This window comes from Stenotrophomonas sp. Ker107b (genome assembly GCF_053847245.1).
In genome coordinates this window covers 281,660-339,330 of the sequence record NZ_JBSPHX010000002.1, presented here as the reverse complement: position 1 = coordinate 339,330, position 57,671 = coordinate 281,660, and the positions used below count along the sequence as shown (strand labels likewise).

The 57,671-nt window shown below is 67.1% G+C and carries 46 protein-coding genes (2 of these 46 running past the window's edge); 27 read left to right on the top strand and 19 right to left on the bottom strand.

Annotated elements, in window-relative coordinates:
• On the top strand, positions 1 to 927 hold the 3' portion of the coding sequence (locus tag ACWV8V_RS11480; RefSeq protein WP_455899788.1) for a PA0069 family radical SAM protein. Its footprint begins 165 nt before the window's first position; only the last 927 of its 1,092 coding nucleotides appear in the window; the start codon falls outside the window, past its left edge; it ends in the stop codon at positions 925 to 927.
• Positions 928 to 1,030: 103 nt separating this feature from the next.
• A complete protein-coding gene (locus tag ACWV8V_RS11475) occupies positions 1,031 to 1,396 on the top strand; it encodes a hypothetical protein (RefSeq protein ID WP_455899787.1) in 366 nt (121 codons plus the stop codon).
• On the opposite strand, the gene ACWV8V_RS11470 is transcribed toward ACWV8V_RS11475, so the two are convergent.
• From ACWV8V_RS11470 to ACWV8V_RS11460, 3 genes are all read right to left on the bottom strand, one after another.
• Positions 1,397 to 2,107 (bottom strand): 2OG-Fe(II) oxygenase, encoded by a 711-nt coding sequence (locus ACWV8V_RS11470; RefSeq protein ID WP_455899786.1) that lies wholly within the window; start codon positions 2,105 to 2,107, stop codon positions 1,397 to 1,399.
• A 109-nt stretch (positions 2,108 to 2,216) separates the two neighbouring features.
• Positions 2,217 to 3,233, bottom strand: a complete 1,017-nt coding sequence (locus ACWV8V_RS11465) for a class 1 fructose-bisphosphatase (RefSeq protein ID WP_455899785.1) — start codon at positions 3,231 to 3,233, stop codon at positions 2,217 to 2,219.
• 131 nt (positions 3,234 to 3,364) lie between these two features.
• Entirely contained in the window at positions 3,365 to 4,567 is a 1,203-nt protein-coding gene (locus ACWV8V_RS11460; protein ID WP_121043765.1) for an amino acid aminotransferase, read from the bottom strand.
• A gap of 176 nt (positions 4,568 to 4,743) precedes the next feature.
• Between ACWV8V_RS11460 and ACWV8V_RS11455 the strand changes: the two genes are divergently transcribed.
• Positions 4,744 to 6,873, top strand: coding sequence for a TonB-dependent receptor family protein (locus tag ACWV8V_RS11455; RefSeq protein ID WP_455899784.1), 2,130 nt, complete (start codon positions 4,744 to 4,746; stop codon positions 6,871 to 6,873).
• 1 nt (position 6,874) lies between these two features.
• Here ACWV8V_RS11455 and ACWV8V_RS11450 read toward each other — a convergent pair whose 3' ends face one another.
• Positions 6,875 to 7,216 carry a hypothetical protein gene (locus tag ACWV8V_RS11450; RefSeq protein WP_102788774.1) on the bottom strand — a complete coding sequence of 114 codons (342 nt, stop codon included), beginning with the start codon at positions 7,214 to 7,216 and terminating at the stop codon, positions 6,875 to 6,877.
• Positions 7,217 to 7,360: 144 nt separating this feature from the next.
• Here ACWV8V_RS11450 and ACWV8V_RS11445 point away from each other — a divergent pair, with 144 nt between their 5' ends.
• The 3 genes from ACWV8V_RS11445 (at position 7,361) to ligD (ending at position 11,307) form a co-directional block, all read left to right on the top strand.
• The gene (locus ACWV8V_RS11445; protein ID WP_121043771.1) at positions 7,361 to 7,756 is read left to right on the top strand and encodes a hypothetical protein; all 396 of its coding nucleotides are present in this window, start codon (positions 7,361 to 7,363) and stop codon (positions 7,754 to 7,756) included.
• 95 nt (positions 7,757 to 7,851) lie between these two features.
• Positions 7,852 to 8,793 (top strand): non-homologous end joining protein Ku, encoded by a 942-nt coding sequence (ku, locus tag ACWV8V_RS11440; protein ID WP_455899783.1) that lies wholly within the window; start codon positions 7,852 to 7,854, stop codon positions 8,791 to 8,793.
• Between the two features lie 6 nt (positions 8,794 to 8,799).
• Complete coding sequence (ligD, locus tag ACWV8V_RS11435; RefSeq protein WP_455899782.1) at positions 8,800 to 11,307, top strand: DNA ligase D; 2,508 nt, start codon at positions 8,800 to 8,802, stop codon at positions 11,305 to 11,307.
• Here the strand turns inward: ligD and ACWV8V_RS11430 are convergent, their stop codons facing one another.
• The 4 genes from ACWV8V_RS11430 to adh form a co-directional block, all read right to left on the bottom strand.
• Positions 11,308 to 11,703, bottom strand: coding sequence for a hypothetical protein (locus tag ACWV8V_RS11430; RefSeq protein WP_455899781.1), 396 nt, complete (start codon positions 11,701 to 11,703; stop codon positions 11,308 to 11,310).
• A gap of 56 nt (positions 11,704 to 11,759) precedes the next feature.
• Positions 11,760 to 12,137, bottom strand: coding sequence for a DUF779 domain-containing protein (locus ACWV8V_RS11425; protein WP_313210550.1), 378 nt, complete (start codon positions 12,135 to 12,137; stop codon positions 11,760 to 11,762).
• 23 nt (positions 12,138 to 12,160) lie between these two features.
• Positions 12,161 to 13,189 (bottom strand): alcohol dehydrogenase AdhP, encoded by a 1,029-nt coding sequence (gene adhP / locus ACWV8V_RS11420; RefSeq protein ID WP_259260712.1) that lies wholly within the window; start codon positions 13,187 to 13,189, stop codon positions 12,161 to 12,163.
• Between the two features lie 86 nt (positions 13,190 to 13,275).
• Complete coding sequence (gene adh / locus ACWV8V_RS11415) at positions 13,276 to 14,805, bottom strand: aldehyde dehydrogenase (protein ID WP_455899780.1); 1,530 nt, start codon at positions 14,803 to 14,805, stop codon at positions 13,276 to 13,278.
• A 238-nt stretch (positions 14,806 to 15,043) separates the two neighbouring features.
• Here adh and ACWV8V_RS11410 point away from each other — a divergent pair, with 238 nt between their 5' ends.
• On the top strand, positions 15,044 to 16,927 hold the full coding sequence (locus ACWV8V_RS11410; protein ID WP_455899779.1) for a sigma-54-dependent Fis family transcriptional regulator: 1,884 nt from the start codon (positions 15,044 to 15,046) through the stop codon (positions 16,925 to 16,927).
• Positions 16,928 to 16,946: 19 nt separating this feature from the next.
• On the opposite strand, the gene eda is transcribed toward ACWV8V_RS11410, so the two are convergent.
• Complete coding sequence (eda, locus tag ACWV8V_RS11405; RefSeq protein WP_455899778.1) at positions 16,947 to 17,585, bottom strand: bifunctional 4-hydroxy-2-oxoglutarate aldolase/2-dehydro-3-deoxy-phosphogluconate aldolase; 639 nt, start codon at positions 17,583 to 17,585, stop codon at positions 16,947 to 16,949.
• Positions 17,572 to 18,588 carry a sugar kinase gene (locus ACWV8V_RS11400; protein WP_455899777.1) on the bottom strand — a complete coding sequence of 339 codons (1,017 nt, stop codon included), beginning with the start codon at positions 18,586 to 18,588 and terminating at the stop codon, positions 17,572 to 17,574. The genes eda and ACWV8V_RS11400 overlap by 14 nt, the downstream gene beginning before the upstream one ends.
• 271 nt (positions 18,589 to 18,859) lie before the next feature.
• On the opposite strand from ACWV8V_RS11400, the gene ACWV8V_RS11395 reads away from it, so the two are divergent.
• From ACWV8V_RS11395 to ACWV8V_RS11385, 3 genes are all read left to right on the top strand, one after another.
• On the top strand, positions 18,860 to 21,619 hold the full coding sequence (locus ACWV8V_RS11395) for a TonB-dependent receptor (RefSeq protein WP_346468138.1): 2,760 nt from the start codon (positions 18,860 to 18,862) through the stop codon (positions 21,617 to 21,619).
• Between the two features lie 265 nt (positions 21,620 to 21,884).
• On the top strand, positions 21,885 to 25,064 hold the full coding sequence (locus ACWV8V_RS11390) for a TonB-dependent receptor (protein ID WP_346468137.1): 3,180 nt from the start codon (positions 21,885 to 21,887) through the stop codon (positions 25,062 to 25,064).
• A 151-nt stretch (positions 25,065 to 25,215) separates the two neighbouring features.
• Positions 25,216 to 29,034, top strand: a complete 3,819-nt coding sequence (locus tag ACWV8V_RS11385) for a LamG-like jellyroll fold domain-containing protein (RefSeq protein ID WP_455899776.1) — start codon at positions 25,216 to 25,218, stop codon at positions 29,032 to 29,034.
• Positions 29,035 to 29,079: 45 nt separating this feature from the next.
• On the opposite strand, the gene ACWV8V_RS11380 is transcribed toward ACWV8V_RS11385, so the two are convergent.
• The 4 genes from ACWV8V_RS11380 to ACWV8V_RS11365 form a co-directional block, all read right to left on the bottom strand.
• Positions 29,080 to 29,670, bottom strand: coding sequence for a cysteine dioxygenase (locus tag ACWV8V_RS11380; protein ID WP_455899775.1), 591 nt, complete (start codon positions 29,668 to 29,670; stop codon positions 29,080 to 29,082).
• A 116-nt stretch (positions 29,671 to 29,786) separates the two neighbouring features.
• Complete coding sequence (locus ACWV8V_RS11375; RefSeq protein WP_455899774.1) at positions 29,787 to 30,650, bottom strand: rhamnogalacturonan acetylesterase; 864 nt, start codon at positions 30,648 to 30,650, stop codon at positions 29,787 to 29,789.
• Positions 30,650 to 32,272, bottom strand: a complete 1,623-nt coding sequence (locus ACWV8V_RS11370) for a carboxylesterase/lipase family protein (RefSeq protein ID WP_455899773.1) — start codon at positions 32,270 to 32,272, stop codon at positions 30,650 to 30,652. Before ACWV8V_RS11370 ends, ACWV8V_RS11375 begins: the two co-directional genes overlap by 1 nt.
• A complete protein-coding gene (locus ACWV8V_RS11365) occupies positions 32,265 to 33,263 on the bottom strand; it encodes an alpha/beta hydrolase (RefSeq protein ID WP_455899772.1) in 999 nt (332 codons plus the stop codon). The genes ACWV8V_RS11370 and ACWV8V_RS11365 overlap by 8 nt, the downstream gene beginning before the upstream one ends.
• 148 nt (positions 33,264 to 33,411) lie before the next feature.
• Between ACWV8V_RS11365 and ACWV8V_RS11360 the strand changes: the two genes are divergently transcribed.
• The 10 genes from ACWV8V_RS11360 to ACWV8V_RS11315 all read left to right on the top strand — a co-directional run bounded on the left by ACWV8V_RS11360 (position 33,412) and on the right by ACWV8V_RS11315 (position 43,972).
• On the top strand, positions 33,412 to 34,233 hold the full coding sequence (locus ACWV8V_RS11360; RefSeq protein ID WP_346468133.1) for a 2-keto-4-pentenoate hydratase: 822 nt from the start codon (positions 33,412 to 33,414) through the stop codon (positions 34,231 to 34,233).
• A 37-nt stretch (positions 34,234 to 34,270) separates the two neighbouring features.
• Entirely contained in the window at positions 34,271 to 35,275 is a 1,005-nt protein-coding gene (locus ACWV8V_RS11355; protein ID WP_123730974.1) for a TRAP transporter substrate-binding protein, read from the top strand.
• Between the two features lie 12 nt (positions 35,276 to 35,287).
• A complete protein-coding gene (locus ACWV8V_RS11350; RefSeq protein WP_259260698.1) occupies positions 35,288 to 35,818 on the top strand; it encodes a TRAP transporter small permease in 531 nt (176 codons plus the stop codon).
• A 3-nt stretch (positions 35,819 to 35,821) separates the two neighbouring features.
• Positions 35,822 to 37,105: a TRAP transporter large permease gene (locus tag ACWV8V_RS11345; protein WP_455899771.1), complete on the top strand. Its 1,284-nt coding sequence runs from the start codon at positions 35,822 to 35,824 to the stop codon at positions 37,103 to 37,105.
• Positions 37,078 to 38,235 carry a pectate lyase gene (gene pelA, locus ACWV8V_RS11340; protein ID WP_455899770.1) on the top strand — a complete coding sequence of 386 codons (1,158 nt, stop codon included), beginning with the start codon at positions 37,078 to 37,080 and terminating at the stop codon, positions 38,233 to 38,235. The genes ACWV8V_RS11345 and pelA overlap by 28 nt, the downstream gene beginning before the upstream one ends.
• A 38-nt stretch (positions 38,236 to 38,273) precedes the next feature.
• Entirely contained in the window at positions 38,274 to 39,854 is a 1,581-nt protein-coding gene (locus ACWV8V_RS11335; RefSeq protein WP_259260696.1) for a family 43 glycosylhydrolase, read from the top strand.
• A 43-nt stretch (positions 39,855 to 39,897) separates the two neighbouring features.
• Positions 39,898 to 40,956: a LacI family DNA-binding transcriptional regulator gene (locus tag ACWV8V_RS11330; RefSeq protein WP_123731196.1), complete on the top strand. Its 1,059-nt coding sequence runs from the start codon at positions 39,898 to 39,900 to the stop codon at positions 40,954 to 40,956.
• Between the two features lie 140 nt (positions 40,957 to 41,096).
• Positions 41,097 to 41,945, top strand: coding sequence for a 5-dehydro-4-deoxy-D-glucuronate isomerase (gene kduI, locus ACWV8V_RS11325; protein ID WP_259260695.1), 849 nt, complete (start codon positions 41,097 to 41,099; stop codon positions 41,943 to 41,945).
• A 66-nt stretch (positions 41,946 to 42,011) separates the two neighbouring features.
• Positions 42,012 to 42,767, top strand: a complete 756-nt coding sequence (kduD, locus tag ACWV8V_RS11320) for a 2-dehydro-3-deoxy-D-gluconate 5-dehydrogenase KduD (RefSeq protein ID WP_259260694.1) — start codon at positions 42,012 to 42,014, stop codon at positions 42,765 to 42,767.
• Between the two features lie 101 nt (positions 42,768 to 42,868).
• On the top strand, positions 42,869 to 43,972 hold the full coding sequence (locus ACWV8V_RS11315; protein WP_259260693.1) for a GDSL-type esterase/lipase family protein: 1,104 nt from the start codon (positions 42,869 to 42,871) through the stop codon (positions 43,970 to 43,972).
• 16 nt (positions 43,973 to 43,988) lie between these two features.
• Here the strand turns inward: ACWV8V_RS11315 and ACWV8V_RS11310 are convergent, their stop codons facing one another.
• The gene (locus ACWV8V_RS11310; protein WP_259260692.1) at positions 43,989 to 44,654 is read right to left on the bottom strand and encodes a DMP19 family protein; all 666 of its coding nucleotides are present in this window, start codon (positions 44,652 to 44,654) and stop codon (positions 43,989 to 43,991) included.
• A 31-nt stretch (positions 44,655 to 44,685) separates the two neighbouring features.
• A complete protein-coding gene (gene phhA, locus ACWV8V_RS11305; protein ID WP_259260792.1) occupies positions 44,686 to 45,582 on the bottom strand; it encodes a phenylalanine 4-monooxygenase in 897 nt (298 codons plus the stop codon).
• A gap of 127 nt (positions 45,583 to 45,709) precedes the next feature.
• On the opposite strand from phhA, the gene ACWV8V_RS11300 reads away from it, so the two are divergent.
• Positions 45,710 to 46,192, top strand: a complete 483-nt coding sequence (locus ACWV8V_RS11300; RefSeq protein ID WP_121043838.1) for an Lrp/AsnC family transcriptional regulator — start codon at positions 45,710 to 45,712, stop codon at positions 46,190 to 46,192.
• 30 nt (positions 46,193 to 46,222) lie between these two features.
• On the opposite strand, the gene ACWV8V_RS11295 is transcribed toward ACWV8V_RS11300, so the two are convergent.
• Positions 46,223 to 47,218, bottom strand: a complete 996-nt coding sequence (locus ACWV8V_RS11295; RefSeq protein WP_259260791.1) for a patatin-like phospholipase family protein — start codon at positions 47,216 to 47,218, stop codon at positions 46,223 to 46,225.
• Between the two features lie 240 nt (positions 47,219 to 47,458).
• On the opposite strand from ACWV8V_RS11295, the gene ACWV8V_RS11290 reads away from it, so the two are divergent.
• Complete coding sequence (locus ACWV8V_RS11290; protein ID WP_455899769.1) at positions 47,459 to 49,726, top strand: TonB-dependent receptor; 2,268 nt, start codon at positions 47,459 to 47,461, stop codon at positions 49,724 to 49,726.
• Between the two features lie 204 nt (positions 49,727 to 49,930).
• Here the strand turns inward: ACWV8V_RS11290 and ACWV8V_RS11285 are convergent, their stop codons facing one another.
• Entirely contained in the window at positions 49,931 to 50,779 is an 849-nt protein-coding gene (locus tag ACWV8V_RS11285; protein ID WP_259260790.1) for an acid phosphatase, read from the bottom strand.
• 257 nt (positions 50,780 to 51,036) lie between these two features.
• On the opposite strand from ACWV8V_RS11285, the gene ACWV8V_RS11280 reads away from it, so the two are divergent.
• Positions 51,037 to 51,918 (top strand): hypothetical protein, encoded by an 882-nt coding sequence (locus tag ACWV8V_RS11280; protein ID WP_455899768.1) that lies wholly within the window; start codon positions 51,037 to 51,039, stop codon positions 51,916 to 51,918.
• A gap of 11 nt (positions 51,919 to 51,929) precedes the next feature.
• Positions 51,930 to 53,138: a DUF4785 family protein gene (locus tag ACWV8V_RS11275; protein WP_259260688.1), complete on the top strand. Its 1,209-nt coding sequence runs from the start codon at positions 51,930 to 51,932 to the stop codon at positions 53,136 to 53,138.
• Between the two features lie 10 nt (positions 53,139 to 53,148).
• Here ACWV8V_RS11275 and ACWV8V_RS11270 read toward each other — a convergent pair whose 3' ends face one another.
• Positions 53,149 to 53,979: an ABC transporter ATP-binding protein gene (locus tag ACWV8V_RS11270; RefSeq protein ID WP_259260687.1), complete on the bottom strand. Its 831-nt coding sequence runs from the start codon at positions 53,977 to 53,979 to the stop codon at positions 53,149 to 53,151.
• 150 nt (positions 53,980 to 54,129) lie between these two features.
• On the opposite strand from ACWV8V_RS11270, the gene ACWV8V_RS11265 reads away from it, so the two are divergent.
• From ACWV8V_RS11265 to ACWV8V_RS11255, 3 genes are all read left to right on the top strand, one after another.
• Positions 54,130 to 55,332 carry a DesA family fatty acid desaturase gene (locus tag ACWV8V_RS11265; RefSeq protein ID WP_123730986.1) on the top strand — a complete coding sequence of 401 codons (1,203 nt, stop codon included), beginning with the start codon at positions 54,130 to 54,132 and terminating at the stop codon, positions 55,330 to 55,332.
• Positions 55,333 to 55,335: 3 nt separating this feature from the next.
• Positions 55,336 to 55,713: an EF-hand domain-containing protein gene (locus tag ACWV8V_RS11260; protein WP_346471644.1), complete on the top strand. Its 378-nt coding sequence runs from the start codon at positions 55,336 to 55,338 to the stop codon at positions 55,711 to 55,713.
• 600 nt (positions 55,714 to 56,313) lie between these two features.
• Positions 56,314 to 57,671 carry the 5' portion of a ShlB/FhaC/HecB family hemolysin secretion/activation protein gene (locus ACWV8V_RS11255; RefSeq protein WP_455899767.1) on the top strand. It continues 364 nt past the right edge of the window, so 1,358 of the gene's 1,722 nt are visible here — the first part of the coding sequence; it begins with the start codon at positions 56,314 to 56,316; its stop codon lies off the right edge, out of view.

Here is a 57,671-nt window from a genome sequence, read left to right as displayed (position 1 = left end):
ATCAGCCGCAACAAGTCGCCGGATGTCGGCTTCAGCCAGTCGGTCAATCCGTACCGCGGCTGCGAACATGGCTGTTCGTACTGCTTCGCCCGGCCCTCGCACGCCTATCTCAATCTCTCGCCCGGGCTGGACTTCGAGACCAAGCTGTTCGCCAAGACCAATGCGCCGCAGCTGCTGCGCAAGGAGTTCTCGCGCCCCGGCTACGTGCCGCAGCCGATCGCGCTGGGCATCAACACCGACGCCTACCAGCCGATCGAGCGCAAGCTCAAACTCACCCGCCAGCTGATCGAGGTGATGCTCGAAACGCAGCACCCGTTCTCGCTGATCACCAAGAACGCGCTGGTCGAGCGCGACATCGACCTGCTCGCACCGCTGGCGGAAAAGCACCTGGTCAGCGTGCACTTCTCGGTGACCTCGCTGGACCCGCACCTGTCGGCCAGGCTGGAACCACGCGCCTCGGCCCCGCATGCACGGCTGCGCGCGATGCGTCGCCTGAGCGATGCCGGCATCCCGGTCGGGGTGATGGTCGCGCCGGTGATCCCGTGGATCAACGATGCCGAGCTGGAAGCCGTGCTCGAGGCCGCCCACGATGCCGGTGCCACCACGGCCGGCTACGTGCTGCTGCGCCTGCCGCTGGAAGTGGCGCCCCTGTTCCGCGACTGGCTCGACACCCACCATCCGGACCGCGCTACGCACGTGATGAGCACCATCAACCAGCTGCGTGGCGGCAAGGACTACAACAGCCAGTTCGGCACGCGCATGCGCGGCGAAGGCGTCTACGCGGATCTGCTGTCCAACCGCTTCAAGCTGGCTCGCAAGCGCCTGGGCTTCGACGCGCAGCACAGCCACTGGCCGAAGCTGGACTGCACCCGCTTCCTGCGGCCGCTGCCCCCGCGGGTGGACTTACCCCAGGGCTCGCTGTTCTAACCAGCGCCCCCGATGGACTTTGGGCCGCGCCCGCCCAACAATCGGGCCAAGACGCCGCGCCGCGGTGGCCTGACGTCCATATCGGATATCCAAGGGGAACCACATGTCATCGGCAGCCACCTCGGCCGCGTCGAACGCGGCCAACATCGCGATCAACGCCGCCATCACCGCCGCGGTGCAGCAGCAGCGCGACGCGGTGATCGCACACTTCACCGGCCATCAGGCGCTGTCACCGCAGAGCGCGATCGCGGCGGACAGCATCGACCCTGCATTGCAGGTAGCGCTGAAGTACTACCGCGACAACGGCGTCATCCGCGACGCGGGCGCTGATCGTCTCTATCTCGATCTGGACGTGCTGGCCGGGTTGAAGGCGAAGGCGAAGCGCACCGGGCGCAATGTGCTGATCACGGTGATGGTGTTGGCCGTGGTTGTCGTTGTCGGTGCTGTGTTGCTGGTGTGGGCGCGCTGATCAGTTCCCACCAAATAATTTCTGAGCACTCTGGAAAAGAATCCAGCTCGTCGCAATGAACTTGTCCCCACCCTGCGGCCGGTTGCCCCGATGCGTGTGGGTGAACGACGTCGGTGCGATCAACAGGCTGCCCGTGCGCGGCGCAACCTTGCGGCCCTGGAACAGGAACTCGGTTTCGCCGGCGTCGAAATCGTCATTGAGGTAGAGCGTCCACAGCAGGTGGCGGTGCAGCGTTTCGCCGGCCGGATCGCGCGGATACAGCTCGCAGTGCCAGTACGGATAGCCACCCTCGCCCGCCGCATACCATTGCAGATTGATGGCGCCGGGCCGCAGGCAGGTGCGGGCCAGGTCGGACAGCGTGGCGTCGTCCATGTCGGGGAAATCCTCGGCTGCCAACCGGCGCGGTTGGCCGTGGCTGTCCTGGATCTGCAACATCAACGGCGAGATCAGGGCCTGTGGATAACGGCGTAGATAAGTCAGCAAACCCTTGAAAACCGCCTGCTGCAGCACCGCTTCGGCCTGCCGCCACTCGGGCCGCCCGCTGATGCGAAGATCCTTGCTGTGCTTGAGTTCCGGGAACACACCGCTGCCCACTTCGCCCGGCTGCAACTGCGCACTGGATCGCATCTGGGCCTGCAGGGCCGCGCAGACCTCGTTGGGGACGGCGTTGTGGATTACTTCGATGAAATCGAGCGGTGCGTCGGCAGTCATGGGGTCATCCGTGGGCACGAATGGCCGATGGTGACCGCTGCCGTGGCCGATGTCACGCCGTTGCCACGTAACAACAGGGCTGACCGATCGGCCAGCCCTGTGTAGGAAATCAACCTGCCGCGCTGTCGTGTTCGCGGTGATAACGGGTGGCTTCTTCCACTTCATTGCGCGAGCCGAGGAAGACCGGCACGCGCTGGTGCAGCTGATCGGGCTGGATGTCGAGAATGCGCTCGCGGCCCGTGGTGGCGGCGCCGCCGGCCTGTTCGACCAGCAGGCCCATCGGGTTGGCTTCGTACATCAGGCGCAGCTTGCCGGCCTTGGACGGATCCTTCGTGTCCCACGGGTAGATGAAGATGCCGCCGCGGGTCAGGATGCGATGCACGTCGGCGACCATGCTGGCGATCCAGCGCATGTTGAAGTTCTTGCCGCGCGCGCCTTCCTTGCCGGCCAGCAGGTCCTGCACGTAGCCCTGCATCGGGGTTTCCCAATGCCGCTGGTTGGACATGTTGATCGCAAATTCCTGGGTGTCCGCCGGGATCTGCATGTCCGTCGTTGTCAGCACGAACTCGCCCTTCTCGCGGTCAAGGGTGAACGCGTGGGTGCCGTGGCCGACGGTGAGCACCATCTGCGTGCTCGGCCCGTAGATGCAGTAGCCGGCCGCGACCTGCGCGGTGCCCGGCTGCAGGAAGCTGGCATCGTTGGGCTGCTCGGTGCCCGGCGGGCAGCGCAGCACCGAGAAGATGGTGCCGACCGACACGTTGACGTCGATGTTGGAGCTGCCATCGAGGGGATCGAACAGCAGCAGGAAGTCACCGCGCGGGTAGGTGTCGGGCACCGGCTGGCAGTGATCCATTTCTTCCGAGGCGCAGGCGGCGAGGTGGCCGCCCCAGGCGTTGGCTTCCAGCAGGATCTCGTTGCTGATCACGTCCAGCTTCTTCTGCGCTTCGCCCTGCACGTTGCCGGTACCGGCTTCGCCGAGCACACCGCCCAGCGCGCCCTTGCTGACCGCGATGGAGATGCTGGTGCAGGCGCGGGCGACGACAGCGATCAGCTGGCGCAGATCGGCGTTGATGCGGCCGGCATGTTGCTCTTCGATCAGATAGCGGGTCAGCGACGTCTGGGACATGGAATCAGGCGGCCTTCAGAGGGGAAGCGCCTATTGTCGCCCTTCGCCGGAGCCATTACGAGGCGCGGGCGGCACCGCATAGCAGAACGGCCGCGCATGGCGGCCGTTCTGCTTCACAGGGGCAATACTGCTCAGCCCTTGCTGACGGTCGCCACCGCCTTGGCCACGTATGCCAGGTTGCCCTGGTTGAGTGCGGCCACGCAGATGCGGCCGGTACCGACGGCGTAGATCGCGAACTCGTCGCGCAGGCGGTCCACCTGGGCGCGGCTCAGGCCCGAGTACGAGAACATGCCGGCCTGGTCGTTGATGAAGGCGTACTCCGGTGCGCCGGCGGCGACCAGGTTCTCCACCAGACCATGGCGCAGGGCGTGGATACGCTCACGCATCTCGGTCAGTTCCGCTTCCCACACCTGGCGCAGCTCGACGCTGTTGAGCACACCGGCCACCAGCGCAGCGCCGTGGTTGGACGGGCTGGAGTAGATCGTGCGGATGATGCGCTTGACCTGCGACTGCACGGCCTTGGCCGCGTTCGCGTCCGGGGCGACCACCGACAGCGCGCCAATGCGCTCGCCATACAGCGAGAACGACTTGGAGTACGAGTTGGCGACCACGAAGCTGTCGATGCCGGCCTCGGCGATGATGCGCACGGCGGCGCCATCTTCGCTGATGCCCTTGTCGAAGCCCTGGTAGGCCATGTCGATGAACGGGAACAGCTGGCGATCCTTCAGCAGCTCGGCCACCTGCTTCCACTGCGCGACGGTCAGGTCGGCACCGGTCGGGTTGTGGCAGCACGCGTGCAGCAGCACCACGGTGCCCGGCTGCAGCTTGCCGAGGTCGGCCAGCATGCCGTCGAAGTCCACGCCATGGGTGGCGGCATCGAAGTAGGTGTAATCGACCACGTCGAAGCCGGCCGCGCCGAACACCGCGCGATGGTTTTCCCAGCTCGGGTTGCTGATGGCGATGGTGGCGTGCGGCAGCAGCTTGTGCAGCAGGTCCGCGCCGACGCGCAGCGCACCGCTGCCGCCGATGGTCTGCGAGGTGGCCACGCGGCCAGCAGCCAGCAGCGGCGAGTCCTTGCCGAAGACCAGCTCGCGGGTGGCCTGGGTGTAGGCCGGCAGACCGTCGATCGGCAGGTAGCCGCGCGGTTTGGCGTCATTGGCCAGCTGCTGTTCGATCGTGTTCACGGCGCGGAGCAGCGGAATGCGGCCGCTCTCGTCGTAATAGATGCCCACGCCCAGGTTGACCTTGATCGGGCGGCTGTCGGCGTTGTAAGCCTCGGTCAGGCCCAGGATCGGGTCGCCTGGGACCAGTTCCACATTTGCAAAGAAGGACACGGCGGTACTCATTCGGATGACGGAAGGGGGAGGGTGGCGCGACGCGGAGATGGCGGCAGAATCAGCCAAAACCGACCCATCGTAACAAAGCCCTGCCGAGGGCGCCGAGGCCGTCGTCACGTCACCTTCCGTACCATGGCGTGCGGCACGCCCATTCACCGAGGATCCCGCCCCGCATGCTCCGTCTTACCCCGCTGGCCCGCCACTGTGCGCTGGCCTCGGCCGTGTTGCTGCCGTCGCTGGCGCAGGCCCAGAACACCCCCACCCCGCCCGCCCCGATCGAGCGCCTGCCGACCGTCCAGGTCCAGGCCGCGCGCGTGGCCCAGGTGGCCGATATCGATCTGCCGGCCTCGCTGACCACGGTCTGGGTGGACGAAGACCGTACCGGGCCGCTGGCCCAGCTCTCCGAGGCACTCAACGGCATTCCCGGGGTGGTCGCCCGTGATCGCCAGAATTACGCGCAGGACACCCAGCTGTCGATCCGCGGCTTCGGCGCGCGCTCGACCTTCGGCGTGCGCGGCGTGCGGGTGCTGGTGGACGGTGTGCCGGCCACCATGCCCGACGGCCAGGGCCAGCTCTCCCACGCCAGCCTGCTCTCGGCGCAGCGCGTGGAGGTGCTGCGCGGGCCGTTCTCGGCGTTGTACGGCAACTCCTCTGGCGGCGTGGTGCAGGTGTGGAGTGCGGACGGCGCCGAGGGCGACCCGTGGCGCCTGCGGCTGGACACCGGCAGCGACAACACCCTCAGCGCCGGCGCCCAGCTGCGTGGCGTGGAGGGACCGATCCGGTACAACGTGGCCGCCAACCACTTCCGCACGGACGGCTGGCGTGACCACAGCCAGGCCCGGCGCGAATCGGTCAACGCCCGTCTCGGCACGGATGTCGGCGGCGGCCAGCTGGATCTGGTCCTGAACTACTTCGATGCGCCCGACGCGCAGGATCCGCTCGGCCTGACCCGCGCCCAGGTGCGCGAGAACCCACGCCAGGCCACTGCGGTGGCCACCCAGTACAACACCCGCAAATCCGTGCGCCAGGCCCAGGCCGGGCTGGTGTTCACCCGAACGGAGGGCGCGCAGACGTGGCGCGCGATGGGCTATGCCGGCCAGCGCAGCGTGGAGCAGTACCTGGCGATCCCGCCGGCGCCGCAGCTGAACTCGCCGCTGCACGCTGGTGGGGTGATCGATCTGGACGGCGATTACGGTGGGCTCGACGCGCGCTGGGCGTGGCACGGTGACTGGGCCGGTCGACCGCTGGATGTGGTGATCGGTGCCAATGCCGACCGTCAGCAGCAGGATCGTCGTGGTTACGAGAACTTCGTCGGGGATCAGGTCGGCATCAAGGGCCGCCTGCGCCGTGACCAGAGCGACCGGGTCGAGAACGTGGACCAGTTCGCCCAGGCGTGGTGGCAGTGGGCGCCGCGTTGGTCGTTGCTGCTGGGGGTGCGCCACAGCACGGTCCGTTTCCGCTCCAACGACCACTACATCACCGCCGGTAATCCGGACGACAGCGGTTCGCGTCGCTACGAAGCGACCACGCCGGTGGCCGGGGTGGTGTTCCGCGCCAGCGATGCGTGGCGGCTGTACGCGTCGGCCGGACGTGGCTTCGAAACGCCCACCTTCAACGAGCTGGGCTATCGCGCCGATGGCCAGGCCGGGCTGGCGCTGGATCTCTCGGCGGCCCGCAGCCGCAACCTGGAAGTCGGCAGCAAGTGGCATGGACAGAATGGCGCGCAGGTCGAAGCCGCGCTGTTCCGCGCCGATACCGCTGACGAGCTGGCCGTGGCGAGCAACAGCGGCGGCCGCAGCACCTACCGCAACATCGGGCGCACGCGCCGCCAGGGCGCGGAGGCCAGCTATGTGCAGCCGCTGGGGGCGCAGGCGGATCTTTCGCTGGCCTACACCTGGCTCGAGGCCACCGTGCGTGATCCGTATGCGCTGTGCGCGGCCGCTGGCTGCAACACGGTGACCGCCGGCTCACGCTTGCCCGGCGTGCCCAGGCAGCAGTGGAACGCGCGGGTGCAGTACCGCCCGGGCCCGTGGCAGTGGGCCGCCGAGGTGGTGGCCTCCAGCGACACCGTGGTCAACGATCTGGCCACCGAGCGCGCGCCGGGCTACGCGCTGCTGAATCTGGAACTATCGCGGCGCTGGACCACCGCGCAGGGCACGCTGCGTGCCTTCGCCCGGATCGACAACGCCCTGGACCAGCGCTACATCGGCTCGGTGATCGTCAACGACGGCAACCAGCGCTTCTTCGAGCCCGGCCCGGACCGCCGCTACAACGTCGGGCTGCAGTGGCAGTGGGCGCCCTGACCTAGCGCGGCGGCTTGGCCGGCACGAACGGTGAGGTCGGGTCGCTGGCCGGGAAGGTTTCTTCCAGCGCCTCGTCCTGGTTGTCGCTGGCGTGTTCCTTGCGCTGGCGGCGCTGGTATTCATCTTCGCGGCGGTGATGACCGGCCGGGCCTTTCTCGCCGGCTGCCGAATCCTTGCGGTCGCGCGGGACCGGGTCCGGGGTGACCGCCACCGGCAGGTGATCGGGTGCGTCGTCGGGCACGGACATCCCGGCGCCGCGGTCTTCGGCGTCCTGGTTGTCATGTTTGGCGCGCTGCTCGCCGGGGACCGGGGCGGTGGCGTCGCGCAGGGGATCGCGGGGCATGGGAGTTCTCCAGTAGCTGTGCACCCCACTACAGCGCGCGGCGGGTGAAGTCGCCGCGAATCCCGGTGCATCAACGAATCTGTCACGGCCGGATAACGGTGGCGGGTCTATTCCTGCCTGCCCCGCCGCTGTCGGAGTCGTGTCATGCCCCGCCTGGACCGCCGTGCCGCACCCGCGTTGTTCAACGCCTACCTGCAGCCGGAACGGAGCGGGCGCCGTGCGCGCCGTGACCGTGCCGAGGACGCGCAGGCGGTTGCACAGGACTACCTGCAGTACATGCGCAGCGATTACGAGCAGCGCCGCAGTCATGGCCGGCGTAGCTGGCGCGACCTCTATCCCGCCTACGCCTTCGCGCTGACCACGCACTACGCCGACTGGCCGCGCGGTGCCGATGACACCGATGGCGAGCTGGCCGAGCACTGGGAACAGATGCGCGGGCAGTCGCGACTGGGCTGGCACCAGGCCCGCGCCGTGGTCGAAGACGCGTGGCTGGCGCTGGATCACATGCCGGCGGCGGCGGTGCACGGCCTGCTGCAGTAGTCGCGGCGTGCAGCCGGCCTGCACAGCCTGGACACAGGCGTTTCACGTGCCGCGCGGTACAGCTGCCCTCCCTGTAGTGTTGGAGTGGCGCCACCATGGCCCGACCGATCTGGACCGGCACGCTGTCATTCGGGCTGCTCAATGTCCCGGTGTCGCTGATGTCCGGCGAGCGCAACGTCGATCTGCACTTCCGGATGCTGGATTCGCGCGACCGCAAGCCGATCCGCTTCGAGCGCGTCAACGCCGATACCGGCGAAGAAGTGCCGTGGAAGGACATCGTCAAAGCCTACGAGTACGACAAGGGCAGCTATGTCGTGCTGGAGGAAGACGACATCCGCTCGGCCGCGCCGGAAAGTCATGAGGCGGTCGAGGTGGAGACCTTCGTCGATGCCGGCACGATCGATCCGCGCTACTACGAGAAGCCCTACCTGCTGGTGCCCGCCAAGAAAGCCGAGAAAGGCTACGTGCTGCTGCGCGAAACGCTGCGCAGCACCGGCAAGGTCGGCATCGCGCGGGTCGTGGTGCGCACCCGCGAGTACCTGTGCGCGGTGATGCCGCACGGCGATGCGTTGGTGCTGATGATCCTGCGCTATCCGCAGGAACTGGTGGACCCGCAGGACTACAAGCTGCCCAGTGGCAGCCTGTCCGAGTACCGCATCACCAGCAAGGAAACGGCCATGGCCGAGCAGCTGATCGAGTCGATGTCCGGCGAGTGGAAGCCGGACGAGTACCACGATGAATTCCGCGAGCGCCTGCACACGTTGCTGAAGAAGCGGATCAAGGCCAAGGGCGGCACCACCAAGGTGGAGGAGGAGCCGGTCCCGCGCGAGGACGATGCGACGAACGTGGTCGATTTCATGTCGCTGCTGCAGAAGAGCCTGGATGCCAAGAAGCGCACGCCGGCCGCCAGAAAGACAGCGGCGAAGAAGGCCACGGCCAAGGTCGCCAAACCCACCGCCGCCAAAAAGGCGACCAAGACAGCAGGCAAGGCGGCCAAGAAGACCCCCAAGCGCGCGCCTGCGCGCAAAGCCGGGTAAGCCGCCGTGTCCCTGCAGGAATACCGCCGTAAACGCCGTTTCGACGGCACCCCCGAGCCGGACGCCGAGCGCCGCGGTGCGCCGGCGCGACGGCCGATCTTCGTGGTGCAGCTGCACCATGCCAGCTCGCGCCATTACGACGTCCGGCTGGAAGCTGACGGCGTGCTCAAGAGCTGGGCGGTACCGAAGGGCCCTTCGCTGCGTGTCGGCGAAAAACGGCTCGCTGTGGAGGTGGAAGACCATCCCCTGTCCTATGCGACGTTCGCCGGCGATATCCCCAGCGGCCACTACGGCGCTGGCCATGTGGATGTCTATGACCACGGCACGTGGGCCTGCGACGGCGATCCGCTGGAGGCGATCGCGGCTGGCAAGGTGGACTTCGTGCTGCACGGCGAGCGCCTCAAGGGCGGCTGGAAACTGGTGCGCACCGCGATGAAGGGCAAGCAGCATCAGTGGCTGTTGATCAAACGCGATGACGATGAGGCAAGGGATATGGAGGCCGATGATCTGTTGGAGGCGCCACCGAAGGCCGCCAAGCGCACGGGCACCAGGAAGGCCGCCGCTGCCAACGCAACGAAGGCCGCCCCGGCCAGGAAAACCGCCCCCGCCAAGGCCGTTACCACCCGCGTCGTACGCAAGGCCGATGCGCGCTGGTCCAAACGCGCGCTCGCGCTTGAAGGCGCACGCGAGAGGCCCTATCCGCACGACTTCAAGCCGCAACTGACCGACCACCGTGCCACCGCGCCGGATGGCGAGCAGTGGCTGCACGAGATCAAATGGGATGGCTATCGCCTGCTCGCCGACGTGCGCGATGGCGTGGTTGCGCTGCGCTCGCGCGGCGGGCTGAACTGGACCGACGATTTTCCCGAGGTGGTGCAGGCGATCGAACGGCTGCCGGTGCGCGATCTGCGCCTGGACGGTGAACTGGTGGTGCTGGATGCGCAGGGCCGCAGTGACTTCACCGCGTTGCAGAAGGTCATCGACGGCACCGCGAAACAGCCACTGCGCTATGTAGTGTTCGATATGCCGGGCATCGCCGGTGTGGATGTCAGCCGGGTGCCGCTGCTGGAGCGCAAGGTGCTGCTCAAGGATCTGCTGGGCAGCAAGCCGGACACCCTGGCCTACAGCGACCATGTGCGCGACCACGGCCCGGCGGTGTTCGCCGCCAGTGGCGAGGCCGGGTTCGAAGGCATCATCAGCAAGCGGATCGATGCGCCCTACGTCAACGCACGCTCACGCGACTGGATCAAGATCAAGCACGAGAACACCGATGAGTTCCTCATCGTCGGCTATACCGAGCCCAAGGGATCGCGCAGCGGTTTTGGCTCGCTGCTGATGGCCGCACCGGACAAGGGTGGGTTGCGTTATGTCGGCCGCGTCGGCACGGGCTTCGATGATGCCGCGCTGCGCGCGCTGACCAAGCAACTGACGCCGCTGACCGTGAAGGACGCGGTGGTGGAGCTGCCCGCGCATGTGCCGTTCACCGCGCGCAGCGTGCACTGGGTGAGGCCGGTGCTGGTGGCAGAGGTCGCTTTCCGCGGCTGGGCCAAGGAAGGGTTGCTGCGCCAGGCCAGCTTCAAGCGGCTGCGCGAAGACAAACAGCCGAAGGATCTGGTCGCGGCAGCCAACGTCACTACCGCCGCTGTGCAGGAAGAGAGCACCGTGGCGATCAGCCATCCCGAACGCGTGGTGTTCGCCAAGGCGAAGATCACCAAGGGCGAAGTGGCCGACTACTACCGGCGCATGGCGCGCTGGATCCTGCCCGAGGTGGCGCACCGTCCACTGTCGGTGCTGCGCTGCCCGGACGGGGTCGACAAGCCCTGCTTCTTCCAGAAGCACCATGGCACCGGGCTGGGCGGTGCGGTCAAGGCGATCCCGCTGGAGCAGAAGAGCGGGCGCGAGGACTACCTGTACATCGAGGATGTGGAGGGGCTGCTGCAGTTGGTGCAGATGAACACGCTGGAGCTGCATCCCTGGGGAGCCACCGTCGAGGATCCCGAACACCCGGACCGGCTGGTGTTCGATCTGGATCCCGGCGAAGGCGTGAACTGGACCCAGATCAAGGCCGCCGCACGCGATGTGCGCGCGCGCCTGCAGGAAGCCGGGCTGGAGAGCTTCGTCCGGCTCTCCGGCGGCAAGGGCGTGCACGTGGTGGTGCCGCTGCAGCCCAAGGCCGACTGGGCGCACGCCAAGGACTTCTGCGAGGCCTTCGCGCAGGCCATGGCCACGCAGGCACCGGAGCGCTACGTGGCGACGATGAGCAAGGCCAAGCGCGACGGGGTGATCTTCATCGATTGGCTGCGCAATGCGCGTGGCGCCACCAGTGTGAGCTCGTGGTCGCTGCGGGCGCGGCCGGGTGCCGGCGTGGCGGTGCCGTTGCGTTGGGAAGAACTGGGTCGCATCGCGGCGCCGTATGCCTTCCCGATGGCGAAGGCGCTGCAGCGCGCGGAGCGGTTGAAGCAGGACCCGTGGGCGGGCATCGAGCAGGTGAAGCAGGTGCTGCCCGGCACCTGATCAGGCGCGCGCTGGCCGGAACCGCGTGCCCGCCCACAGGCCCACGAACGCCTGCACCGGCAGCGAGACCAGCAGGATCACCACGAACCAGAACGGGAAATCGCTGCCGAAATCCCAGGCGGTGTAGATCGATGCGGCCGCGATCACCGCCCACACCACGCCGCCGTGGCTACGGGGCCAGGTCGGCGCGTAACGGCTGGCAAAGGCGATCGCGGCGATGCCGCTGAGGATCGTCCAGGCGAGGTCCCAGGCCAGCTGCGGCTCGCCGCCCGGCGGAATGCGCAGTAATGGCACCAGCCACGAACCGAGGCTGTTGACCAGCACCATCACCGCGAACGCGAACACGACGGCCAGCACGGACAGCAGTGGATTCTTCAGGGCGGACCACACAGGCATGGCGGCGACATCACGGCGGGAGAGCCGCCATTATGGACGGGTTGCCGCAGCGTGTTTCAGACCCGGCCCGCGGCCTTGAGCCGGGCGAACTCCTCATCGCTGAACAAGCGCGAGCGGACCAGGAAGCGCACGCCCTCGCCGTTTTCCAGCGAGAACATGCCGCCCCGGCCGGGCACCACGTCGATGATCAGCTGGGTGTGCTTCCAGTACTCGAACTGCGCGGGGCTGATGTAGAACGGCGCCCCGCCGATCTCGCCCATGCGCACGTCACGGTCGCCGACGATGAAATCGCCCTGGGCGAAACACATCGGCGAGGAGCCGTCGCAGCAGCCGCCGGACTGGTGGAACAGCAGATCGCCGTGGCGGGCCTGCAGGGTCTCGATCAGCTGCAGCGCCGGGAGGGTGGCCATTACCTGGAGCGGGAGGTCGGTCATGATCGGGATGCCATGGGCGCCGCTTACGCGCTCATGTCCAGCACCACGCGGCCTTCGATCTTGCCGGCCTGCATGCGCGCGAAGATGTCGTTGATGTTCTCCAGCGAATCGCTGGTGACCGTCGCGGCCACCTTGCCCTGCTCGGCGAACGCCAGCGATTCCTGCAGGTCCAGGCGGGTGCCGACGATCGAGCCACGCACGGTGATGCCGTTGAGCACCATGCCGAAGATATCCAGCGGGAAGTTGCCTGGCGGCAGGCCATTCAACGAGACGGTGCCGCCGCGACGGACCATGCCCAGTGCCTGCTCGAAGGCCTTCGGCGAGACCGCGGTGACCAGTGCGCCATGCGCCCCGCCGATCTCCTTCTTCAGGAACGCGGCCGGATCGGTGTTGCGTGCGTTGACGGTGATCGTCGCGCCCAGCCGCTCGGCCAGGGCGAGCTTGCCGTCGTCGATATCCACTGCGGCCACGTTCAGGCCCATCGCCTTGGCGTACTGCACGGCCATGTGGCCGAGCCCGCCGATGCCGGAGATCACCACCCACTGGCCGGGCTTGGTATCGGTGACCTTCAGGCCCTTGTAGACCGTGACGCCGGCGCACAGGATCGGCGCGACCTCGATGAAGCCCACGCCCTTGGGCAGCAGCCCGACATACGCCGCGTTGGCCAACGCGTACTCGGCGAAGCCACCGTTCACCGAGTAACCCGTGTTCTGCTGCGCTTCGCACAGGGTTTCCCAGCCGCCCAGGCAGTGCTCGCAGTAGCCGCACGCCGAATACAGCCACGGGATGCCGACGCGGTCGCCTTCGCGGATATGGCTGACACCCGCACCCACCGCGACCACGTGGCCGACGCCCTCGTGGCCGGGAATGAAGGGCGGGTTCGGCTTGACCGGCCAGTCCCCGTCCACCGCATGCAGGTCGGTGTGGCACACGCCACAGGCTTCGATCTTCACCAGGATATCGCCGGGCCCCGGACGCGGCACCTCGACTTCCTCGATACGCAACGGCTTTCCGAACTCGCGGACAACAGCGGCCTTCATGGTCTTGTTCATGCGTGGATCTCCGTGGATGGCCAAGGACTGCACTGTGGCGCCGGCCGCATGCCGGCGCCTTGATCGGGATCAAGCCCGGGGCGGGCTCAGAAGAAGCCCAGCTTCTTGGGCGAGTAGCTGACCAGCAGGTTCTTGGTCTGCTGGTAGTGGTCGAGCATCATCTTGTGGTTCTCCCGGCCGATGCCCGACTGCTTGTAGCCACCGAAGGCGGCATGCGCCGGATAGGCGTGGTAGCAGTTGGTCCACACCCGCCCGGCCTGGATGCCGCGGCCCATGCGGTACAGGCGCGAGGCATCGCGGCTCCACACGCCGGCACCGAGGCCGTACAGGGTGTCGTTGGCCAGCTCCAGCGCTTCTTCCTCGGTCTTGAAGGTGGTCACCGAGACCACCGGCCCGAAGATCTCTTCCTGGAACACGCGCATCTTGTTGTGGCCCTTGAACACCGTGGGCTTCACGTAGAAGCCGCCGGCCAGGTCGCCCTCGAGCTTGGCCTGCTCACCGCCGATCAACACCTCGGCACCCTCCTGCTTGCCGATGTCGAAGTAGGAAAGGATCTTCTCCAACTGCTCGGAGGAGGCCTGCGCACCGACCATGGTGTTGGGATCGAGCGGATTGCCCTGCTTGATCGCGGCCACGCGCGTGAGCGCGCGTTCCATGAATTTCTCGTAGATTGATTCCTGGATCAGCGCGCGCGAGGGACAGGTACACACCTCACCCTGATTGAAGGCGAACAGCACGAAACCTTCCACGGCCTTGTCGAGGAAGTCATCGTCCTCGGCCATGACATCGGCGAAGAAGATGTTCGGCGATTTGCCGCCCAGCTCCAGCGTCACCGGGATCAGGTTCTGACTGGCGTACTGCATGATCAGGCGGCCGGTGGTGGTTTCGCCGGTGAAGGCGATCTTGGCGATGCGCGGGTTGGAGGCCAGCGGCTTGCCCGCTTCCACGCCGAAGCCATTGACCACGTTGAGCACGCCCTTGGGCAGCAGGTCGCCGATCACTTCCATCAGCACCAGGATCGACGCCGGGGTCTGCTCGGCCGGCTTGAGCACCACGCAGTTGCCGGCGGCCAGCGCGGGCGCGAGCTTCCAGGCGGCCATCAGCATCGGGAAGTTCCACGGGATGATCTGCCCGACCACGCCGAGCGGCTCGTGGAAGTGGTAGGCGATGGTGTCCTTGTCGATCTCCGACAGGCTGCCTTCCTGCGCGCGCACCGCGCCGGCGAAGTAGCGGAAGTGATCGGCCATCAGCGGCACGTCGGCGTTGAGCGTTTCGCGGATCGGCTTGCCGTTGTCCCAGGTTTCGGCATGGGCGAGCAGCTCGAGGTTCTCCTCGATGCGGTCGGCGATCCGGTTGAGGATGTTGGCGCGCTCGGTGGTCGAGGTCTGGCCCCAGGCGGTCTTGGCCGCGTGGGCGGCGTCAAGCGCCGCTTCGATGTCCTCGGCGTTGGAACGGGCGACCTCGGTGAACACCTTGCCCGTCACCGGCGTGGTGTTCTCGAAATACTGGCCGCTGCGCGGGGCCACCCACTCCCCGCCGATGTAGTTGCCGTAGCGCGGCTTGAAGATGGACTGCGGATCGGTGGCGTGCGGCTTGGCGGACGTGACGGCATTCATGGTGCATCTCCGGATGGCGGTGGACAGGCCCGATAAGGGTCTGTTCCATGGCGCAAGGACGATGCCAGGTTCCGTTTGGTGCAGTGCGGCAAGGCGTCACCCGGCGTACCGGTTGAAGAGGGGCTCGGAAACTGATGCGGTGCACCACGGCCGGTCATTGCACGGTAACGCCGGGTGTGGTGTTTATCGGAACAGGCCCCGCTACAACTGTCGCAGATTGCGACACTGGAGAATCCAGGTGTCCCAGCTCCCGCTCCAGCACCGTGTCGGCAATGCGCGACGCTCCTTTTTCGAGCGTGGCGCGGCGCCGGTCGGCAGCGTGCCCGACACCATCCTGCAGTCGTGGCAGCGCTGCCAGCGCGGCGGGCTATCGGTCGATGCACAGCCGGAGGTCGAACCGCTGCCGGACGCCCGCCTTCGCGAGCTGCGCCAGCGCCAGGAAACGCTGTGGCGGCTGGCGCGACCGGAGCTGGACGGCCTGGCCGCCGACATCGCCGCGACCGGCAGCATCGCGCTGCTGACCGACGAAGCCGGCTGGATCCTGGATGCCGAGGGCAACCCCGCCTTCCTGGACAAAGCCGGGCGGGTGGCGTTGATGCCAGGCGTGCGCTGGGATGAAACCACGGTGGGCACCAACGCGATCGGCACCGCCATCGTCGAAGGTCGCTCGGTGGAGGTGCGTGGCGGCGAGCACTACTTCGCCCCGCACGCGATCCTGACCTGTTCGGCCACGCCGATCTTCGACCCGTACGGGCAGCGTGTGGGCGTGCTCGACATCTCCGGCGATGCGCGCCAGCAGCACCTGCATGCCCGCGTGCTGGCCCGGCAGGCGGTGGCGCATATCGAGCACCGCTACTTCGAGGCGGGACTGGGCGATTGCGAGGTGGTCCGCCTGCATCACGACGCCGGCCTGCTCGGTACCGCGCGCGAAGGCGTGCTGGGCTTCCGCAATGGCCGCCTGGTGGCCGCCAACCGTGCCGGGCTGGCCCTGTTCGGGCTGGACCACGGCGACATCGGCAGGGCGCCCTACGAGGCGCTTTTCGATGGTCCGCTCTCGCGGCTGCACGATGATGGCGCGCTGGTGGATCGCCAGGGACGCGCGCTGTACGGCCACGTGAGCCCTGCCGGCGGCGCCACGGTCCGCTCGCCGCTGCCCGCGCGTCCGACCCCCGCCGCACCCGCGCGTGCCGCCGTGGCGGCGGTGCGGGTGGATGCCAGCCCCCTGTTCGACGCCGCCCAGCAGCAGGTGCTCGAGCGCGCCTGCCGCGTGCTGGACGCGCAGCTGCCGGTGCTGCTGCAGGGCGAGACCGGCACCGGCAAGGAGGTGTTCGCACGCGAACTGCATCGGCGCAGCACGCGTGCCGACAAACCCTTCGTGGCGGTCAACTGCGCGGCGCTGCCGGAAGGCCTGATCGAAGCCGAGCTGTTCGGCTACGAGGAAGGTGCCTTCACCGGGGCGCGCAAGAGTGGCAATACCGGCCTGCTGCGCCAGGCCCAGGGCGGCGTGCTGTTCCTCGATGAGATCGGCGATATGCCGCTGGCGCTGCAGCCGCGCCTGTTGCGCGTCCTGCAGGAGCGCACGCTGTCACCGCTGGGTGGCGGCAAGCCGGTACAACTGGATTTCGCCTTGATCTGCGCTACCCACCGCGATCTCGATCAGGCGATGGCCGCCGGTGACTTCCGCAGCGACCTCTACTACCGCATCGCCGACCACAGCGTGCGTCTGCCGGCCCTGCGCGAGCACGCCGAACGCGCGGCGCTGGTGCAGGGGCTGTGGCAACGCCTTGGCCAGGGCCGGCAACTGGAGAGCGCCGCGCTGGAGGCGCTGGCCGGGTATGCCTGGCCAGGCAATGTGCGGCAGCTGTGTTCCTGCCTGCGCACGCTGGTGGCGCTGAGTGATCCGGGTGAGGTGATCCGGCACGGGATGCTGCCGGCCTATCTGCATGCCGCGCCTGCCCCGGTGATGCCGTCCGCGGCCGAGGGGCTGGAGGCGATGACCGAAACCGCCATGCGCGAGGCACTGCGCGCGAGCCATGGCAATGTCGCCCAGGCGGCGCGCGCGCTGGGCATCAGCCGCAGCACGCTGTACCGCCGGGTTGGTGCGGCAGCCCGCCGCCACTGAGGCGGCAGGCCGTGCGGGATCAGCCGACCAGCGCCGCCGAATCGCGTGCCAGCTGCTCGATGCCGGTCCAGTCCTTGGCCTGCAGCAGGGCCCGCGTGGTGAGCCAGGAACCGCCCACGCACAGCACGTTGGGCAGGTGCAGGAAATCGCGCGCGGTCTGCGCGCTGATGCCGCCGGTCGGGCAGAACCGCACATCGCCGAACGGGCCGTTCCATGCCGACAGCATGGCCGCGCCGCCGGCCTGCACCGCCGGGAAGAACTTGAAGGTATCCAGGCCGTGCTCCAGGCCGAGCATCAGCTCCGAGGAGGTCGCCACGCCCGGCAGGAACGGCAGATCGGTATCGCGGGCGGCGGCGTACAGGCGCGCGGTCGCGCCGGGCGACACCGCAAAGCGCCCGCCCACCTGCTTGACCTTCTCCATCTGCGTGGCGGTCAGCACGGTGCCGGCGCCGAGCACGGCATCGGGCACCGCTTCGACCATGGCCTGGATCGCGTCCATCGCCATCGGCGTGCGCAGCGTCACTTCGATCACCGGCAGGCCGCCGTTGAACAGTGCACGCGCGACCTCGACGGCATCCTCGACGCTTTCCGGGGTGAACACCGGAATCACCGGGGCCAGTTTCAGGACTGCGCGTACGCGCGGATCAGCGCCGGACATCGAATCGCTCCTCGCCCGTCAGGGCCATGATGTCAGCCTCGCTGACAGGGTTGAAGTCGCCGGGGATCGAGTGCTTCAGACAGCCTGCGGCCAGGCCGAAGCGCACGATCGCGTCCGGCGCGAAGCCGCGCATCATGCCATGCAGGATGCCGGCGGCGAAGGCGTCGCCACCGCCGATACGGTCCACGATGCCGAGCATCTCGCGGGTCGGTGCCACCGCGCGGGTGCCGTCGCGGCCGATCAGCATCGCCCCGAGGGCGTGGTTGTCCACACTGTGCGGGGTGCGCTGCGTGCAGGCCATCCACTGCAACCGCGGGAACGCGGCGAAGGCCTGCGCGGCGGCCGCATCGACACGCTCTCGCACGTCGGCCTGCTCGAATTCCCCCCCGAGCACCACGCCGATATCGCGGTAGTCAGCGAAGACCAGATCGGCGCAGGCGAACAGCTCGCGCAGGATGCCGGGTGCATCGCCCTGCCAGCGTGCCCACAGCGACGGGCGGAAGTTGCCGTCGAAGGACACCTTGACGCCACGCGCGCACGCCGCGCGTGCCGCGGCCAGCGTCGCCTGGGCCATGGCCGGGTTGAGCGCCGGGCTGACCCCGGACAGGTGCAGCCAGTCAGCGCCGGCCAGCAGCGCGTCCCAGTCGTAATCGGCGGCGCTGCTGTTGGCGAAGGCCGAATCGGCGCGGTCGTAGACCACTTCGCTGGCACGCTGCACGGCGCCGGTGGTCAGGAAGTACAGGCCCATGCGGCCGTCGCTGCGGCGCACGGCGGTGGTGTCCACGCCGTGGCGGCGCAGCTCGCCCAGCGCGAAGTCGCCCAACGGGTTGCACGGCACCGTGCTGACGACCGATACCGCATGCCCCAGGTGCGCCAGCGACACACCGACATTGGCTTCCGCGCCGCCCGCGTGGACCGCCAGCTGGGCGCTCTGCAGCAGCAGCTCGCGACCGGGTGCGCTCATGCGCAGCAACAACTCTCCGAAACAGACAACACGACTCATGGTCCTGGATCCTTGTGAGGGCTGCAGACGCCGCAGGGACGCACAGCAGCAATGGCTAGCGGTGTCATTCTAGCGATGGACGACCGCCCGTCCACCGGTCCTGAATGTCGGAAGCATTGTCCCGCAAGCGTCTACGGGACAATAAAAGTCTGTTGCGGTGCAAGATGCCGGATCGGTAACGGGCTGTTAACGTCCGCCCTGACCAGCGGTGTCATTGCACTGACATGTCGTTGGATAGCTGTTTCATGTAGCACCTTGGGAGAGGGAAAACATGCAAGTCCAGAACACGAAGAAAAAGACACCGGTTACCTTGCTGGCATTGTCGATCGGCCTGGCGCTGAGTGGTACCGCGCTGGCCCAGGATGCGGGCACCAACCCCACCGACCTGGATACCGTCACCGTCACCGGCTATCGCGCCAGTGTCGAGAAGGCGCTGGACATCAAGCGCGGCGAAGCCGGCGTGGTCGATGCCATCGTCGCCGAGGACATCGGCAAGTTCCCGGATCTGAACCTGGCCGAATCGCTGCAGCGCATCCCCGGCGTGGTCATCACCCGTGAAGCCGGCGAAGGCCGCAACATCTCGGTGCGTGGCCTCGGCCCGGATTTCACCCGCGTGCGCATCAACGGCATGGAAGCGCTGACCACGGTCGGCGCCGGCGACCAGAGCGGCGGCACCAACCGCGGCCGCGGCTTCGATTTCAACGTGTTCGCCTCGGACCTGTTCTCGCAGCTGCTGGTGCGCAAGACCGCTTCGGCGGATGTCGAGGAAGGCTCGCTGGGCGCTACCGTCGACCTGCGCACCGCGCGCCCGTTCGACTATGACGGCTTCACCTTCGCCGCCAGCGGCCAGGCCGGCTACAACGCGATGGCCGAGAAAGCCGATCCGCGCATGGCCGCGCTGATCTCCAACACCTTCGCCGATGGCACCTTCGGGGCGCTGTTGTCGGTGGCCTATTCCGAGCGCCAGGCGCTGGAAGAAGGCTCCAACACCGGCCGCTGGGCCAACGGCCCGAGCAACGGCAACTTCAATGCGGCCTCGCCGTTCGCCGCCGCGCGCTCGGCCAACGTCTACCACCCGCGCTTCCCGCGCTACGTGCAGATGGAACATGAGCAGAAGCGCCTGGGCGTGACCGGCACCCTGCAGTGGAAGCCCAGCGATGCCACCGAGTTCTCGCTGGACGCGCTGTACTCCAAGATCGATGCGACCCGCGACGAGCACTACATCGAAGCGATCTCCTTCAGCCGTGGCGCCAACACCGCGCAGCCGCGCCTGGCCGGCAAGCCGGCGATGGTCGTCAAGAACGGCGTCATCGAGAACAACGCGCTGGTCTACGGCGAATTCGACAACGTCGACATCCGCTCGGAAAACCGTCACGACGAGTGGAGCACCGAATTCAAGCAGCTCAGCCTCAACGGCCAGCACCGTTTCGGCGACGACTTCACCTTGTCCGGCAAGCTCGGCATCTCGCGCTCCAAGCACGAGAACCCGGTGCAGACCACCATCATCATGGACAAGTACGACGTCGACAATTACAGCTACGACTACCGGGGCAACAGCCGGTTCCCGACGCTGAACTACGGCATCGACCCGACCAACCCGGCGGGCTGGGAACTGGCCGAGATCCGTCTGCGCCCGCAGTACGTGGACAATGACTTCGATACCGGCCAGCTGGATTTCAACTGGAACATCAGCCCGGGCTTCCGCCTGAAGGGTGGCGTGCTCGCCAAGGATTACACCTTCAAGACCACCGAGCTGCGTCGCGCCAGCGAACTGGCGGTACCGACCTTCCCGGGTGGCACCCGCATCGTGCCGGTGGACATGACCGAGCAGGCCGGCCTGAAGGGCATCAACGGCAGCCCGTCCAACTGGGTGGTGCCGGATCTGAACGCCATCGCCGATCAGTTCGACATCTACAGCAACAGCGGCATCTTCGCCGTCGCCCCGCGCGCCAACAACGTGCGCAGCGTCGAAGAGAAGGACCGTGGCGCTTACCTGATGGGCGAGTTCTCCACCGAGATCGGCGCGCTGCCGCTGTCGGGTAACGTGGGTGTGCGCTACGTGCGCACCAAGCAGAGCTCCACCGGTCTGTCGACGCTGGCCACCGGTACGGTCTCCACCACCGAGAACCGCACCTACAACGACACCCTGCCCTCGTTCAACCTGGTGGCCGAAGTCAGCCCGGACTTCCTGATCCGCCTCGGCGCGGCCAAGGTGATGAGCCGCCCGGGCCTGGGCAGCCTGACACCTGGCGCAACGGTGGCCGTGGCCGGTGGTGCTCGCACCATCTCCAGCGGCAACCCGGATCTGGAACCGATCCGCGCGACCAACGTCGACCTCGGCTTCGAGTGGTACTTCTCCGAAGGCGCGATGGCCGGTATCGGTCTGTTCTACAAGGACATCGAGAGCTTCGTGCAGACCACCCGCGAAGTGCGCCCGTACTCCGACAGCGGTCTGCCTGCGTCGCTGCTGATCGGCACCGGCGCCTCGCCTACGGATGACTTCACCTACAGCCGTCCGGTCAACACCCCGGGTGGTGAACTGCACGGCGTGGAAGCCAACTACACCCAGCCGTTCACCTTCCTGCCGGGCAAGTGGTCCAACCTCGGCGTGCAGTTGAACTACACCTGGGTGGAATCGCAGATCCAGTACCTCAACGCTGCGGGCCAGCCGGTGATGAAGACCGACCTGACCGGTCTGTCCAAGTCCTCCTGGAACGCCACGCTGTTCTACGAAGGCAAGGTCTTCTCCGGCCGCGTCTCGGCGACCAACCGTGATGACTACCTGACCCAGGCACCGGGTACGGAAACCGGCTTCAACCTCGACGGTTACCACGGCATGACCGGCACCACGGTCATCGATGCCTCGATCCGCTACACGATCAGCGACCAGCTCGAACTGAGTCTGGAAGGCATCAACCTGACCAACGAAGCCTCCGACGAGTGGGTCTACTCGCCGGCCACCGGTCAGCTGCCGCTGCAGTACACCGAAACCGGCCGCCAGTTCCTGCTCGGCGTGCGCTACAAGTTCTGATTCAACGGCACTACCCACCGGCGGCGTGAGCGATCACGCCGCCGGCTGCGCGCACGCCGCCATCGCTGCCATCCACGACCCTCATGCCACCTCGGCGCGCTGTTGCGGCGCAAGATGCCGCCGCGTGAAGGGTTTGTTACGTTCTGGATGACCAGCGGTATCACTGCGGCACATGCGCGACAGACGTTCCGGGGAGGCCGGACGTCCATGACTCATCTACATCACGGTCGCATGGCGGCGAACCCTGGGAGGGGGCTTACACACGATGGAACGACTCACTGCCCGTAAAAAGACACCGGTTACCTTGCTTGCGGTCTCGATCGCGTTCGCGCTGCAGAGTGCCGCTGGCATCGCCGCAGCACAGCAGACGCCCGAAGCGGCCGCCTCACTCAACGCGGTGGATCTGGACAAGGTCGAGGTCAAGGCGACCTACCGCGAAAGCCTGCAGCAGTCGCTGGATGAAAAGCGCTACAGCGTTGAACAGGTCGATGCGATTTACGCCGAAGACATCGGCAAATTCCCGGATCTGAATCTGGCCGAGTCGATGCAGCGCATCGCCGGCGTCTCGATCGATCGTGAGGGTGGCGAAGGCCAGCAGATCTCCGTGCGCGGCTTGGGCTCGGATTTCACCCGCGTGCGCATCAACGGTCTGGAAGCGCTGTCCACCGCCGGCAGCGGCACCACCGGCGTCAACCGCAGCCGCGGCTTCGACTTCAATACCTTCGCCTCGGAGCTGTTCAGCCGGGTCAAGATCAACAAGACCCAGTCGGCGCAGACCGACGAGGGCTCGCTCGGCGCCACGGTCGATCTGCGCGGCTCGCGCCCGTTCGATTTCGAGGGCTTCCAGGCCTCGCTCGGTGGCCAGTACGGCTACAACGAGCTGTCAAAGAACAAGGATCCGCGCATCTCCGGCCTGATCAGCAACACCTGGGCCGATGGCCGGGTGGGTGCGTTGATGTCGGTGGCCTACAGCAAGCGCACCATCTTCGAGGAAGGCTACAACCCGGTCCGCTGGGAGCACGGCAACTACCGCAACTCCAACCAGAGCACCGCGGCCAACAATGGCACCTACGGCTTCTGCAGCCCGGCCGGCTACAACCCGCAGACGCCGCGCAATCCGCTGGCCAACGAGACCGCCGCCGGTGTCGGCAGCGCCGCCAACCAGGCGCGCAGCAATGGCTGGGGCAGCTACGGCATCGATGCCACCCACTGTGGCCCCGGCCTGGACCGCCCCGCTGCGACGGCCGAGAACATCGCCGCCTACGAGACCGCGACCAACGCCTGGATCCCGCGTTACCCGCGCTACATCCGCACCGAACACGAGATCGAGCGCCTGGGCGTCACCGGCGCGCTGCAGTTCAAGGTCAGCGACGATACGCAGCTGAACCTGGACATGCTGTATTCCAAGCTCGACAAGAACGTGCGCGAAGATTCCATCGGCGCCAACCTGCACCGCACCGCGCAGTACGGCGGCAAGACCCAGATCGTGGTCCGCGAAGCGCAGGCCGATGAACAGAACCGCCTGACCTACGGCGTGTTCGACAACGTGGATTTCCGCACCGAATCCACCGCGATCGAAGAGAGCACCGAGTTCAAGCAGTTCAGCCTGAACCTGGAACACCGCTTCAACGACGCGGTGCGCCTGGATGCGGTGATCGGCCACTCCGAATCCAACTACGAGCGGCCCGTCTTCTCGATGGTCAGCTTCGACAACAGCAACCTGGATGGCTTCGTGCTTGACATGCGCAACGGCAAGGTGCCGGCGATGTCCTTCCCGTTCGATCTCAACGCCGTGGACAACTGGAAGTGGCTGGGCTACGGCAGCACGCCGGTCAATGCCAACGGCACGGCGCGCGGCGGCAACATCAGCGAAGTGCGTTTGAACCCGCAGTACGTCGACAACGCCTTCGATACGGCCAAGGTCGACCTCACGTTCAACATCAACCCCACCTTCACCCTGCGCGGCGGTCTGGCCTACAAGGACTACGACATGAGCACGCAGGAGTTCCGCAACATCAGCTACGGGCGCCTGTCGCAGGCGCTGCCGGCCGGTGTGGGCGTGGGTGACCTGAGCAACACGCTGAGCGGCTTCGGCAAGGGCATGGACGGCAACCTGCCCAACGCGTGGCTGGTGCCGGACTTCAACCAGATCGCCAAGCTGCTGGACATCTACTGCAACTGCAACACCGGCACGCTCGGCGGTGATTACCGCCTGGCCAGCGTCGGTCACTTCGGGGCGTCCAACAACAACTTCGACGTCAACGAGAAGAGCTACGGCAGCTACCTGCAGCTGGACTTCAACACCGACCTGCTGGGCCGCGCGTTCCGCGGCAACCTGGGCGTGCGCTACGTGCAGACCCGCATCACCGCCGATGGCTATGCGCCGTGCACGGCCACCAACGCGAACGATCTGTCCTCGGCGTGCGAGCCGTTCTTCGGGGTGGCCAGCGCCACCGCCGATCCGGGCGAGCGCCTGCAGGTCGGCACCCGGGTCGGCCACAAGTACGACGACTGGCTGCCCTCGTTGAACCTGGCCTGGGACCTGAGCGACACCTTCGTGCTGCGCTTCGGCGCGGCCAAGACCATGGCCCGCCCGACCCTGTCCAACCTGTCGCCGAGCGTCAGCGGTGGTCCCACCGCCTACTTCGATGACGACCGCAGCTACTCGATCAACCTGGGCAACCCCAAGCTCGATCCGTTCCGCTCGACCAACTACGACCTGAGCGCGGAGTGGTACTTCGACGAAGGCGCGCTGCTGTCGGCCGCGGTGTTCTACAAGGACATCGAGAGCTACGTGCAGCGCACCCGCCTGCTCACCACGTGGGCGGACATGGGCTACTCGCTGGACCTGCTGCCGACCGGCTTCAGCCCGGACACGGTGTTCAACGTGCAGAGCTACTTCAACACCCCGGGCGGCCCGCTCAAGGGCTATGAGGTGTCCTACCAGCAGCCCTTCAGCTTCCTGCCCGGCGTCTGGAAGAACTTCGGCGTGCAGCTGAACTACACGCACGTCGAGTCCAAGATCAAGTACATGTTCAGCTCCGGAACCGGCAGCACGATCGTCACCACGTACACCGAGAACGACCTGCTGAACCTCTCGCCGAACTCGTACAACGCCACGCTGTACTACGACGACGGCCGCTTCAGCGCCCGCGTCTCCACCAGCTACCGCGACGCGTACATCAGCACCATCCTGTCGCAGGAGAACGTGTGGGACCTGGACGGCAACCAGTTCGCCACGGCCGATGTGCAGGGCAAGTACAGCGTGGAGAACGTGGATTTCAACATGTCCTACAAGGTCAACAAGAATCTCTCGCTGACCTTCGAGGCGATCAACCTGCTCGACACCGCCGATGAGCGCTATGTCGATTCGGCGTTGTCGCTGCCGGACCGCTACACCCACACCGGCCGCCAGTACTACCTCGGTCTGCGCTACAAGTTCTGACCGTGCTGCGCCTTCCGCCACCGCTATCGCGCCCGTCCCCGTCCTTCTCTCCGGGATGGCGGGCGCGGTGCCGGGGCGGGAGGCCACCATGAGTGGCTGACCCCCGCTGCTGGTTCCGCTGTACTGTTTCTGCTGTCGAAAGGAAGGTCTCATGCATCGCGTTGTCGCCCCCTCGATCCGCCCCTCCCGCCTGTCCGCCAGCGTGCTGGCGCTGCTGCTTGCGGGCAGTGGCACCGCCTGGGCGCAGACCGCGCCGCAGCTGCTGTTCCACGTGTCGGCCGACCAGAGTCTGCAGGCCGATACCGCCGCGGGTGATCCGGTCCCGAATTTCCAGGACAAGGTGAAGCGGGTGCCCAACGGCGCGCACGGCAGCGCGATCGAATGGGCCGATGACGGCGTGTTGTCGTGGAACGCACCGGGCAACATCCAGGCCCAGCGCGGCACACTCGGCTTCTTCTGGCGCTCGCGGTATGCGGTGGGTGAAGCGCCGTTCGTGATCTTCCGGGTCGGCTATGCCGACCACAGCAGCTGGGACATGGCCTGGCTGCGCATCGACTGGAATGGCCACGGCTTCGATGCCTTCGTCACCGATGCCAACCTGGCGCGCACGCGCGTGTCGTTCAAGCTCGACCAGAACCCATCGCCCCAACAGTGGCAGCACATCGCCTTCGGCTGGGATGAGAACCACGGCGTGCGGCTGTACGTGGATGGCAAGGAGGTCGCCCGCCAGGAGACCACCGCCGACTACGACGCCGCACTGGATCAGCTTGGCCTGGCCGGACGCGTGATGGCGCCCTACCAGGTGCAGAGCCGCTACAACTTCCTGCGTGGCAGCGATTTCGACGAGATCCGCGTCTATGACCGCCTGCTCGACCCGGCCGGCATGGCCGCGCTGGCCCGCAATGCCGCGCCCCGCACGGCGGTGGCCGAGCCGGACCCGATGCGCGCCTGGCGCCATCGCCATGGCTGGAACGCTGCGCCGCCGCCGGCGCTGACCGCGCCGACCACCACGATCCGCAAGGTCGAGTTCGCCGACACCAAGGACCACAAGCAGTGGATGTGGAAGGCGACCGACGGCATCGCCGAGACCACCTGGCCGGGCGTGTACAACCGCTCGCGGCTGGCCGGGCGCGATGACTACTTCCAGCTGCCCGATTGGAACACCTACGTTGACGGTGGCCAGCAGCTCGACCTGACCCTGCCGGCCGGCGAGACCGTCAACCGCATCGAAGTGCGCGGCGCCGCCTTCGGCGGGCTCAGCCACAGTGGGGCCGGCCAGCCCGCGCAGACGCTGTTCGAGCGTCCGCAGGGTGTGGTGCGCAGCGTCAACACGATTCCCGCGCAGGACGGTGGCGTGCTGCACTTCCGCAACACAGCGCAGGAAACCCCGATCCAGGAGATCTGGGCCTACCAGGTGAGCGATGCCGCCGAGCCGGACGGCACGGTCAAGCAGCGCTACCTGATCGACAGCCAGGCGCTGCCGGACTACACCAACATCGCGGCGCTGCGCGAGTACATCGACGGCCGCTACCCGGTGGCCGAACGCAGCACGGTGATGGCGCTGCCCAAGGGCGCCGGCTCACGCAAACGCACGGCCGATACATTGCCCGCCCAGCCACTGCCGATCGTGCACGTGCTGATTCCCTCCGGCGTGAGCGACGCACCGGCCGCACAGCCGCTGATCCGCAGCTGGGCGCACAGCTGGGAGAACATGTATGACGGCTTGGACGGCATCGCGATCGATCTGCCCAAGCTGGACCTGCCGGCGACCCATGACGGCCTGATCCCGCTCAACATCCGCATCAAGGACCCGCTGTGGCCGGCGCGCGACATGATCGATGTGTCGGTCTCGGTCAAGCCGGGCCAGAAGCGTACCCTGTGGCTGGACCTGCGTGATCGCATCCTGACCGCCGACAGCCTGTGGATCTCCATCGCCTCGGCCGCACCGGGGTTCAACGCCACCTCGCTGGACGGTGCGGAAATCCGCATGGTCTACAAGGACCGCGACGAGGCGAAGAAAGAACACATCGCCGACCGCTTCAACCAGGTGCGCGACAACTGGGGCTTCCTGGTCGAAGAGCACACCACCTCCAAGCGCCAGCGCCTGTACGCGCGCGTGTACGCCGATCTCAGCGACCTGCTGCGGGTGGACCCGGACCACGAGCTCGGCCGCCTGTACTGGAACTACATCAGCTACAACAGCCAGGGCAAACCGCCGTTCACCCAGCCCGAGGCGCCCAAGGGCGTACCGCTGTGGGCGTTCCGGCAGACCGAAGACCTCACCTACGTGCGCCGCTTCATCGAGTGGTGGATCGACAACCGCCAGATCGCCTACGGTGATTTCGGCGGCGGCATTTCCGACGATTCCGATCTGACCCAGCAGTGGCCGGGCCTGGCCCTGATGGGCGTGCAGCCGGACAAGCTCAATGCCTCGCTGACCGCGCTGTCCGATGCGGTGTACCGCAATGGCATGTTCAGCAACGGCTTGAGCACCATCGAAACCGATGAGCTGCACGCCTACGAGGAAGGCATCAACACCAACAGCGCGATGCTCTACCTCAACTGGGGCGATCCGCTCACCGTCGAGCGCCTGATGGAAACGGTGAAGGCCTTCGACGAGCGCATCATCCTGCCCAACCCGCAGGGCCATCTGCTGTTCTCCAGCAACTGGTTCGGCGGCAACAAGGTCTACCGCGAACCGAACTGGCAATGGCAGAAGCCGTATTCCTTCCCGGTCCTGCACCCGGCGTTCCTGATCGGCCAGTACAACGCCGATCCGACCGGCCGCAAGCAGGTTACCGGGCTGGCCGATGGCTACCTGGCCCACGCCTACACCGACGACAAGGGCCGCTGGGCACTGCCGAACGAGATCAACTGGGCAACCGGCAAGACCCGCGGCGGTGAGCTCAACAATGGCTCGGGCAGCGGCGACATCATGCACACCTTCTGGGCGGCATGGCGCTGGACCGGCGATGACAAATACCTCAAGGCACTGGACTACCGCGTCGAGCGGGGTGGCCCGGGCGCCTTGTCCAACCTGGGCGAGAACTACGTGGAAGCCCTCGGCCGCGGCGCCGAGTGGAACCCGCGCTTCATCAGCGATGCCGACGGCGGCAGCACCGGCTTCGCCAGCCTGATGGCGTGGCAGGCCACCGGCGACAAGAAGTATCTGGAAGCGCTGCATGCCGACGGCATCCAGGCCAAGGCGCAGCGCGAATACATGAACACCGAAGGCCACTGGTGGTCCGACCGTGTCGAAGCGCCAAGCGAATTCCTGCAGCGTGCACGCCTGGGCGGCATCGCGCTCAAGCGCAACCAGAGCTGGCCGGGCCACACCGTGAGCTGGCGCTTCGCCCAGCCGCAGGCCGCCGAGCAGGTCGCGCTGCTGGTACATGCACCCTCGCCGGAGCGCTTCAAGGTGATCGCCTACAACCTGGGCAAGCACGCAGTGGATGCGGAGATGAGCACCTGGAACGTCACCGCCGGGCAATGGCGGATGACCAGCGGCGTGGACCGCGACGGCGATGACACCATCGACGGCAAGGCCACCACGCGTGATCTCACCCTGGAGCGCAGTGCCTCGACCATGCTGCGGTTCGTGCCGGGCCAGAGCCAGGTGTTCGAGTTCGAGCTGGTGCAGGCCGGCACGCCGGTCGAACAGCGGCCCGACCTCGGCATCGGGCGGGGCGATGTGCGCGTGGACGGGCGTCAGGTGCAGGTGACCGTGCACAGCCTGGGCCATGTCGCGACCGGTGTGGGCGTGGCAGTGCTGGAAGATGCCAAGGGCCGTGAGCTGGCCCGCGTCGAGATTCCGAGCCTGGCCGCGCCGAGCGACTTGGTGCCGAAGACCACGATCGTCAGTCTGCCGTTGCCGGCCGGGGATCGCGGTGGCTTGCGCGTGCGTGTCATGCAGGCCGATGGTGCGGCGGAAGTGACCCAGCGCAACAACGTGGTGGCGCTCGACCCGTAGCGCCATGCCATGCAGGGCTGCTTCGGCGCCGGCACCCCGCCGGCGCTAGGCCGCGTCGGTTTCCATCACCTGCACGCGGCGTTGGTACCAGCCGTCGGCCTCGGGCTCGAAGATGGCGCTGCGGGTCATCTCGCCCTGGTAGACGTGCACCGAGATCGCCAGCTCATCGTCGCTGGTGTTGCGGATGGTGTGGTACTCGTGCGGCGGGATCAGGCTGCCGGCACTGCCGCAGTCGCCCAGCACGGGTGGGTCCGGGCGGAAACGGAAGCGCTCGCCGTCGCGCTCCAGCAGCTGGTACTGGGTGATCTCCAGCTGGCCCAGCCAGACCCCCTCCACGCACCACAGCCCGCTGTGGTCGTGCAGCGGCGTGCCCTGCCCCGGCCCCCAGCTCATCGCGACGATGCTGTAGCCGTGCACCGGGCTGCGGTACAGCTCGCGGCGGGCGTAGTGATCCTCGATCGGGTGGTGCACGCAGGCCGGCAGCTGGATGCGGCTGTCGGCGATCGCTTCGCGCAACGCCGCGCGCAGCGTGGCGGCGATCTGGTGCGCGTGCTCGTGCTGGACGGCATGGTCGACGGCGGCGATCAATCGATCACGGCCATGGAACGGAGGAAACGGGTTGCATTGCTCTTGCATGCCCCGAGTCTAGGCGATCCCGGTGAACAGCGTGTTTGACCTGAATCACATCCAATCGACCCACAATCCCCGACGTAGCAATCCATTCGAGAGTTTTCGAAGGGTCTGCCTATCGATCAGGGAATCAGCAGCGGTCGCAACGACGGGACCTGCCGGGCCAGTTCCTCGGTGACCAGCGTGGCGAACAACGCCGCGCCGTCGGGGCCCAGGTGGGTGTAATCGAAGGCGACCTTGGCCTGCCCCATGGGTTCGGTGACGGCGTTGTTCTGCGCAGCCGGTGCGCCGGCCATGGGGGCGGCGCCCACGGTGGTCCCGCCCAGCGCCGCGCTGACCTGGGCGGGCGTGGCGGCCGCCTGCGCCAGCGGCATCGAAGCCACCGGCCCCAGCGCCTGCACCACCGCGCGGCTGCGCGCGTGCAGATCGACCAGTGGCACGTCCATCTCGCGCGCCACAACGCGCACGGCGTCGGCCCATGGCGCCAGGTCATCGATCAGCACGCCATCGGCGAACTGGCGGCGGGTCAACGGGGTCAACAGCACCGGCTGCGCGCCGGCGGCGCGTACCTCGCGCACATAGCGGCGCAGATTGTCCGGGAACTCGCGCTGCAGATCCGTGGAACGGCCCGGCTTGCCGGGCTGGTCGTTGTGGCCGAACTGGACCAGCACCCACGTGCGCGCGTAGCCGGGTGTGCGCATCTCGGCCTCGGCCAGTGCCCACGAGCCTTCGGCGCGGTAGTTGTAGGTACTGCGGCCGCCACGGGCCAGGTTGGTGCAGGTCAGGAACGAGGTCACGTGCCGGGCGCAGAACGCAGGGCCCCAGCCGCCCTGCACGGCCGTGGTGGAATCACCGACCAGCACGATCTTGCTGGCCCGGATCGGGGTCGGTGCCGGGCGATCCAGCACCGCCGGATCCACGGCGGCCTGCGCCGCGCTCATCAGGCCGAACAGCGCGCTGCCCAGCAGCCAGGACGTACACCGCATCAGAACGTACCTCGTTGAATGAAGGGGGCCTGCTGATAGAGGCGACGCTCGCCACCGCGGGGGTCGTCAGCCTGCTGCGAGGGGGTATCGAACAGCATCGTTTCGCGGCGGGCGAGCGAATAGGTCTGCCAGCGCGGCAGTCCGCCATGATTCGGATCGCCATGGCGGGCGAAGGCGATCAAGGCCTCGCTCATCGTGGCCGCCACGCGGGTCGCCGCTTCGCTGTCACCGGTGCGCGAGCCGGGGCGATCGGTGGTATCGAACACCAGCGGGATATCCAGCGTGTGGAACGCGCCGAACTTGCCGCCGTCCAGCGGCGAGCCCCAATCGAGTTGATAGGCCCAGGTGGGTGCGCCCTGGCGCGCACGCGCCTCCAGTTCCTCCACCGCACCGCGCCACGAACGACCGGCGGTGGTGGCCGCGAAGAACACCTCCGAAGGCGTGTAATGCGGATACAGGCGGCGGTACTCGGCGATCACCACCGAGGGCAGCAGGTCTACGTACTGCTCTTTTTCCAGCTTGGCCGGCAGCGTCTCCCAGGTCAGCGCGAAGTTGGCCGGGTCGTTGCCGAGGAAGGCGCGGGTCTCATCGTGGGTGTTGCCGATCACCATCGGAATCCCGGCGGACTGCGCGGGCGCCTCCGGCCAGAACGGATGCACCGGCAATGAACGCCCGTCGAGCACCGGCCCAACATACAGGCTGCTGTTCTCCACGCGCGAAGGGTCGCGCGCACGGGTGGCGGCCAGCAGTGCTTCCATCGGCATCGTGCGCAGCGCCTCGGCATCGGCCGCCCCGACCGCCTGCATCGCGATCTGCGCGCGCTGGGTGGCCGCCCGCGGGCCGGCCGCGGTCACCTGCTGCCCGCTCATGGTCCACGCCCGCTGGAACAGGCCACGCGCGGCGGGCATGGCCATCAGCGTGGCGATCTTCGCGCCGCCGCCGGATTGCCCCATCACGGTGATGTTGCCCGCATCGCCACCGAACTCGTGTGCATGCTGGCGAACCCACTGCAGCGCCTGGACCAGATCAAGCTGGCCGACGTTGCCCGAATCGGCGAAACGCGCATCGCCCAGCTGCGCCAGGTACAGATAGCCGAACACATTGAGGCGATGGTTGACCGTGACCACCACCACGTCACCGCGCCGGCACAAGGCACTGCCGTCGTACAGCGGGTCGCTGCCCGAGCCGTTGTTGTAGGCACCGCCATGGATGTAGAACACGATCGGGCGCTTGCCGCCATCGCGCAGTGCCGGGGTCCACACATTGAGGTAGAGGCAGTCTTCGCTGCCCGGCCCTTCGCTGCCGCCCTGCGGTGCGGCATTGCCGTACGCCAGTGCGTCACGCACGCCGCGCCAGGCGGCTTCCTGCACGGCCGGCTGGAAGCGCCGGGGCGCGGTATCGGCGCCGTAGGGAAGGCCGCGGAACACGTGGATGCCCTGCTCCAGCTGCCCGCGCACGCGTCCACCGCGCACGCGCGCCAGCGGCGCGGCATCGTGGCGCGGGCCGGGCACGCCGGCGAAGGCGGGCAGCAGCGGCAGGCTGGTCGCCCCCAGCATCAGCGCATAGCGCGCGCTGTCGCGCAGGAAACGGCGCCGCTGCAGATCGGCGGGAGAATCAGTCATGGCGCGCAGGCTCCGTGTGGCGCGAGGGTATCCAGCGCAGGGCCAGCGTGGGCCACTGCGCGACGGTCAAACCGGCCGGGATGCGCACGCCGAAGCCGTGGCCGCCGAACGGGAACAGGTGCATTTCAGCGGTGACGCCGGCGCGGAGCAGCGCCTGGTAATACACCAGGCTGTTGTGCACCGAGACCACGTTGTCGTCCTGCGCATGCACCAGGAAGGTCGGCGGCGTATCGACGCGGACCTGATCCTGCATGGAAAACTGCTGCTGCAGCGCCGCATCCGGATGCGGCCCGAGCAGACGGGTACGCGAGCCGGTATGCGCATGCGTGCCCATGTCGATCACCGGGTAGATCAGCAGCGCGACATCCGGCCGCGCGCTGAGCGCATCGATCGCATCGCGATGCGGGTAGGCCGGTGCATCGAAGCCGTTGCTCAACCGCGCGGCGACGTGCCCGCCGGCCGAAAAGCCCATCACCCCGACGCGCTGCGGATCAATCTGCCATCGCGCGGCATCGGCGCGGATCACCCGCATCGCACGCTGGGCATCGGCCAGTGCGGCCTGGCGATCACTGCAGCCGGCGGGCAGCCGGTAGCGCAGTACGAACAGGGTGACGCCACCGTGCTCCACGAAGGCCGGCACCAGGGCGGTGCCTTCCTTGTCGAGCACGATGCGTTGGTAGCCACCGCCGGGTACTACCAACAGGGCGCTGCCATTCGGACGCGTCGGCCGGTACACCACCAGGTAGGGTGCGCTCACGTTGTCCATGTAGCGGTCCGGCAGTGCCGGGTCGGTGCTGCGCTCGATCACCTCGGGCACGGTGGCCTGGCCGGCTTCGCCGGGCACCTGGCCGTCCGGCCACAGCGCAATGTGATCGGGGGCACCGGTGCCCGGTTCGGTCTCCGGCACGGCGCGCTCGGCGGCGTAGGTCGTGCCGCTGGTCAGCAGCACGAGGGTCAACAGCGGCATCAACACGGCGCGGGGTATCCGCATAGGTCCTTCCGGGCAGAGGGGAACGGGCATCGTGCCCGACCGGCAGCACTTCTGATGCGCTGCACATTGCCAATGACACCGGTTTACCATATACAGCACATCCAGCCACTGTCGATTGGCAGTGCAACAATTTTTCCGGGAGACCCGCTTGAGCAACGAACACGGCAAACAGGACCTGCAAGACCAGGGTTTGGGCGAGATCGCCCGCCACTTCGTCAGCGCCCGCCAACATGGCCAATCCCTGCCGGATTTCCCGGGAAACATCCCCGAGGACCTGGTCACCGCCTATCAGGTCCAGGACCAGGCCATCGCGTTGTGGGATGACCAGGTGGTGGGTTGGAAGGTCGGCTATATCGCTGCCGAACGCCGCGACGGCTCGGGCGACGACCGCCTGCTGGGCCCGATCTTCTCCCGTCAGCTCTGGAATGCTACCGGTGGAACACTGGAGATTCCGGTGTTCGTCGGCGGTTTCGGCGCAGTCGAGGCGGAGTACGTGATCCAGCTGCAGGAAGACGCACCGGCGCACAAGCTGCACTGGACCCCGGAAGAAGCCGAGGCGCTGGCCGCCAAGCTCTTCATCGGCGTGGAAGTGGCCAGCAGCCCGCTGGCGACGATCAACAAGCTCGGCCCGCGTGTGGTCGTGTCCGATTTCGGCAACAACAATGGTCTGGTGCTCGGCCCGGAGATTCCCGACTGGACCACTCTGGATGACGCGGACCTGCGTGCGGAAACCCGCATCGAGGGTGTGGTGGTCGGTACCGGCGGCGCGACCCTGCTGCCCGGCGGCCTGCGCACCGCCTACGCGTTCGCACTGGGCCGTTCGGCGCAGCGTGGGCGGCCGTTGAAGGCCGGCGATCTGATCGCCAGTGGCAACGCCACCGGCATTCACGATATTGCCGTGGGCCAGGAAGCATTGATCCGTTTCGTCGGTTACGGCGACATTACCTGCAAAGCCATCGCCGCCGGGTAAGCCCGCGGACATGGCGAACACGCTTGGGAGGGCGCAGATGTTCACTCGTAGAAATTTCCTGGCCACCAGTCTGGGCGCGCTTGCCGCGCCCGCGCTGACAGCCTGTTCGCGGTCATCCAACGCCGCACCGGCAGGCGCGCAGCTGTTGACCGCTACTGATGTCCACGTCGCCGACTACCCCACCGTGACCGCGGTGAAGTGGATCGGGCAGACCCTGGAAGAGAAGACCGGCGGCCGGCTGCGCCTGCGCCAGTACCACTCCGGCCAGCTCGGCCGTGAGTCCGAAGCGATCGACATGGCCCGCTTCGGCGCCATCGACATCACCCGCGTCTACTCCGGCGCGCTGAACAATGCGTTCCCGCTGACCCAGGGCCTGTGCCTGCCGTACGTGTTCGAGTCGGTGGCGCACATGCGCCGCGCCCTCGATGGCGGCGTCGCCGATACGGTCCTGCAGGGCTTTGAAACCCGTGATCTGGTCGGCCTGGCGATCTACGATTCCGGCGCGCGCTGCTTCTACAACACCAAGCACCCGATCGTGGAGCCCAAGGACCTGCACGGCCTCAAGCTGCGCGTGGCCTCCTCGGACATCTTCATCCAGCTGATGCGCCTGCTCGGTGCCAACCCGACCCCGATGTCGCTGGGTGACACCTTCTCGGGCATGGAAACGCACATGATCGACGGTGCGGAAAACAACATGCGCAGCTTCCATTCCAGCCGTCATTTCGAGGCCGCGCACTATTGGTCGCAGAGCGATCACTCCTACGCACCGGACGTGCTGCTGATGTCGCGCCAGAGCTTCGATGCGTTGAGCCCGGCCGACCGCACCCTGGTGATCGAGACCGCGCGCGAATCGGTGCAGGTGATGCGCGAGCAGTGGGATGCCTCGGAAAACACGGCCCGCCAGGCCGTGGCCGATTTCGGCATCAAATTCAACGAGGTCGACATGCCGGCCTTCCGCAAGGCCGCCGATCCGCTCCTGCAGCGTTACCTGCAGCAGCCGGAGCTGGCCGCCCTCACCCGTCGCATCCGCGACTTCGCCTGAGGCCCCGACGCGATGTCCGACTCGACTTCCGAAACCGTCATCACCCCCACTGCGCCACAGCGCCTGCTCAACGTCATCGCCGATGTGGCGATCTACATTGCCGTCATTGCCCTGCTCGGCCTGGTGGTGGTGCAGGGCTGGCAGGTGTTCGCCCGCTATGTGATCAATGATTCGCCCAGCTGGACCGAGCCGGTCACGCTGCTGCTGCTGGCCACGGCGATGAGCCTGGGTGCGGCCACCGGTGTGCATACCCGCCGCCACTTCGGCTTCTTCCTGCTGGCCGCGCACATGAGCCCCGGCCTGCGCCGCGCCGTCGATGTGTTCGCCGCGCTGGTGGTGGCCGTGCTGGGCGTGGTCATCGCCTGGTGGGCAGCGGTGCTGCTGATGGACGGCCTGGATATCAAGGCCGCCGGCGCCAACCTGCCGCAGAGCATCAACTACCTGCCCCTGTCGATCGGTGGCGCCTTGATGGCGATCTTCGCCGTGAACCAGATGGCGCTGGCTGTACGGCCGGCCGATGCCGTTGCCGAGGGAGATCGCTGAGTCATGGGTATTACCATTCTTTTCACCGTGTTCGCGGTGCTGTTGCTGCTCGGTGTGCCGGTTGCGTTCGCGCTGGCCGCCGCCGCCCTGGCCACCCTGTGGTACCTGGATCTGCCGACGCTGGTGCTGGTCCAGCAGATTTCCGCCGGTACCGGCTCGGCTTCACTGATCGCCATTCCTTTGTTCATCTTCGCCGGCGAAATCATGATGCGCGGCGGCATTTCCGAGCGCCTGATCTCGCTGGCCTCGTCGCTGGTCGGTCGCATGCGCGGTGGCCTGGGCCAGGTCTCGATCCTGTCCTCGCTGTTCTTCGGCGGTGTGTCCGGTTCGGCCATCGCCGACGTCTCGGCGGTCGGTGGCACGATGATCCCGCAGATGGTCAAGCGCGGTTACGACCGTGACTTCGCGGTCAACGTCAGCATCACCGCCGCGCTGGTCGCGCTGCTGGTGCCGCCGTCGCACAACCTGATCCTGTTCTCGGCCGCCGCCGGTGGTGGGCTGTCGATCGCCGATCTGTTCGCGGCCGGTATCGTGCCGGCGCTGCTGATGACCGTCGTCCTGATGATCACCGGTTATCTCGTGGCACGCCGCCGCGGTTACGGCGTGGAGATCTTCCCCGGCTGGCGTGCGGTGCTGCTGCGCCTGGTCTCGGCGCTGCCTGGCCTGGGCCTGGTCGCGCTGATCTTCATCGGTATCCGTGCCGGCATCTTCACCGCGGTGGAGAGCGCGGCGATCGCCGTGGTCTACGCGCTGCTGGCGACCACCGTGCTGTACCGCCAGCTCGACTGGCGCGAGTTCCTCGGCACGGTCACCCATGCCGCGCGCAGCACCGGTGTGATCCTGTTCGTGATCGCCACGGCGGCCGTGTTCGGCTGGCTGCTGGCGTACCTCGAAGTGCCGTCGGCCGCGGTCAACTTCCTGCAGTCGTTCGCGCACAGTCAGTTCATGGTGCTGTTGATGATCGTGATCATGCTGTTGCTGCTGGGCACCTTCATGGATCTGGCGCCGATGATCCTGATCTGCACGCCGATCTTCCTGCCGGTGGCCAAGGCCTACGGCATCGATCCGATCCACTTCGGCCTGGTGCTGGTGCTGACCGGTGGCCTGGGCCTGGTGACACCGCCGGTGGGCTCGGTGCTGTTCATCGGTACCGCGATCGGCAAGATCAGCGTCGGTGAGAGCATGCGCTCGATCTGGCCGTTCTGGTTCGCCGCGCTGGGCGTGCTGTTGATCGTCACCTTCTTCCCGGAAATGTCGCTGTGGCTGCCCGCCCTGCTGCGCGCGTAAGCGTGCGGCGGCTCGCGGTACTGCTGTGGATCGCCCTGCCCTGCGCCGTCATGGCGCAGGGCCAGGACATCCCGCTGCGCGGCTTCCAGGACGGCATCAACCATTGGCAGAGCGGGCACGGCACGGACTACCCGCGCTATGCCCCCGATCAGTACCGACAGATCGCCGACACCCTGGTGGCGCTGCAACGCCATGGCGGCGGCTGGGCGGTCAACCAGGATCCGCAGCGGATCCTCGACGATGCCGCCAAGGCACAGGTGCTGGCTGACCAGGCCACCCCCGGCGGCAGCTTCGACAACCGCAACATCTACACCCAGGTCAGCTACCTGGCCGAGGCCTTCGAGCGCAGCGGCGATGCCCGCTACCGCGACGCGGCCGTGCGCGGCCTGGATTTCATCCTCGCCGAGCAGATCCCCCGCTGTGGCGGCTGGCCGCATTCGGTGCCCTCGCGCACCTCGTACCACGGGCACATCACGTTCGCTGACGACGTCACCAGTGGCGTGCTGACCACGCTCCGGCGCATCCAGCGCGAGCCGGCGTTCGGGTTCGTCACTGCCGATCAGCGTGCCCGCGTGGACGCCGCCGTCACTGCCGGCGACGCCTGTCTGCTGCGCCTGCAGGTGCGCCAGGACGGCGTGCCGACGATCTGGGCCGGGCAGTACGACCGCACCACCTTGCTGCCCGCGCAGGGGCGGAAATTCGAACTGCCGGCGCTGGTCACCGACGAGAGTGTCGGCGTGGTCCGCTACCTGATGTCGATCCCGGATCCTTCGCCGCAGGTGGTCGCCTCGGTCACCGCCGCGATGGCGTGGTTCCAGGCCCACGCGTTGACCGGGTGGCGGCTGGAGACCTTCGAAACGACGCCGGAACAGTTCGCGTTCCACCGCACCACGGTCGACCGCCGCCTGGTCGCCGATGCGGGCGCGCCGCTGCTGTGGGGCCGCTTCCACGACCTGCACGACAGTGGCGTGCTGCTGGCCAACCGCGAGGGTGAACGCGTGGCCACGTTCAACGACATTCCGCGCGAGCGCCGCACCGGCTATCACTGGTACGGCACCTGGCCGCAGGCCCTGATCACCACCGAGTACCCGCGCTGGCAACAGCGTCTTGCCGGGCCCGGGGCGCGCTGAGCGCGGCCGGCCCACGATACGTTCAAGGGAGAAAGACGATGCACCTGAGGAAGACCCTGGCGAGCTTCGCCACCGCCTGCCTGCTGCTGGCCGGCGCCGGCCACGCCGCCGAGCCGGCCACCAACTGGAAGCGCGGGATCGAGAACCAGCGCCAAGCCGATCTGGGCAACGGCACCTTCCTCAACCCGGTGTTCGCCGGTGATCGCCCGGACCCGTCGGTGCTCAAGGATGGGCAGGACTACTACCTCACCCTGTCTTCGTTCGATGCCTACCCCGGCCTGCCGATCTGGCATTCGCGCGATCTGGTCAACTGGCAGCCACTGGGCCACGCGATCACCAAGAACGTGGGTGCGATCTGGGCCCCGGACATCGTCAAGCACGGCAGCCGCTATTACATCTATTTCCCGGCCCGCACCGGCGAGACCCGCAGCAACTTCGTGGTCTGGGCCGACAGCATCAAGGGCCCGTGGAGCGAGCCGATCGACATCGGCCTGGGCGGGTACATCGACCCGGGCCATGCGGTGGGCGAAGACGGCAAGCGCTACCTGTTCCTCAGCGGTGGCGACTACGTGCAGCTGGCCGATGACGGCCTGAGCGTGGTCGGCACGCCCAAGCACGTCTACGACGGCTGGAAGTACCCGGAAAGCTGGGACGTGGAGGCCTATGCGCAGGAAGGCCCGAAGATCAACTTCCGCGATGGCTGGTACTACATGACCACCGCTGTGGGTGGCACCGCCGGGCCGCCGACCGGGCACATGGTGATCACCGCGCGCTCGCGCTCGATCCACGGCCCGTGGGTGAACGCGCCGAACAACCCGATCATGCGCACCCAGTCGGCCGCCGAGCCGTGGTGGTCGCGCGGCCATGCCACGGTCATTGAAGGCACCGACGGGCGCTGGTGGATGATGTATCACGGCTACGAGAACGGGTACTGGACGCTGGGCCGCCAGGCGCTGCTGGAGCCGATCGAATGGACCGCCGATGGCTGGTTCGTGGCCAAGGGCGGCGACCTCGGCCAGCCGCTCGCCAAGCCGTCGGGGACCTCGGTCGGCCAGCACGGCATGGCCTTGTCCGATGATTTCCGCGGCAGCACGCTCGGTGCGCAGTGGTCGTTCTTCAATCCGGCCCAGGACGAGTACAAGCGCCTGCAGTTCACCGGCAAGGGCCTGGTGCTGCAGGGCAAGGGCGAAACCCCGCGCGACAGCTCGCCGCTGACCGCCATCGCCGGCGACAAGGCCTACCAGTTCGAGGTCGAGATGGAGATCGCGCCCGGCGCGGTGGGCGGCGCCCTGCTCTTCTACAGCGACCGCCTGTACGTGGGCGTGGGCAGCAACGGCGAGAAGTTCATCATGCACCGCTACGGCGAGGAGCGCCCCACCCGGTTGGCCCCCAGCGCCACCGGTGGCAAGCTGTGGCTGCGGGTCACCAACAACCGCCATATCGTCACCATCCACTCCAGCACCGATGGCAAAACCTGGCAGAAGTACCCGGTTCAGATGGAAGTCTCCGGCTACCATCACAATGTGGCGGGCAAGTTCCTGGCCCTGAAGCCGGCGATCTATGCTGCCGGCGACGGCAAGGTCCAGTTCCGGAACTTCCGCTACCGCGCCCTCGATTGAGCTCCCCGCTAGAATCCCCTGACTCATCCCCGGTTTGAACGACATGTCATTGCGCAGCAAAACCGATCCGTCGCCGCACGGATTGACCAAAGGCAAGGCCGCCACGATCAACGACATCGCGCGTCTGTCCGGGGTATCGAAGAAGACCGTCTCGCGCATCATCAACAACTCGCCGCTGGTGCGTAAGGACACGCGCGAGAAGGTCGAAGCACTGATGCGCGAGGTCGGGTACACGCCGGACCCGCTGGCCCGCGGGCTGGCGTTCCGGCGCTCGTTCCTGATCGGGATGGTGTACGACAACCCGACCGCGCAGTACATCGTGGACATGCAGTACGGCGCGCTGGATGCGCTGCGCGGCTCCAGCTTCGAGCTGGTCGTGCACCCCTGCGATTCGCGCAGCCCCGGCTATATCGATGGCGTGCGCCGCTTCGTCCAGCAGCAGAAGCTGCACGGCGTGATCCTGGTGCCACGTGCCTCCGAAGACCAGGCGCTGGTGGACATGCTCGATGAGATCGGCTGCCGCTTCACCCGGATCGCCTCGCTGCCGCTGGACGAAACCTCGCAGATGGTGGTCACCCATGACCGCGACGGTGCCGCCGAAGCGGCCGATTACCTGCTCTCGCTGGGCCACCGCGATATCGCCCTGGTCACTGGCCCGAGTGCCTACCGCTCGGCGCACGAACGCACCGCCGGCTTCATCGATGCCCTCGCCAAGCGCGGCATCGAGCTGCCGCCGGCACGCATCGTGGAGGCCGGGTACACCTTTGAATCCGGTGTGGCCGCGGCCGAGAAACTGCTGCTGGGCAAGCAGCGCCCGACCGCCATCTTCACCGGGAACGATGAAATGGCCGCCGGTATCTACAAGGTCGCGCTGCGCGCGGGCATCAACATCCCGCGCCAGCTCTCGATCATCGGCTACGACGACAGCCCGCTGGCCTCGCGCCTGTGGCCGTCGCTGACCTCGGTGCGGCGCCACACCCGCGACACCGGCCGCACTGCTGCGGCCATGCTGATCCAGCCCGATGGCCAGGCCGTGATGCAGCACGCCAGCGTGCGCCCGCACCTGATCGTGCGCGATTCCTGCCAGCCGCCCGAGGATTGATATCTGCGGGAGATTCCGCCCGCCGGGGCCCGCCCCGACCTATCGTGCGCTGCAAAATGACACCGGTTTACCAACTGGCTACAATCAGCTGAAATCGTGCCGGGGCCGACCCATCGCCCCACCCCTGCTCTGGAGACGCCATGTACTGCAAGACCCATTACGCCACCCATCCCGACGCCATCAAGGGCGCCAGCAATGACGACCTGCGCGATCTGTACCTGCTCGACGGTCTGTTCAACGCCGATGCGGTGACCCTGAAGTACACCCACTACGAGCGCTTCGTGCTCGGCGGTGCGGCCCCGGTCAACGGCCCGGTCTCGCTGCCCAAGCAGACCGAACCGGCCTCGGCCGCCGGCCATGCCTTCCTGGAACGCCGCGAACTGGGCGTGATCAACGTCGGCGCCGGCAGCGGCACCGTCACGGTCGATGGCACCGTGTTCAAGCTCGGGCCGAAGGATGGCCTGTACGTGGCCATGGGCAGCGAAGACGTGGTGTTCGCCTCCGATGACGCCGCCACCCCGGCCCAGTTCTACCTGGCCTCGACCCCGGCGCACGCGCGCTTCGAGACCAAGGCACTGTCGATCAAGGACGCCGTGGCCCTGGACCGTGGCGCGCTGGAAACCAGCAACGAGCGCACCATCTACCAGTACATCGTGCCGGCCACCTGCCAGTCCTCGCAGCTGCTGCTGGGCCTGACCGTGCTCAAGCCGGGCAGCGTCTGGAACACCATGCCGCCGCACCTGCACGACCGCCGCAGCGAAGTCTATTTCTACTTCGATCTGGGTCAGAACGACCGCGTGTACCACTTCATGGGTGAGCCTGAGGCGCAGCGCCACATCGTCATCCAGAACAACGAAGCCGTCGTGTCGCCGCCGTGGTCCATCCACATGGGCGCCGGCACCAGCAACTACGCCTTCATCTGGGCGATGGGCGGCGAGAACCTGGATTACACCGACATGCACGTGCTGGACATCTGCCAGCTCAAGTGACCCCGACGCGCCGCCGGCATCGCGCCGGCGGCGTCTGTTACGCATTGGACAAGGACTACATACGCAATGGCTAATCCGTTCAGTCTGGAAGGCAAGGTCGCCCTGGTCACCGGTGGCAACACCGGCCTGGGCCAGGGCATCGCGGTCGCATTGGCCCAGGCCGGTGCCGACGTCGCCGTGGCCGGCATCGCGCCCCCCACCGAGACCATCGCCAAGATCACCGCGCTGGGCCGCCGCTGCCTGGCGGTCGAAGCGAACCTGATCAGCATCGAGCCGGTCGAGCGCGTCATCCGCGAAACCATCGAAGGCCTGGGCGGCCTGGATATCCTGGTCAACAACGCTGGCCTGATCCGCCGCGCCGATGCCGTGGAGTTCAGCGAGCAGGACTGGGACGACGTGATGAACGTCAACATCAAGTCCGCGTTCTTCATCTCGCAGGCCGCCGGCAAGCATTTCATCGCCCAGGGCCGCGGCAAGATCATCAACATCGCCTCGATGCTGTCCTTCCAGGGCGGTATCCGCGTGCCGTCGTACACGGCCAGCAAGAGCGGCATCGCCGGCATCACCCGTCTGCTCGCCAACGAGTGGGCGAGCAAGGGCATCAACGTCAACGCGATCGCCCCGGGCTACATGGCGACCGACAACACCGCCGCGCTGCGCGCCGATGAGGACCGCAACAAGTCCATCCTCGATCGCATCCCGGCCGCACGCTGGGGCACCCCGGAAGACCTCGGCGGCACCGCTGTGTTCCTGGCCTCCAGCGCCTCGGACTACGTCAACGGCGCGGTCCTGCCGGTCGACGGTGGTTGGCTCGCCCGGTAACACCCTCGCGACGCGCTGGCGCGCCCACGATCTGCGCTGCAGATCGTGGGCTCCGGTAGTGCCGGCCGCCGGCCGGCAGCTCTCCACCCAGGAGCATGACCATGCTGCGTTTGCTGCTGTCCCTGTCGCTGCTGCTCGCGGCCCCCAGCGCGCTGTGTGCCCCACACCGCATCTTCATTGCCGGGGATTCCACCGCCGCCGAGTACGGCCCGGAGCGCGCGCCACAGGCCGGCTGGGGCCAGGCCCTGCAGAGCTATCTCGATCCCGCTGTGTGGGAGGTCCGCAACCACGCCAAGGGCGGCCGCAGCACGCGCAGCTTCATCGATGAGAAGCGCCTGGACGCAATCGCCGCCGAGCTCCAGCGCGGTGACGTGCTGCTGATCCAGTTCGGCCACAACGACGCCAAGTTCGAAGATCCCACCCGCTATACCGATCCCGCTACGGCGTACCCGCAGTTCCTGATGCGTTATGTGCAGCTGGCCCGCGACAAAGGTGCCACGCCGGTGCTGATCACCCCGGTGGCGCGGCTGCTGTACGACTTCGGTTCGCTGCTGGATACGCACGGTGTGTACACCCAGGCGGTGAAAGCGCTGGCCACGCGCGAGCAGGTCGCGCTGATCGATCTCAACGACAGTTCCACGCGCTGGATCCGCGGGTTGGGCGAACAGGGCGCCAAGCCGTATTTCATGTTCGTGCCCGAGCAGAACAAGGCCGATGGCACGCACTTCAGCGTGGCCGGTGCGACGGCGGTGGCGTGCCTGGTGACGCGCGACTGGGTGGCGTTGCAGCCTGAACTAAAGTCGGCGCTGAGGCGCGATATCGACTGCGAGGTGCGCAGTGCAGGGCAGGGCAGTGATGCGGCGAAGCCCTCGCGTGTCGTGCACGAACGCGACATCGCGGTGACCCAGCCCGGCCCGCATGGTGGAGCGGGGCCGACCACGGCGTATCCGTTGTTCGCCGGGGACACGGACCTCCCGTTCGTGCTGCGCAAGCGCGTGCTGCACAAGGGGGCCGGCATCGGCCTGCATCCCCAGCACAAGGACGAGATCTACTACATCGTCAGCGGACAGGGCAGCTACGTGCTGGATGGGACGCAGTACGACGTGGCGGCGGGGGATGCGCTGCTGACCCGCGTCGGCAGTTCGCATGCGCTGCAGCAGGTGGGCGAATCGGATCTGGTGCTGCTGTTGGCGTATCCGCGCTGACCGGCAGCGCCCGGCGCTAGCAGGTTTGCGGTGCCAGCGGCTCGGGCCCGAAGTGCAGCAGGCCCAGCCGGGCCAGATCCTCCGGCCGCTCGAAGTACGCCGAATCGAACGCGTCCATCCCCTGCTGCTCGTCGTCGTTCATCGCGCCGTACAGGTCCTGCAGCTCCTTGATGGCCGGGTCCCCGTCCAGGCGGTCCAGCAGCCCGCGCATGCCGGCCAGGATCGCATGGGTCTTCACCGCCCCCATCGCCTGCAGCGCCTGCAACGCGCGCTGGCAGGTGGGATCGCCCCAATTGCACAGGAACTGCATGAAGCCCCCGTTGTTGATGTCCGCCTCCATGCGCCACAGCGCGACCAGGTGCTGGTCTACATCGGACAGCGCATCAAGCGACCATCCGGCCGATTTCAGCCGCACCAGGGCCGCCTCGTAGCGGTCGTCCCACACCTGGTTCGGCACATCGACCACGCCCTCCTCGCGCGCGGGAAGCAGTGCCGGCCAGTTCACGCCCAGCCCATCGGGCGTGAGCACCCACTGCGCGCGCTGCAAAGCATCGGCCTCGTGCAGCGCAGGTGCCCAACGCAAGGGTTGCCGGGTGCGCCGGCCATCGGCGAGGGTCAGCAGGACGAAGTCGTCGTCGAAATCGACGGTGACCACGCGCAGGGAAGCGAAAACATCGGTCATGCGGGTCAGGATACCGGACCCGCCAGCGCGCTCACACGTCGCCGCCGTCTTCCCAGCCTTCGCCGGTGCCCTTCTGGAACACGCGGTCACCGTCCTGCACGTCACCCGCCGGCAGATGGTCCCTGGCCTCCAGCGCGGCATAGATCGGAGTGAAGTCCGGTGCGGTCGCCTCCATCAACTGCTCGAAGCTGTCGATGACGAAGTAGGTCTTCTGGAAGGTGTCGATCCGGTAGCGGGTACGCATGATCCGCTCCAGATCGAAGCCGATCCGGTTCGGCGCCGCCGACTCCAGCGAGTACAGCGACTCGCCCTTGGACGACACGATGCCGGCACCGTAGATGCGCAGGCCTTCGTCGGTGTTGATCAGGCCGAACTCCACCGTGTACCAGTACAGGCGGGTCAGGTGCTGCAGCGCCTCCGGGCCGATCGCATGCGCCTTGACGCCGCCGCGGCCGTAGGCGGCCATGTAGTCGGCGAACACCGGGTTCATCAGCAACGGCACATGCCCGAACAGGTCATGGAACATGTCCGGCTCGGCGATGTAGTCGATCTGGTCCGGGCGGCGGATCCACCACGTCACCGGGAAGCGGCGGTTGGCCAGATGGTCGAAGAAGTCCAGCTCCGGCAGCAGGCCTTCCACCCCGACCAGGGTCCAGCCGGTCGCGGCGCCCAGCACCTCGTTGAGCTGGTCGAAGCGCGGAATCATGTGCGCGCTCATGCCCATCTCGTCCTGCGCGTGCAGGAACTCCTTGCTGGCGCGGCCTTCCAGCAGCGCGCGCTGGCGCTGGTACAGCGTGCTCCAGGTGGCGTGGTCGTCGGCGCTGTAGCTGTCCCAGGGCTGTTCCACGATGGCGGTGGTATAGACCGGCACGTATCCCTTGTCGGTCTGCTGGTGTTCGACGCGGCGGGGGGCGGTGGCGGTTTCCATCGTGGTGGTCTCCTGGGAAGTCATCTGTCGATGCTAGGGCAGGGCACGCGCAAGAGGTTTGCAAAGTTGCGCGGATATGGCCTTCTGGCGCAAGATCATTGCGTCCACCTCATGTTGCGGGGCAGCAATGGCCGGAGATACCCAGTTCGACCGCACGGATCTGCGCCTGCTGGCGGAAATCCAGCAACACGGGCGCGCGACCAACGCCGAGCTGGCCGCACGGGTGAATCTGTCCCCGTCGGCCTGCCTGCGACGGGTCCAGCGTCTGGAGAGCGAGGGCGTGATCGCCGGCTATGGTGCCCGGCTGGAGCCGCGCCAGATCGGCCTGGGCCTGCAGGCCTTCGTCCGGGTGCAGCTGGAGAAGCACGACCAGCACGCCATCGGCGTGTTCGCCGACAGCGTGCTGATCTGGGATGAGGTGGTGGCCTGCCATGCGCTCACCGGCGACATGGATTACCTGCTGCACATCTACGTGCGCGACCTGGAGCACTTCTCCAGCTTCCTGCTCGACAAGCTGCTCAATGCCGCCGGCGTGGCCGACGTCAATTCCAGCTTCGTGCTGCGCACGGTGAAGGACTTCCGCGCGCTGCCGCTGTCGCAGCTGGAGTAAGGCAGCCGGGCAGCGCCTGGCGCTACCGGGTTACACGCACTTTTCCTTGCGCCCCATCAGCTTGCCCACGCGCGAAGGCTCATCGCACTTGGGCGTGGGCGGCGGCGGGGCCAGCGCGGCGGCACGCGCCTTCTGCAGCTGCTGGACCTTGGCGCGGATCTGCGGCATCGCCGCCATCGCGGCCTTCTCGCCTTCCAGGATCGCGTTGTTGCGCTGGCCGAAATCGGCGGCGCCGATGTCCAGCACCTTCGGCCGGATGATCACGTCCGCGCGCGCCAGTTCCTGCTCGCCCAGGCGCTGGCCCATGATCGAGATCGACTGGTTGACGATGCCAAGCATGCCGGTCGGCGCCTTGCCGCTGGCCTTGCTGGAGATGTCCACGGCGATCACGATGTCCGCGCCGAGCTGGCGCGCCGCATCGACCGGCACCGGGCTGACCACGCCGCCGTCGATGTAGTTGTACTTGCCGATCTTCACCGGCTCGAACACACCGGGGATGCTGCTGGAGGCGCGCACCGCCTGGCCGACATTGCCGCGCACGAACACGGTGCGCTCGCCGGTTTCCAGCTGGGTGGCGACCGCAGCGAAGGGCTTGCTCAGCTTCTCGGCCGGGCGGTTGTCGACCTGTGCGTTGACGTAATCCTGCAGCTTCTGGCCCTGCACCAGACCGCCGGAGAACAGCCGCACGTCGCGGATGCTGGCTTCATCCAGGGCTACCGCCTTGGACTGCATCTGAAACGCGTCCATGCCGCTGGCATACAGCGCGCCGACCACACTGCCGGCGCTGGTGCCGGACACCACCACCGGCTCGAAGCCGTTGGCCTCCAGCATCTTGATCACACCGATATGGGCGAAGCCCTTGGCCGCGCCGCCGCCGAGCGCGATGCCGATCTTGACCGGCTTGGCCGGGGTCACCGGGATCGCCGCCGGCGGCGGGGTCGGGCGCACGGGATCACCGCCGCAGCCGGCCAGCAGGCCGAGCAGGGCAACGGACAGCGTCAGGCGGGTACGGCGCAGTAAGGTCATCGGCGTGGCAACGTGAATGGGCATCAAGGGCCGCCAGCATACCGAAGCGTTGTCGGGACCGGCGGGACAGCGGGGCAGGGCATTCAGGCCGCGACCGGGGATGCCGGGTCGCGACCGCCGTCACAACGTGCGCTCCCGGAAGGGGGTAATGAATAGCGGTTGTTTGCGGCTCTGTTGCTGTACTGCAACAATTGTCTGGTAGCGCCGGTCCACCACCCCTCCCAACACAGCCTAAACGCCATGTTCCCGAACCGCACTGCCCACGGCCGTTTCCCGTCCGTGCACCCGCTCGTTGTCGCCCTCGCCGCCCTGCTGCCATTGACGGCCGCAGCCCAGGACGCTCCCGCCACCAAGGATCCGGTGGCCCTCGATACGCTGCAGGTCACGGCGCAACGCCGCGTCGAAAACGCCAAGGACGTGCCGGTGTCGATCTCGGCCATCCAGGGTGAGAAGCTCGACGTGCTCGGTTCGGCTGGCGATGACATCCGCTTCCTGTCGGCGCGTGTGCCGAGCCTGAACATTGAATCGTCCTACGGTCGTGCCTTCCCGCGTTTCTACATCCGCGGCCTGGGCAACACCGATTTCGACCTCAATGCCTCGCAGCCGGTCTCGCTGGTGTATGACGATGTGGTGCAGGAAAGCCCGCTGCTGAAGGGCTTCCCGCTGTTCGACCTGGCCGGTGTGGAAGTGCTGCGTGGCCCGCAGGGCACGCTGTTCGGCCGCAACACTCCGGCGGGCGTGGTGAAGTTCGATTCGGCGCGTCCCTCGCAGGATGCCGACGGTTACATCAAGGTCGCCTACGGCAGCTACAACACCTGGAACACGCAGGGCGCCTATGGCGGCCCGTTGACCGACCGCTGGTCGGCGCGCGTGTCCGCGCTGTACCAGCGCCGCGACGACTGGGTCACCAACACCCGCCAAGGCGCACCGGCGCAGGGCTTCGAGGGCTATGACGAAGCCGCCGCCCGCGTACAGTTCCTGTACGAAGGCGATGACGTCGAAGCGCTGTTCAACCTGCACAAGCGCAAGCTCAACGGCACCGCGCGCCTGTTCCGCGCCAACATCCTCAAGCCGGGCACCAACCAGCTGGTCGAGAATTTCGACCGCGATGAAGTCTCCACCGATGGCCAGAACTTCTCTGACCTGGAAACCTGGGGCGGCAGCGCGCGCCTAAAGTGGGACCTGGGCCGCGTGACCCTGCACTCGATCACGGGTTACGAGACCGCCGAATCGCTGAACCACGGCGACATCGACGGCGGCTACGGTGCCAGCTTCCTGGGTGCCGGCAACTACGGCCCGGGCAACATCCCGTTCGCCTCCGAATCGGCCGATGGCCTGCCGCACCACCGCCAGTGGACCCAGGAATTCCGCGTGGAATCCAATGAGTGGGGCCGCTTCGACTGGCAGGCCGGCGTGTTCTACTTCGATGAAGACGTCACCATCGACAGCTTCAACTACGACTCGCTGACCCCGGGCAATCCGCAGACCGGTCACGCCGTGCAGCAGCAGCGCAACAAGGCGTGGGCCGCGTTCGCCTCCGGCGATTTCGACGTGACCGAGCGCTTCAAGCTGCGCGGTGGCGTGCGCTACACGCAGGACAAGAAGGACTTCAGCGCCAGCGTGCTGCAGGCCGTGCCGTTCGGCACCCCGGTCAGCGGCCCGTACATCGCCAAGACCGACGTCAACGACGTCAGCTGGGACCTGAGCGGCGTCTACCAGATCACCGACAACCTCAACGCGTATGCCCGCGTGGCCAAGGGCTTCCGCGCGCCGTCGATCCAGGGCCGCCTGGCCTTTGGTGGCGTCTCGCAGGCGGATTCGGAGAAGGTGATCTCCTACGAGGCCGGCATCAAGGCCGACCTGTTCGACCGCCGCGCACGCCTGGGCTTCAACGTGTTCCGTTACAACGTCGACGGCCAGCAGCTGATCGCCGTGGGTGGCACCAACAACACCGCGACCCTGCTCAATGCCGACAAGACCCTCGGCCAGGGTGCGGAGCTGGACTTCGAAGCCTACCTGACCGACCACGTCCTGCTGACCCTGGGCAGCAGCTACAACGACACCGAGATCAAGGACAAGGATCTGGCGGTGGCGATCTGTGGCGGCGGCTGCACCATCACCGACCCGACCACGGTCATCGATGGCGGCACCTACGCACTGGTCAACGGCAACCCGCTGCCGCAGGCACCGAAGTGGATCCACAACCTGACGTTGCGCGCCGGCTTCCCGGTCAACGATGCCAGCGAGTTCTACGTCTACACCGACTGGGCCTACCGCAGCGACGTGAACTTCTTCCTGTACGAGTCGCCGGAGTTCCGCAGCCGCTCCTCGCTGGAAGGGGGCCTGCGCCTGGGCTACAACTGGGATTACGGCCAGTACGACGTCGCCGTGTACGGCCGCAATCTGACCGACCAGGTGCGCGTGGTCGGCGCGATCGACTTCAACAACCTGACCGGCTTCCTCAACGAGCCGCGCACGTTCGGTCTGGAGTTCACCGCGAAGTTCTGATGGTAGGTACCCACCGTTGGTGGGCACGTTGAAAAACGAAAACGGCGCGGAGAAATCCGCGCCGTTTTCTGTTCTGAGCTGATGTTGTTGAACGCGGATGGGTAGTGCCGGCCGCTGGCCGGCTCCGCATCGTCCTGATCGAGATCGCGGAGAGCCGGCCAGCGGCCGGCACTACCCACAATGCCATCGACAGGTGGCGCCGCCTTACAACGTGCTTGCCGGCCGCACCTTCAATACCGCTTCTTCAGCCGCACAATCCCGCGCCGAATGCAGCCCTGCCTTTCGCGCCGCCGCGATCTCCTTGCGCGCCGCCAGCAGGTCACTGTTGAACGCGGCGTTGTCATGCAGGCGTGCCACAGCAGCGGCGCCCATGAAACGGCCTTCCAGGATGTCGCTCTGCCAATGCACGTTGCAGACCAGGCGGCTCTCGCCGTAGTTGCGGCCGCGTGCCTGGATCGCATCGGCGCGGTCCGGGGCGATCTCCGAGAGGATCAGCGCCCAGGCCCAACCGATCGAGGTGTGGCCGGACGGATAGGAGCCGTTGCCGCGCAGGTCCTGCTCGTCTTCCGGCGAACAAGTGGGCTCACCATTGACCATGAACGGCCGCGCGCGCTGATAGTGCTTCTTCGCCGTGCGGGTGGCAGCGCTGGCATCGATCCGGCTGCGTTCCAGCAGGCGGTACAGGGCCGGCGTCTTCACCGCATCCACGTCGACATCGATCGCGCAGGAGAACTGGTTCGCACCGGCCGGGAAGGCAAGTTCGGCGTCGCGGTGGGCCTGGTCAAAGCGCGGGCTGCCGCGCAGGGCACGGGCTTCACGGCTGACCTGTTCGTCCAGTGCGAAGCCGGCCGAACCGGCCGCCGGCGGTGCCGGTACCAGGGCCAGGCTGTCCGGCACTGCGCTGCCCTGCAGGTAGCCCACCGCCTTGGTCGTGACCGAGGCTTCCACCGGCGTGGTGCCCGGTTCGGCCGTGGACGCGCAGCCGGCGAGGGCGGCGAGCAGGGCAGTCACCAGCATCGGGCGAGCGGCAGCGGAGCGCAGGGACGAGGACATCGGCAGGTCTCGAAGAGGGGGGAGCTGCATGATCGCAGCTTCCCATGGCGACGACAGCGGCGGTTGGTGATCCGGCCAGATCCGGCATGTCGACGCCCCGGATGACGGAAACCCGCGACTGGTTCACGGATTTCATGGGTCGCACGACATAGCGTCATCGAAGGCGCCATCGTTCGTCATATATCCATGGATACATGCACCCCATGGCAACGCGGCAGCGCCGGTCATCAGGGGGATCACCTGCAAGGAGACAGCGGATGCGAAGCAACGCGGGAAGGTGGGGGGGCGGTCTCGCCCTGGCTCTGATGCTGGCGTGCGGCACGGTGCACGCGGCCGATGTAGTGGGGGTGGCGTTCGTGCACGGCACCGGCAAACAGACCGATGCGCGCGCGGACTACTGGCAGCCGGGCATCATCGATACGGTGCGCCTCGGACTGCCCAACAGCAGCAACTACACCGTCATCAACTGCGATTTCGAGCAGTACATGTGGAAGCCGGAGGCGGCCGGCTGCCTGGCGGGACAGCTGACCAGCTTCATCAACACCCGTGGCATCACCAAACTGGTGGTGATCACCCATTCCAACGGTGGCAACGTGGTGCGCTGGATCCTGTCCAACCCCACCTATGACAGCCGTTATCCGAAGATCATCCAGACGGTCAGCAAGGTCACCGCCCTTGCGCCGTCCTCGGCCGGTACGCCGCTGGCCGATGCGGTGCTCAATGGCAACCTGTTCGAAACCTCGGTGGGCTGGCTGCTGGGCTACAAGAGCGATGCCGTGCGCCAGCAGCAGGTGGGCCACATGGCCACCTACAACGCGCAGAACCTGTATGGCACGGCCGGCCGGCCTGCATTGCCCAGGCCGTTCCGCGCGGTGGTTGGCTCGGATGTGGAATCGGCGGTGTGGGACAGCAACAGTTACTGCGGTGGCTATGCGCAGAACGTGGGCCTGGAGTTCACCCAGAACTGGTTGAACAGCTGCTCCGATGGCTTCCTGGAGTGCAGCAGCCAGATGGCGGCCGGCACCACTTGGTTCACCGACACGCAGCGCACCAAAGGCGCCGAGCCGCTCAGCCACAACCAGAGCCGGCGCGAGTGCTTCGGCCTGGGCACGATCCTGCGCAACGACCTGACCCTGTGAGGAGCCCCACGATGATGCGACAGACGACGATCGCGGTGGCCCTGCTCGCCGCCTTGGCAGCCTTGCCACTGCAGGCGGCACAACCGCTGCTGGCCGCCCGCGCCAGCGACCAGGTGCCACGCGCGGTGGAGCGTGCGCCCTTGCCGGCCGGGCCGGTGGAACAGGCGCCGTTGAGCTTTGCCTGGGCGCTGGATCCCGCCCAGGCACTGGCCGCCGCACCGACCTTCATGGCCAGCAGCCGCAGCTACTGGGAGATGGTGGACGCACCGGCGCTGCAGCAGGGCCTGGTGTTGCCGCTGACCGCGCCCGACGCGGTGATCCAGCTCAGTCCGGTGCACGGCGCGCGTGCGCTGGATACTACCCAATGGCAGGTACGTGACCCGGCCGGCGTACTGGCGGTGGCCAAGGTGGTCGATGACCAGCAACTGCACGCGGCCGGGATGTCGGTCGGCACGGGCACGGCCATGCTCCGCACGGGCATCACGTCGGCAGTGGGCGACTACCGCCTGCAGAGCACGCAGGCCCAGGGCCGCTATGTGGTGCAGGTGCTCGAACCCAACAGCCCGATCGCCCTGCAGCTGCAGGCGAGCGGCGAACGGGTGCTGGCCGGTGGCACGCTCACGCTGAGCGCCCGTCTGGTCAACGACGGTGGCGCGGCTGCGGCGCAGCTTGGCCGTGCCAGCGCGCGGCCGCTGCCGGCCGTGGGCGAGGCCCTGCTGGTGGCGCCCGATGGCCGCAGCTGGCCGGTACCGCTGGTCGCCGGCAAAGACGGTCTGCGTGCACAGGTGACCGTGCCGCAGGACATCGGCACCGCGCAGGGGTTGTGGGAACTGCAGGCCTTCGTCAGTGCCGACGGGGTGCAGCGCGATGCCAAGGTGGCGTTCGCCGTGGCGCAACCGACGGCGCGCTTCCAGGGCCAGGTCGAGGCGGATGCCAGCCGCCGCGAGGTGCGCCTGCCGTTGCAGATTGGTGCGCCCGGCCGCTACGAGGCGCGCGGCACGCTGTATGCCACCGGCCCCGACGGGACGCTGCGGCCAGTGGCGCAGGCACACAGTGCGGCGTGGTTCGCGACGGCGGGGGCGGGGGAGCTGCGGCTGCCGTTCGCCAGCGTGGCACTTCCGCGTGGCTATGCCGCCCCGTTCGAAGTGCGCGACCTGCAGTTGCAGGACCAGAGCCGGATGGCCCCGATCGAATCACGCGCGGTGGCGGTGAGGTTCTAGGCTGCGTGACCTAACCCGCGAACGCACTCAACCGGCCGGCCTGATCCACCACCCGGATCGGGCCGCCGAACAGCTCGGACAACGGCGCATCGCGCAGCAGCTCCGCGCGCGGACCATCGGCAAGGATCTTGCCGCCGCGCAGCATCACCACCCGCTCGATCTCGGGGATGATTTCCTCGATGTGGTGGGTCACCAGCACCAGGGTGATGCCTTGGCGGGCGAGCTCGCGCATGGTGGCGATGAGCTGCTCGCGGGCGATGAGGTCCAGCCCGGTGGAGGGTTCATCCAGCAGCAGTGCCTGTGGACGGTTCACCAGCGCCCGGGCGATCAGCACGCGCCGGGTTTCGCCGGCCGAGAGTTCGGCATAGCCGCGCTGCAGCAGGGGCAGGGCACCGGTCATCGCCAGGGTTTCACGCGCTCGCTCGCGCATCTCCGGGCTCACCTCGCGGAAGGCCGGCACCACGAAGCTGGCGAAGAAGCCGGTCAGCACCGCTTCTTCCACGGTCAGCCCGGGCATGTCCGAGAGGTTGCTGCTCAGGTCCCCGGTGACGATGCCCAGCTGCGAGCGCAGCCGGTCCACCTGCCAGCGGTTCTGGCCGAGTACGCGCACCGCCACCGTGCCGTCACCGTGCGCCAGCGGGTACAGCTCGCGGGTGATCAGCTTGATGAAGGACGACTTGCCGCAACCATTGGGGCCGAGCAGGGCGGTGTGCTGGCCCTGTTCGATGCGCAGGCTGAGATCGTGCAGGACCCGGACCTGGCCGCGGATGACACAGGCGCGGTCGAGCTCGATCAGGGGGACGGAGGAGGCCGGCACCACCGGCGAGGCTGCGACTGTCATGAATGCGGGGGCATGCTCACGAAGGTAAGGGGAGAACTGAATGACTGCGCAAAAATGGCATCGAAGGGATGAAGTTTGCAACGTCTGGCCCCATCATGTCTGGAGGTATCCCTGTTTCCTTGACGGCCGACTGCGGCCCGGAGTCCTGCGATGTTCGATACGCTCCTCAACTTCCTGACCGGCGGTGTCGTCGGCCTCGGCTGGTGGGGCATGGGCCTGGTGCTGCTGGTGTTCACCCAGCTGACCATCTTCGCCGTGACCCTGTATCTGCACCGCAGCCAGGCGCACCGCGGGGTGGATTTCCACCCGGTGATCGCGCACTTCTTCCGGTTCTGGACCTGGCTCACCACCTCCATGATCACCAAGGAGTGGGTGGCGATCCATCGAAAGCACCACGCCAAGGTGGAAACCGATGAAGACCCGCACAGTCCGGTGACCAAGGGCATCGGCATGGTGTTCTGGCGCGGCGTGGAGCTGTACCGCGAGGCCCGCGCGATGCGCGCGGATATCGAGCAGTACGGCCGCGGCGCTCCGGATGACTGGATCGAGCGCCACCTGTACACCCCGCACGCCAATCTCGGCCCGGTCGCGCTGCTGGTCATCAACAGCGTGCTGTTCGGCCTGCCCGGCGTGGCGCTGTGGGCCATCCAGATGGCGTGGATCCCGTTCTGGGCGGCCGGCGTCATCAATGGCCTGGGCCACTGGTGGGGCTACCGCAACTTCGAATCGGCCGACACCTCCACCAATCTGACGCCGTGGGCGTTCTGGGTGGGCGGTGAAGAGCTGCACAACAACCACCATGCCTTCCCGAGCTCGGCGCGCTTCTCGATGCGCCGCTGGGAGTTCGATATCGGCTGGGCGGTGATCCGCGGCCTGCAGGCAGTGCGTCTGGCCAAGGTGCTGCGCGTGGCACCGAGCATGGACGTGCGGCCGAACATCGCCGTGCCGGATGCGGAAACCCTCAAGGCCCTGCTGTCGCATCGCTTCCAGGCGATGACCGATTACCAGCGCAACGTGTTCGTGCCGGCCCTGCGCGAAGAGGCCGCGATGGCGGGCGCCAAACTGCGCAAGCTGCTGCCGCGCCGCATGCGCCGTGGCCTGGTCAACGACGGCCGCTGGCTCAAGCCGGATTGCCGCGCCCAGCTCAGCACGTGGGTCGAGCAGCGCCCGCGGATCCGCGTGCTGGTGGAACACCGCGCCCGTCTGGCGGCCCTGCTGGAAGCGCGCGGCAATGACGCCGCCGAGCGCTTGAAGCTGCTGCAGGCGTGGTGCCATGAAGCGGAAGCCAGTGGCATCGCCGCGCTGCAGAACTACGCCGCGCGCCTGAAGGGCTACGCACTGACGGCGCACTGATCAATGCGCTTCCCAACCGGGAACGTCTCCGCGAAACGCCGCCTTGTGCGGCGTTTCGCGTGTCTGGCGCTGGCCGTTGGTCTGCTCGATGCGACGGCGAAGGCGCAGGTCACCGATACCGGCAGCTACCTGCAGCGCATGGACACCGACGGCGACGGCCGGGTCAGCGTGGAGGAATACGTGCAGTGGCTGCTGTACGCCTTTGATCGCATGGACCGCAACGGCGATGGCGTGCTCAGCGCCGATGAGCTTCCCGGTGGCAAGGGCCCGCCGATCACGCGGGAGCAGCAGCGGCAGACGCTGATCCAGCGGTTCCACAAGCAGGATGCCAATGGCGACGGGTATTTGAGTGCACGCGAGTTGGCTGCGCCGCCGCGGTGAACTGAGCCGAATTGCAGTAGTGACGTTGTAAATACCGTCCGGATTGTGACGCTGATCTCTTTTTTTGTGGGCCGCTCCGCTGAACGAACCTGCGCTTTACATTTCATTAACTTTTGGTAAGTTGCGCGCATTGGCAGACGAACGCGAAGCGTTCCCCGTCGCCTCCAACCTGGTACTTCAGCACGGTGTTGGGAGCGGATATGTGTTCCGGAGGCGATGCCGAGGTACATGGAGCTGCACGCAGGCAATGGAAGGCAACACAGGCAAGGCAAGAGCGGGTTGCAGGTTGACTTCGCAGTTCTCGCACATTGACAGGCAACGCTCAGGCATGGGGCTACACCTTCATGCTTGCCGACGTCCAATGGCTTGAATGGCGATGGCAGCCTGGTACAGGGGGCAGCACTGAAACGGCGGTCCATCGATGGCACCGCGTGCGCAGACTGCTGAAACATCACAGTCCCGTTGACATGGCAGTTGAACGAGGTGCGTTGCACGCTTGACCTGTAGGCCGCGGAAAAGGCGGCGGAAAGGACACGGATGTCGTGCAGTACACCCGCGAAGGTGCCCATGAACGGGGCTTCGGTTGGATGGTCTGATTGAATGGATGCAATTGCAGTGTCATCGCCACGGCGCCTGAGTGCGTTGTTTTTCGTTTTGATCCTGGGTCTGACGGCTCCCGTTGCGACGTTGGCGCAGGCGGGTCAGCCAACGCTGGCCGATCAGCAGGAACTGCGCGACCGTGCCGAGCGCGAAGCGCGTGAGCGCGCTGAACGGCAAGCGATTCCTGAAGTTTTAGGCCCTGCCGCACCAGCTGCCGCCAACTACCATTCCACGGACCTGCCCGACGAATCGCCCTGCTTCCGCATCGATGCCATCGTGCTCGATGGAGCGCATCGCGACCGGTTTGCCTTTGCTCAACGCTACCTGGACAAGTACCAGGGACGCTGCATTGGCCAGGAGGGCATCGCGCAGATGGTGCGCAGAGCATCGGACCTGATCCTGGCCAAGGGCTATGTCACCACCCGCATCGGCCTGCCCGAGCAGAATCTGGGCGCAGGCATCCTGCGCCTGCAACTGGTAGCGGGCACCATCCGTCAGATCCGTTTCGCCGATGGCCCTCCTCGCGATGCCATGTGGAAAAGTGCCTTCCCGGCGCGCGCTGGCGATGTGCTCAACCTCCGCGCGCTGGAGCAGGGCCTTGAGCAGCTCAAGCGGGTGCCATCGCAGGATGTGGAGATGGAACTGGTGCCCGGCGCGCAGCCTGGCGAGTCGGACGTGGTGATTACTCTGAAGGCCGCGCGGCGCTGGCGCAGTGCATTGTCGCTGGACGATGGTGGTAGTGAAGGTACCGGCAAGCAACAGGCCGGCACCACCGTATGGGCCGACAACCTGCTGGGCATCAACGACCTGTTGAGCATGGGCATCAACAGCGATGGGAGCGCCGAGCACGGCAAGGGCACGCATGGTTACAACGCATCCTGGAGCGCGCCGCTGGGCAACTGGCGTTTCTCGACCAGCACGTACGGCTCGCGTTATGCGCAGATCATTCGCGGCAACAACGACGACTTCAGCAGCACCGGCCGTTCGCGCAGCCTGGATCTGACGGTGGAACGCCTGCTCACGCGCGGCCAGAGTTATCGCACCGCCATGGAGCTGCGCCTTGCCCAGCGCCACTCGCGTAGCTTCGTCGAAGGCGTTGAACTGCGAGGCCAGCGCCGCAGGACCACCTCGGCGGAACTGGCCCTGCTGCATCGTCAGTACGTGGGCAGCCTGCAGGCAGATCTGCGCCTGGCCCACCGACGTGGCCTGCCGTGGCTGGGCGGCGATGACGATGGCCCAGGACGCGATGACGAAGCCCCCACCTTCCGTTACCGCATCACCACGCTGGATATCGGTGTCGGCGCTCCGGTGCTGCAGGGCCCCCGCCCAATCTATTGGAACAGCGCGCTGCGCTATCA

Excerpts from the sequence above, each read along its gene's own strand:
- ACWV8V_RS11380 (WP_455899775.1), bottom strand. The coding sequence starts at position 29,670 with ATGCAAGAGCAATGCAACCCGTTTCCTCCGTTCCATGGCCGTGATCGA.
- ACWV8V_RS11330 (WP_123731196.1), top strand. The coding sequence starts at position 39,898 with ATGTCATTGCGCAGCAAAACCGATCCGTCGCCGCACGGATTGACCAAA.
- ACWV8V_RS11400 (WP_455899777.1), bottom strand. The coding sequence starts at position 18,588 with ATGAGTCGTGTTGTCTGTTTCGGAGAGTTGTTGCTGCGCATGAGCGCA.
- ACWV8V_RS11350 (WP_259260698.1), top strand. The coding sequence starts at position 35,288 with ATGTCCGACTCGACTTCCGAAACCGTCATCACCCCCACTGCGCCACAG.
- ACWV8V_RS11425 (WP_313210550.1), bottom strand. The coding sequence starts at position 12,137 with ATGACCGACCTCCCGCTCCAGGTAATGGCCACCCTCCCGGCGCTGCAG.
- ACWV8V_RS11315 (WP_259260693.1), top strand. The coding sequence starts at position 42,869 with ATGCTGCGTTTGCTGCTGTCCCTGTCGCTGCTGCTCGCGGCCCCCAGC.
- adhP (WP_259260712.1), bottom strand. The coding sequence starts at position 13,189 with ATGAACAAGACCATGAAGGCCGCTGTTGTCCGCGAGTTCGGAAAGCCG.
- ACWV8V_RS11265 (WP_123730986.1), top strand. The coding sequence starts at position 54,130 with ATGTTCGATACGCTCCTCAACTTCCTGACCGGCGGTGTCGTCGGCCTC.
- ACWV8V_RS11355 (WP_123730974.1), top strand. The coding sequence starts at position 34,271 with ATGTTCACTCGTAGAAATTTCCTGGCCACCAGTCTGGGCGCGCTTGCC.
- ACWV8V_RS11385 (WP_455899776.1), top strand. The coding sequence starts at position 25,216 with ATGCATCGCGTTGTCGCCCCCTCGATCCGCCCCTCCCGCCTGTCCGCC.
- ACWV8V_RS11275 (WP_259260688.1), top strand. The coding sequence starts at position 51,930 with ATGATGCGACAGACGACGATCGCGGTGGCCCTGCTCGCCGCCTTGGCA.
- ACWV8V_RS11345 (WP_455899771.1), top strand. The coding sequence starts at position 35,822 with ATGGGTATTACCATTCTTTTCACCGTGTTCGCGGTGCTGTTGCTGCTC.
- ACWV8V_RS11465 (WP_455899785.1), bottom strand. The coding sequence starts at position 3,233 with ATGTCCCAGACGTCGCTGACCCGCTATCTGATCGAAGAGCAACATGCC.
- eda (WP_455899778.1), bottom strand. The coding sequence starts at position 17,585 with ATGTCCGGCGCTGATCCGCGCGTACGCGCAGTCCTGAAACTGGCCCCG.
- ACWV8V_RS11300 (WP_121043838.1), top strand. The coding sequence starts at position 45,710 with ATGGCCGGAGATACCCAGTTCGACCGCACGGATCTGCGCCTGCTGGCG.
- ACWV8V_RS11430 (WP_455899781.1), bottom strand. The coding sequence starts at position 11,703 with ATGCCTGTGTGGTCCGCCCTGAAGAATCCACTGCTGTCCGTGCTGGCC.
- ku (WP_455899783.1), top strand. The coding sequence starts at position 7,852 with ATGGCCCGACCGATCTGGACCGGCACGCTGTCATTCGGGCTGCTCAAT.
- ACWV8V_RS11295 (WP_259260791.1), bottom strand. The coding sequence starts at position 47,218 with ATGACCTTACTGCGCCGTACCCGCCTGACGCTGTCCGTTGCCCTGCTC.
- ACWV8V_RS11370 (WP_455899773.1), bottom strand. The coding sequence starts at position 32,272 with ATGACTGATTCTCCCGCCGATCTGCAGCGGCGCCGTTTCCTGCGCGAC.
- ACWV8V_RS11470 (WP_455899786.1), bottom strand. The coding sequence starts at position 2,107 with ATGACTGCCGACGCACCGCTCGATTTCATCGAAGTAATCCACAACGCC.
- ACWV8V_RS11365 (WP_455899772.1), bottom strand. The coding sequence starts at position 33,263 with ATGCGGATACCCCGCGCCGTGTTGATGCCGCTGTTGACCCTCGTGCTG.
- phhA (WP_259260792.1), bottom strand. The coding sequence starts at position 45,582 with ATGGAAACCGCCACCGCCCCCCGCCGCGTCGAACACCAGCAGACCGAC.
- ACWV8V_RS11455 (WP_455899784.1), top strand. The coding sequence starts at position 4,744 with ATGCTCCGTCTTACCCCGCTGGCCCGCCACTGTGCGCTGGCCTCGGCC.
- ACWV8V_RS11475 (WP_455899787.1), top strand. The coding sequence starts at position 1,031 with ATGTCATCGGCAGCCACCTCGGCCGCGTCGAACGCGGCCAACATCGCG.
- ACWV8V_RS11280 (WP_455899768.1), top strand. The coding sequence starts at position 51,037 with ATGCGAAGCAACGCGGGAAGGTGGGGGGGCGGTCTCGCCCTGGCTCTG.
- adh (WP_455899780.1), bottom strand. The coding sequence starts at position 14,805 with ATGAATGCCGTCACGTCCGCCAAGCCGCACGCCACCGATCCGCAGTCC.
- kduI (WP_259260695.1), top strand. The coding sequence starts at position 41,097 with ATGTACTGCAAGACCCATTACGCCACCCATCCCGACGCCATCAAGGGC.
- ACWV8V_RS11310 (WP_259260692.1), bottom strand. The coding sequence starts at position 44,654 with ATGACCGATGTTTTCGCTTCCCTGCGCGTGGTCACCGTCGATTTCGAC.
- kduD (WP_259260694.1), top strand. The coding sequence starts at position 42,012 with ATGGCTAATCCGTTCAGTCTGGAAGGCAAGGTCGCCCTGGTCACCGGT.
- ACWV8V_RS11450 (WP_102788774.1), bottom strand. The coding sequence starts at position 7,216 with ATGCCCCGCGATCCCCTGCGCGACGCCACCGCCCCGGTCCCCGGCGAG.
- ACWV8V_RS11285 (WP_259260790.1), bottom strand. The coding sequence starts at position 50,779 with ATGTCCTCGTCCCTGCGCTCCGCTGCCGCTCGCCCGATGCTGGTGACT.
- ACWV8V_RS11335 (WP_259260696.1), top strand. The coding sequence starts at position 38,274 with ATGCACCTGAGGAAGACCCTGGCGAGCTTCGCCACCGCCTGCCTGCTG.
- ACWV8V_RS11290 (WP_455899769.1), top strand. The coding sequence starts at position 47,459 with ATGTTCCCGAACCGCACTGCCCACGGCCGTTTCCCGTCCGTGCACCCG.
- ACWV8V_RS11375 (WP_455899774.1), bottom strand. The coding sequence starts at position 30,650 with ATGCGGTGTACGTCCTGGCTGCTGGGCAGCGCGCTGTTCGGCCTGATG.
- ACWV8V_RS11390 (WP_346468137.1), top strand. The coding sequence starts at position 21,885 with ATGGAACGACTCACTGCCCGTAAAAAGACACCGGTTACCTTGCTTGCG.
- ACWV8V_RS11270 (WP_259260687.1), bottom strand. The coding sequence starts at position 53,979 with ATGACAGTCGCAGCCTCGCCGGTGGTGCCGGCCTCCTCCGTCCCCCTG.
- ACWV8V_RS11260 (WP_346471644.1), top strand. The coding sequence starts at position 55,336 with ATGCGCTTCCCAACCGGGAACGTCTCCGCGAAACGCCGCCTTGTGCGG.
- ACWV8V_RS11445 (WP_121043771.1), top strand. The coding sequence starts at position 7,361 with ATGCCCCGCCTGGACCGCCGTGCCGCACCCGCGTTGTTCAACGCCTAC.
- ACWV8V_RS11395 (WP_346468138.1), top strand. The coding sequence starts at position 18,860 with ATGCAAGTCCAGAACACGAAGAAAAAGACACCGGTTACCTTGCTGGCA.